Origin of the sequence: Martinezella lusitana (genome assembly GCF_014207095.1) — a bacterium.
GTDB classification, from domain to species: domain Bacteria; phylum Pseudomonadota; class Alphaproteobacteria; order Rhizobiales; family Rhizobiaceae; genus Rhizobium; species Rhizobium lusitanum_B.
Map to the genome: position 1 here is coordinate 56,258 of NZ_JACHBG010000012.1, position 57,183 is coordinate 113,440.

The 57,183-nt window shown below is 60.0% G+C and carries 51 protein-coding genes (2 of these 51 only partly in view); 15 read left to right on the plus strand and 36 right to left on the minus strand.

The features are described from left to right. The 5 genes in view from GGD46_RS21850 to GGD46_RS21870 are tightly spaced (at most 3 nt apart) and all read right to left on the minus strand, a layout consistent with a single transcriptional unit that may run on beyond the window. On the minus strand, positions 1-172 hold the start of the coding sequence (locus GGD46_RS21850) for an ABC transporter ATP-binding protein (RefSeq protein ID WP_184707822.1). The gene continues 593 nt to the left of window position 1, outside the view; the window shows 172 of its 765 coding nt (coding positions 1-172); it begins with the start codon at positions 170-172; its stop codon lies off the left edge, out of view. After that, complete coding sequence (locus GGD46_RS21855; RefSeq protein WP_184707824.1) at positions 169-996, minus strand: ABC transporter ATP-binding protein; 828 nt, start codon at positions 994-996, stop codon at positions 169-171. Before GGD46_RS21855 ends, GGD46_RS21850 begins: the two co-directional genes overlap by 4 nt. A gap of 3 nt (positions 997-999) precedes the next feature. After that, complete coding sequence (gene nikC / locus GGD46_RS21860) at positions 1,000-1,902, minus strand: nickel transporter permease (RefSeq protein WP_184707826.1); 903 nt, start codon at positions 1,900-1,902, stop codon at positions 1,000-1,002. Beyond that, positions 1,899-2,912 carry an ABC transporter permease gene (locus GGD46_RS21865; protein WP_184707828.1) on the minus strand — a complete coding sequence of 338 codons (1,014 nt, stop codon included), beginning with the start codon at positions 2,910-2,912 and terminating at the stop codon, positions 1,899-1,901. Before GGD46_RS21865 ends, nikC begins: the two co-directional genes overlap by 4 nt. Further along, on the minus strand, positions 2,909-4,507 hold the full coding sequence (locus GGD46_RS21870; RefSeq protein WP_184707830.1) for an ABC transporter substrate-binding protein: 1,599 nt from the start codon (positions 4,505-4,507) through the stop codon (positions 2,909-2,911). The genes GGD46_RS21865 and GGD46_RS21870 overlap by 4 nt, the downstream gene beginning before the upstream one ends. Before the next feature lie 213 nt (positions 4,508-4,720). Here GGD46_RS21870 and GGD46_RS21875 point away from each other — a divergent pair, with 213 nt between their 5' ends. After that, positions 4,721-5,758: a dipeptidase gene (locus GGD46_RS21875; protein ID WP_184707832.1), complete on the plus strand. Its 1,038-nt coding sequence runs from the start codon at positions 4,721-4,723 to the stop codon at positions 5,756-5,758. A gap of 18 nt (positions 5,759-5,776) precedes the next feature. Here GGD46_RS21875 and GGD46_RS21880 read toward each other — a convergent pair whose 3' ends face one another. After that, complete coding sequence (locus tag GGD46_RS21880; RefSeq protein ID WP_184707835.1) at positions 5,777-7,144, minus strand: cytochrome P450; 1,368 nt, start codon at positions 7,142-7,144, stop codon at positions 5,777-5,779. 106 nt (positions 7,145-7,250) lie between these two features. Here GGD46_RS21880 and GGD46_RS21885 point away from each other — a divergent pair, with 106 nt between their 5' ends. Beyond that, the gene (locus tag GGD46_RS21885; protein ID WP_246806439.1) at positions 7,251-7,928 is read left to right on the plus strand and encodes a TetR/AcrR family transcriptional regulator; all 678 of its coding nucleotides are present in this window, start codon (positions 7,251-7,253) and stop codon (positions 7,926-7,928) included. Positions 7,929-7,957: 29 nt separating this feature from the next. On the opposite strand, the gene GGD46_RS21890 is transcribed toward GGD46_RS21885, so the two are convergent. The 5 genes from GGD46_RS21890 to GGD46_RS21910 all read right to left on the minus strand — a co-directional run bounded on the left by GGD46_RS21890 (position 7,958) and on the right by GGD46_RS21910 (position 13,984). Continuing rightward, on the minus strand, positions 7,958-9,346 hold the full coding sequence (locus GGD46_RS21890; protein ID WP_184707838.1) for an LLM class flavin-dependent oxidoreductase: 1,389 nt from the start codon (positions 9,344-9,346) through the stop codon (positions 7,958-7,960). Positions 9,347-9,382: 36 nt separating this feature from the next. Beyond that, positions 9,383-10,357, minus strand: coding sequence for an ABC transporter permease (locus GGD46_RS21895; RefSeq protein WP_184707840.1), 975 nt, complete (start codon positions 10,355-10,357; stop codon positions 9,383-9,385). Position 10,358: 1 nt separating this feature from the next. Continuing rightward, the gene (locus GGD46_RS21900; RefSeq protein ID WP_184707842.1) at positions 10,359-11,378 is read right to left on the minus strand and encodes an ABC transporter permease; all 1,020 of its coding nucleotides are present in this window, start codon (positions 11,376-11,378) and stop codon (positions 10,359-10,361) included. Next, a complete protein-coding gene (locus GGD46_RS21905) occupies positions 11,368-12,918 on the minus strand; it encodes a sugar ABC transporter ATP-binding protein (protein ID WP_184707844.1) in 1,551 nt (516 codons plus the stop codon). Before GGD46_RS21905 ends, GGD46_RS21900 begins: the two co-directional genes overlap by 11 nt. 61 nt (positions 12,919-12,979) lie before the next feature. Then, positions 12,980-13,984 (minus strand): sugar ABC transporter substrate-binding protein, encoded by a 1,005-nt coding sequence (locus tag GGD46_RS21910; protein WP_184707846.1) that lies wholly within the window; start codon positions 13,982-13,984, stop codon positions 12,980-12,982. Between the two features lie 398 nt (positions 13,985-14,382). Between GGD46_RS21910 and GGD46_RS21915 the strand changes: the two genes are divergently transcribed. The 3 genes from GGD46_RS21915 to GGD46_RS21925 all read left to right on the plus strand — a co-directional run bounded on the left by GGD46_RS21915 (position 14,383) and on the right by GGD46_RS21925 (position 18,502). Beyond that, positions 14,383-15,429, plus strand: a complete 1,047-nt coding sequence (locus tag GGD46_RS21915; RefSeq protein ID WP_184707849.1) for a substrate-binding domain-containing protein — start codon at positions 14,383-14,385, stop codon at positions 15,427-15,429. A 69-nt stretch (positions 15,430-15,498) separates the two neighbouring features. After that, positions 15,499-16,704 (plus strand): acyl-CoA dehydrogenase family protein, encoded by a 1,206-nt coding sequence (locus GGD46_RS21920; RefSeq protein WP_184707852.1) that lies wholly within the window; start codon positions 15,499-15,501, stop codon positions 16,702-16,704. Between the two features lie 325 nt (positions 16,705-17,029). Next, the gene (locus GGD46_RS21925; RefSeq protein WP_409527703.1) at positions 17,030-18,502 is read left to right on the plus strand and encodes a nucleobase:cation symporter-2 family protein; all 1,473 of its coding nucleotides are present in this window, start codon (positions 17,030-17,032) and stop codon (positions 18,500-18,502) included. 116 nt (positions 18,503-18,618) lie between these two features. On the opposite strand, the gene GGD46_RS21930 is transcribed toward GGD46_RS21925, so the two are convergent. The 8 genes from GGD46_RS21930 to GGD46_RS21965 all read right to left on the minus strand — a co-directional run bounded on the left by GGD46_RS21930 (position 18,619) and on the right by GGD46_RS21965 (position 25,816). Beyond that, positions 18,619-19,836 carry an SfnB family sulfur acquisition oxidoreductase gene (locus tag GGD46_RS21930; protein WP_184707858.1) on the minus strand — a complete coding sequence of 406 codons (1,218 nt, stop codon included), beginning with the start codon at positions 19,834-19,836 and terminating at the stop codon, positions 18,619-18,621. A 174-nt stretch (positions 19,837-20,010) separates the two neighbouring features. Next, a complete protein-coding gene (locus GGD46_RS21935; RefSeq protein ID WP_184707861.1) occupies positions 20,011-21,309 on the minus strand; it encodes an NAD(P)/FAD-dependent oxidoreductase in 1,299 nt (432 codons plus the stop codon). Positions 21,310-21,445: 136 nt separating this feature from the next. Then, positions 21,446-22,702: an ABC transporter substrate-binding protein gene (locus GGD46_RS21940; RefSeq protein WP_184707864.1), complete on the minus strand. Its 1,257-nt coding sequence runs from the start codon at positions 22,700-22,702 to the stop codon at positions 21,446-21,448. A 53-nt stretch (positions 22,703-22,755) separates the two neighbouring features. Further along, positions 22,756-23,184, minus strand: coding sequence for a hypothetical protein (locus GGD46_RS21945; RefSeq protein ID WP_184707867.1), 429 nt, complete (start codon positions 23,182-23,184; stop codon positions 22,756-22,758). After that, positions 23,181-24,236 carry an aldo/keto reductase gene (locus GGD46_RS21950; protein WP_184707870.1) on the minus strand — a complete coding sequence of 352 codons (1,056 nt, stop codon included), beginning with the start codon at positions 24,234-24,236 and terminating at the stop codon, positions 23,181-23,183. Before GGD46_RS21950 ends, GGD46_RS21945 begins: the two co-directional genes overlap by 4 nt. Before the next feature lie 5 nt (positions 24,237-24,241). Next, complete coding sequence (locus GGD46_RS21955; protein WP_184707873.1) at positions 24,242-24,595, minus strand: TIGR04076 family protein; 354 nt, start codon at positions 24,593-24,595, stop codon at positions 24,242-24,244. A 1-nt stretch (position 24,596) separates the two neighbouring features. Then, positions 24,597-25,085 carry a DUF3830 family protein gene (locus tag GGD46_RS21960; protein ID WP_184707876.1) on the minus strand — a complete coding sequence of 163 codons (489 nt, stop codon included), beginning with the start codon at positions 25,083-25,085 and terminating at the stop codon, positions 24,597-24,599. After that, entirely contained in the window at positions 25,082-25,816 is a 735-nt protein-coding gene (locus GGD46_RS21965; protein ID WP_184707879.1) for a GntR family transcriptional regulator, read from the minus strand. Before GGD46_RS21965 ends, GGD46_RS21960 begins: the two co-directional genes overlap by 4 nt. 121 nt (positions 25,817-25,937) lie before the next feature. On the opposite strand from GGD46_RS21965, the gene GGD46_RS21970 reads away from it, so the two are divergent. The 5 genes from GGD46_RS21970 to GGD46_RS21990 all read left to right on the plus strand — a co-directional run bounded on the left by GGD46_RS21970 (position 25,938) and on the right by GGD46_RS21990 (position 30,101). After that, positions 25,938-26,735 carry an ABC transporter ATP-binding protein gene (locus tag GGD46_RS21970; RefSeq protein ID WP_184707882.1) on the plus strand — a complete coding sequence of 266 codons (798 nt, stop codon included), beginning with the start codon at positions 25,938-25,940 and terminating at the stop codon, positions 26,733-26,735. Continuing rightward, positions 26,732-27,481 (plus strand): ABC transporter ATP-binding protein, encoded by a 750-nt coding sequence (locus tag GGD46_RS21975; RefSeq protein WP_184707885.1) that lies wholly within the window; start codon positions 26,732-26,734, stop codon positions 27,479-27,481. Before GGD46_RS21970 ends, GGD46_RS21975 begins: the two co-directional genes overlap by 4 nt. Next, the gene (locus tag GGD46_RS21980) at positions 27,478-28,386 is read left to right on the plus strand and encodes a branched-chain amino acid ABC transporter permease (RefSeq protein ID WP_184707888.1); all 909 of its coding nucleotides are present in this window, start codon (positions 27,478-27,480) and stop codon (positions 28,384-28,386) included. The genes GGD46_RS21975 and GGD46_RS21980 overlap by 4 nt, the downstream gene beginning before the upstream one ends. Further along, positions 28,383-29,363 carry a branched-chain amino acid ABC transporter permease gene (locus GGD46_RS21985; protein ID WP_184707891.1) on the plus strand — a complete coding sequence of 327 codons (981 nt, stop codon included), beginning with the start codon at positions 28,383-28,385 and terminating at the stop codon, positions 29,361-29,363. The genes GGD46_RS21980 and GGD46_RS21985 overlap by 4 nt, the downstream gene beginning before the upstream one ends. 216 nt (positions 29,364-29,579) lie before the next feature. Beyond that, positions 29,580-30,101, plus strand: a complete 522-nt coding sequence (locus GGD46_RS21990; protein WP_184707894.1) for an ATP-binding protein — start codon at positions 29,580-29,582, stop codon at positions 30,099-30,101. A 165-nt stretch (positions 30,102-30,266) separates the two neighbouring features. Here the strand turns inward: GGD46_RS21990 and GGD46_RS21995 are convergent, their stop codons facing one another. The 8 genes from GGD46_RS21995 to bla form a co-directional block, all read right to left on the minus strand. Then, positions 30,267-31,088: a carbohydrate ABC transporter permease gene (locus GGD46_RS21995; RefSeq protein WP_184707896.1), complete on the minus strand. Its 822-nt coding sequence runs from the start codon at positions 31,086-31,088 to the stop codon at positions 30,267-30,269. Continuing rightward, positions 31,089-31,955 (minus strand): carbohydrate ABC transporter permease, encoded by an 867-nt coding sequence (locus GGD46_RS22000; RefSeq protein ID WP_184707899.1) that lies wholly within the window; start codon positions 31,953-31,955, stop codon positions 31,089-31,091. A 51-nt stretch (positions 31,956-32,006) separates the two neighbouring features. Continuing rightward, positions 32,007-33,332 (minus strand): ABC transporter substrate-binding protein, encoded by a 1,326-nt coding sequence (locus GGD46_RS22005; protein WP_184707902.1) that lies wholly within the window; start codon positions 33,330-33,332, stop codon positions 32,007-32,009. 47 nt (positions 33,333-33,379) lie between these two features. Then, positions 33,380-34,894: a putative N-acetylmannosamine-6-phosphate 2-epimerase gene (locus GGD46_RS22010; RefSeq protein ID WP_184707905.1), complete on the minus strand. Its 1,515-nt coding sequence runs from the start codon at positions 34,892-34,894 to the stop codon at positions 33,380-33,382. A gap of 68 nt (positions 34,895-34,962) precedes the next feature. After that, the gene (locus GGD46_RS22015) at positions 34,963-35,709 is read right to left on the minus strand and encodes a GntR family transcriptional regulator (protein WP_246806440.1); all 747 of its coding nucleotides are present in this window, start codon (positions 35,707-35,709) and stop codon (positions 34,963-34,965) included. A gap of 142 nt (positions 35,710-35,851) precedes the next feature. Further along, a complete protein-coding gene (locus GGD46_RS22020; RefSeq protein ID WP_184707910.1) occupies positions 35,852-36,241 on the minus strand; it encodes a hypothetical protein in 390 nt (129 codons plus the stop codon). Positions 36,242-36,784: 543 nt separating this feature from the next. After that, the gene (ampC, locus tag GGD46_RS22025; RefSeq protein WP_184708045.1) at positions 36,785-37,975 is read right to left on the minus strand and encodes a class C beta-lactamase; all 1,191 of its coding nucleotides are present in this window, start codon (positions 37,973-37,975) and stop codon (positions 36,785-36,787) included. A 109-nt stretch (positions 37,976-38,084) separates the two neighbouring features. Further along, positions 38,085-38,978 (minus strand): class A beta-lactamase, encoded by an 894-nt coding sequence (gene bla, locus GGD46_RS22030; RefSeq protein WP_184707912.1) that lies wholly within the window; start codon positions 38,976-38,978, stop codon positions 38,085-38,087. Between the two features lie 160 nt (positions 38,979-39,138). Between bla and GGD46_RS22035 the strand changes: the two genes are divergently transcribed. Further along, positions 39,139-40,017: a LysR family transcriptional regulator gene (locus GGD46_RS22035; protein ID WP_184707914.1), complete on the plus strand. Its 879-nt coding sequence runs from the start codon at positions 39,139-39,141 to the stop codon at positions 40,015-40,017. 103 nt (positions 40,018-40,120) lie between these two features. Here GGD46_RS22035 and GGD46_RS22040 read toward each other — a convergent pair whose 3' ends face one another. After that, positions 40,121-41,623: a globin-coupled sensor protein gene (locus GGD46_RS22040; protein ID WP_184707916.1), complete on the minus strand. Its 1,503-nt coding sequence runs from the start codon at positions 41,621-41,623 to the stop codon at positions 40,121-40,123. Between the two features lie 341 nt (positions 41,624-41,964). Between GGD46_RS22040 and cml the strand changes: the two genes are divergently transcribed. Continuing rightward, positions 41,965-43,164, plus strand: coding sequence for a CmlA/FloR family chloramphenicol efflux MFS transporter (gene cml / locus GGD46_RS22045; protein WP_184707919.1), 1,200 nt, complete (start codon positions 41,965-41,967; stop codon positions 43,162-43,164). A gap of 119 nt (positions 43,165-43,283) precedes the next feature. Here cml and GGD46_RS22050 read toward each other — a convergent pair whose 3' ends face one another. The 4 genes from GGD46_RS22050 to GGD46_RS22065 all read right to left on the minus strand — a co-directional run bounded on the left by GGD46_RS22050 (position 43,284) and on the right by GGD46_RS22065 (position 46,411). Further along, a complete protein-coding gene (locus tag GGD46_RS22050; RefSeq protein WP_184707921.1) occupies positions 43,284-44,306 on the minus strand; it encodes an LLM class flavin-dependent oxidoreductase in 1,023 nt (340 codons plus the stop codon). 181 nt (positions 44,307-44,487) lie between these two features. Beyond that, positions 44,488-44,982, minus strand: coding sequence for a histidine kinase (locus GGD46_RS22055; RefSeq protein WP_184707925.1), 495 nt, complete (start codon positions 44,980-44,982; stop codon positions 44,488-44,490). Positions 44,983-45,077: 95 nt separating this feature from the next. After that, complete coding sequence (locus GGD46_RS22060) at positions 45,078-45,599, minus strand: hypothetical protein (protein ID WP_184707928.1); 522 nt, start codon at positions 45,597-45,599, stop codon at positions 45,078-45,080. 380 nt (positions 45,600-45,979) lie between these two features. Continuing rightward, positions 45,980-46,411 (minus strand): Lrp/AsnC family transcriptional regulator, encoded by a 432-nt coding sequence (locus GGD46_RS22065; protein WP_184707931.1) that lies wholly within the window; start codon positions 46,409-46,411, stop codon positions 45,980-45,982. 138 nt (positions 46,412-46,549) lie between these two features. Between GGD46_RS22065 and GGD46_RS22070 the strand changes: the two genes are divergently transcribed. Continuing rightward, positions 46,550-47,653, plus strand: a complete 1,104-nt coding sequence (locus GGD46_RS22070; RefSeq protein ID WP_184707934.1) for a saccharopine dehydrogenase family protein — start codon at positions 46,550-46,552, stop codon at positions 47,651-47,653. Positions 47,654-47,836: 183 nt separating this feature from the next. On the opposite strand, the gene GGD46_RS22075 is transcribed toward GGD46_RS22070, so the two are convergent. The 4 genes from GGD46_RS22075 to GGD46_RS22090 form a co-directional block, all read right to left on the minus strand. Beyond that, positions 47,837-50,872, minus strand: a complete 3,036-nt coding sequence (locus tag GGD46_RS22075) for an FAD-binding and (Fe-S)-binding domain-containing protein (protein WP_184707936.1) — start codon at positions 50,870-50,872, stop codon at positions 47,837-47,839. Positions 50,873-51,120: 248 nt separating this feature from the next. After that, positions 51,121-52,356, minus strand: a complete 1,236-nt coding sequence (locus GGD46_RS22080) for a pyridoxal phosphate-dependent aminotransferase (protein WP_184707939.1) — start codon at positions 52,354-52,356, stop codon at positions 51,121-51,123. Between the two features lie 5 nt (positions 52,357-52,361). Then, positions 52,362-53,894, minus strand: a complete 1,533-nt coding sequence (locus GGD46_RS22085) for an aldehyde dehydrogenase family protein (RefSeq protein ID WP_184707942.1) — start codon at positions 53,892-53,894, stop codon at positions 52,362-52,364. Between the two features lie 58 nt (positions 53,895-53,952). Next, the gene (locus GGD46_RS22090; RefSeq protein WP_184707945.1) at positions 53,953-55,347 is read right to left on the minus strand and encodes a VOC family protein; all 1,395 of its coding nucleotides are present in this window, start codon (positions 55,345-55,347) and stop codon (positions 53,953-53,955) included. A 103-nt stretch (positions 55,348-55,450) separates the two neighbouring features. Here GGD46_RS22090 and GGD46_RS22095 point away from each other — a divergent pair, with 103 nt between their 5' ends. Together GGD46_RS22095 and GGD46_RS22100 are read left to right on the plus strand one after the other, a co-directional pair. Beyond that, a complete protein-coding gene (locus GGD46_RS22095) occupies positions 55,451-56,383 on the plus strand; it encodes a LysR family transcriptional regulator (protein ID WP_184707948.1) in 933 nt (310 codons plus the stop codon). A gap of 102 nt (positions 56,384-56,485) precedes the next feature. Further along, positions 56,486-57,183, plus strand: the 5' portion of a protein-coding gene (locus tag GGD46_RS22100) for an LLM class flavin-dependent oxidoreductase (RefSeq protein ID WP_210325673.1). Its footprint extends 394 nt past the window's final position; the window shows 698 of its 1,092 coding nt (coding positions 1-698); the start codon lies at positions 56,486-56,488; its stop codon lies off the right edge, out of view.

Here is a 57,183-nt window from a genome sequence, read left to right on the forward strand (position 1 = left end):
GCCCCGCCCAGCTTGTATTCAGGCCGGCCATGGCGCGCAGCACGGTCGATTTGCCCGAGCCGGATTCGCCGACGATGCCGAAGCTGCCGCCTTCCTCTACCTGGAAGGAGACGCCCTTGACGACTTCGCGCTCGCCGAAGCGGATCCGCAGATTATCGATCTCTATCGTCATTTCAGCCACTCCGGGTCACGCTCGAGAATGGGCAGCCGTTCCTTCGGATGCGTAAGCGAAGGAATGCAGTTCAGCAGACCGCGCGTATAGGGATGGGCGGCGGAAAGCAACTCGGAAGCCTTGATCTCCTCCATCACGCGCCCGGAATACATGACTGCAACGCGGTCGCAGAAATGCGAGACGAGCGGCAGGTCATGGCTGATGAGCAGCAGCCCCATGGAGCGCTCGGAGACCAGCTCCTCGATCAGCCGCAGGATTTCGGCCTGCACGGTCGCATCGAGCGCACTTGTCGGTTCGTCCGCGATGAGCAGTTCGGGGTCCGGCGCCAGCATCATGGCGATCATCACGCGCTGGCCCATACCGCCTGAGACCTCATGCGGATAGGAGGCAGCGACGGCCTTCGGATTGCGGATCTTGACCTGCTCGAGCAGATTGGCTGCGGCCTCCGCTGCCTCGCGGCGGCTTCCGCCCTTATGGGTCCGCCAAGCCTCGGCAACCTGATTGCCGATGGTCTTGACGGGATTCAGGGAGTATTTCGGATCCTGCAGAATGAAACCTGCCCGCTTGCCGCGAATGGTGCGCATCTGCTTTTCGCTGGCGGACAGGATATCGATGCCGTCGAAGGCAAGCTTGTCGGCTTCGATACGGGTCTGTCTTGGCAAAAGCTTCATCAATGCGCGTGCCGTCAGGCTCTTGCCGGAACCGCTCTCGCCGACGATGCCGAGCTTCTCGGCACCGAGGCGCAGAGAAACGCCCTTGACCGCAGGAGCAAAGCCGGTGCGCGTCTTGAAGCCGATGCGCAGATTGTCGATCTCGACCAGCATGGATCAGTTCCCCTTCGGATCGAGCACGTCGCGCAGCGCATCGCCCAGGAAATTGAAGGCGAGCGAGACGAGGAAGATGGCGATGCCGGGGATCGTTGCGACCCACCATTGTTCGAAGATGAAGCGTTTCGCCGTTGCGATCATCGCGCCCCATTCCGGCGAAGGCGGCTGTGCGCCCATGCCGAGGAAGCCGAGGCTTGCCGCAGTGATGATGATGGAGCTCATATCGAGCGTGACGCGAACGATGAGGCTCGGCAGGCAGAGCGGGGCGATATGGCGCATGATGATGCGCCAGGAAGAGGCGCCCGTCAGGCGATAGGCGGCGATAAAATCGGCGCCACGCACGGTCATCGTTTCGGCACGCGCCAGCCGCGCATAAGGAGGCCAGGCGGTGAGCGCGATCGCAAGAATGGCGCTCTCGACGCCTGGTTTCAGCGCCGCCACGAAGGCAAGCGCCAGCACGAGGCGAGGAAAGGCAAGAAAGATGTCGGTGAGGCGCATCAGCGCGGTATCGACCATGCCGCCGAAATAGCCGGCGATGCAGCCGATGGCGAGACCTATCGGCGCGACGAGCACGACGACGGCAATGACCATGCCGAGGGTCACGCGACCACCATAGAGAAGACGGGAATAGATGTCGCGGCCGAGTTCGTCGGTGCCGAGCCAATGGGCAGCGCTTGGACGCGCAAGACGGTTCGCCAGATCCTGCGTCGCCGGATCATGGGTTGCAAGCCAGGGCGCGAAAAGCGCAAGCAGGATGAACAGCGTGATGATCGAAAGACCGATCATCCCAAGGGCATTGCCCTTCAAACCGAGCCAGATGCGATAGCGATCGCCCCAGGCGGCCTGACGTCGGGAAGCGGGGGACTCGTCGAGAGCCCAATTGCGAAAAGTTGCAAGCATCATCGCACCCTCGGATCCAGCAGGCGATAGAAGAGATCGGCGACGAGGTTCAACCCTACATAAATGATGCCGATCAAAAGCGTGGTGCCGATAACCGGGTTCATATCGCCGTTCATGAGCGAGTTGGTCAGGTACTGGCCGATGCCGGGCCAGGAAAAGACCGTTTCGGTGACGACGGCGCCTTCGAGCAGTCCGGCATAGGTCAGCGCCAGCACCGTTACCAGCTGCACGGCAACCGTCGGGAAAGCATGCCCCCAGATGACGCGGCTGAGGGACAGACCCTTGGCGCGCGCGGTGATGACAAACTCGCCTTTTAGCGCGTCGATCATGAAGGCGCGCGTCATGCGGGCTATGTAGGCCATGCTGAAATAGGCAAGGATGCAGACCGGCTGCGCCATATGGGCGAGCGCATCCCAGAAAGCGTCCAGATCGCCGGCAAGCAAGGTGTCGACGGAAAGCAACCCGGTGATCGGTGTGATCATGCCGTCATAGATGATATCCTGCCGTCCCGGGCCAGGCGCGATGCCGAGCGCCGAATAGAAGACCAACAGCGAAATGAGGGACAGCATGAAAACCGGAATGGAATGGCCGGCCAGGCACACGACGCGGATCGCCTGATCGGTGATCGTTCCCTGCCTGACGGCAGCCCAGACGCCGAGCGGAATGCCAATGATGGCGGCAAGGATAAGGGCCGCGGTCGCGAGCTCGAATGTCGCTGGAAAGAAGCGGGCAATATCCTGCGCGACCGGATTCTTCGTCAGCACGGACATGCCGAGATCGCCATGCAGAAGCTGGCTCAGATAATGCAGGAACTGCACAGGGAGGGGCTGATCGAGGCCCATTTCCGCCCGCACGCGTGTGACCACCGCCTCGGGTGCATTGTCGCCGACAGCGGCAATGACCGGATCGACCGGCATGACGCGGCCGATCAGGAAGGTGACGATCGACAATCCGAGCAGCGTCAGGATGACGCTGCTCAGAATGGCGGAGAAAGATCTGATCCGACGGGTCAAGCCTTGCTGGTCTCCTGATAGGAATTGGCTTCCGAAAGGGCGCCAAGCCGGAAGCCGGACACGGCCTTGCGGCAAGCTGCAGTCTTCACCGTCTGGAACATGAAGGCGAAGGGGCTGTTCTGCATGTGCTCGCGCTGCAACTCTTCATAAAGAGCGATACGCTTGGCCGGATCCTTCTCATCGCGGGCGGCTTCTGCCTTGGCGGCGAAGTCGTCGTTCTTGAAGCGTGAGCGCCACAGGAACGGCTTACTCTTGGCGTCGTCGGAATTGTCCTTGTTGATGGTGAAGACTTCGCCGTTGGAGTTCGGATCGAAGTAGTCCGTACCCCAAGCGGAAAGCGCCATCTCGTGCTGGCGCGCACGCATCTTGGTCAAAACCTGGCGGTTTTCGGCAGATTGCAGCTTCACGCGAATGCCGATTTCGGCGAGGTTGGCCTGGATGGCCTGTGCCAGATCCGGATAGGGCTGGGCGGCATAATGGTCCATAGTCACTTCGAAACCGTCGGCAAGCCCGGCTTCGGCCATCAGAGCCTTCGCCTTCGCAATATCCTTCTGGAAGGGCGTGTCGCTGATTGCCGAAGGGAAACCTTCCGGCTCGAAGCTCTGGTGGATCGTGTGGGTCAGCGGCACGATGTTCTCATGCATGCCCTTGTAGTCGAGCGCCCACTTTACCGCCTGCCAGACCTGCGGCTTGGCCAGATTGGCAACACCCTGATTGAGCGAGATCACCACCAGTCCGGCGATGCTCTTCCTGACCAGCGTGAAATCCGGATCGTTCTGGATGGTGCGCAGCTGCTCCGAAGTCAGATCACGGGCGATATCGACATCGCCCTTCTTCAGCATCAGGAGCTGCGAAGCCGGATCGGTGACATGGCGCAGGATGACGCGCTTCAGATTGCCCTTGTAGGGGCCGTGCGGATTGACCGTGAGCGATATGGCTTCGCTCGCCTTCCAGGACTGAAGCTGGAAGCTGCCGGAGCCGGCGCTGTTCTTCTGCAGCCAGGCATTGCCCATGTCGCCGTTCACTTCGTTGGCGAGCGCGACCTTCTTTTCGACCACGGCGGCGATATTGGCCGAGAGGCAGTAGAGCAGGAAGGCGATCGCGGTCGGCTTTTCGGTCGTGAGCGTCAGCGTGTCGGCATCGGTTGCGACGATGCGGCTTTCCACATTCTCGGCGGTGAAGCCGAACTGATTGATGATGAACGCAGCGCCCTTGTTCATCTTGATCGCGCGGTGCAGCGAGAAGGCGACGTCTTCGGTCGTGACGGGAGAGCCGCTTGCGAAGCTTGCCTTGGCAAGCTTGAAGGTGAAGACCTTGCTGTCGGCATCGGCAGCCCAAGATGCGGCGAGCACCGGATCGACCTTGGAGGGATCATCGGTGTTGGGGCGGACCAGCTTCTGATACATGTTGCTGATGACTTCGCCGCCCACAGCTTCGAAGCTCTCGTGCGGATCGAGGCTCGTCATGTTGTCGAGCTGCTGAGCAACGACAAGTACGTCTTTTGGCGTTGCGGCAAATGCCGATTCTGCAAGATCGAGATAGGACAGGAAGGGCAGCGTACCGCTGCCGATGAGAAACTGGCGTCTGGAAACCATGCGAAATCCCCTTTCACTCTCGCGGCAAAGGCTCGGTGGCAAGCAGACGGGGCTTGGCACGGCTTGGCCGCTATCGTATTTTCGCCCGGTTCTTTAACAGCGCCTATTGCGAGCGCCTAATTCCGTTTTTCGCAGAGCCTATGCGCGGTTTGCATTTGCTCGACCGAGTAAGCTTGCCTAGGCAGGTATCAATGACAATTTTTGGATTGAGACATGACCCAATCTTCGTTCGTTCCCGTATTCGATGGCCATAATGATGTGCTGCTGCGGTTGCGCCGTGGCGGCTCGAATCCCGTCAACGCCTTTCTGCAGGGCGAGGATGCAGGGCACATCGATCTGCCGCGCGCACGCCGCGGCGGCCTGGCCGGTGGGCTTTGCGCGATCTTCATCCCGTCTTCGGACCAGCCGCGCCCCGAAAATGTCGACTTTGTCACCCCCGCGCAGCCCGATGCATTGAACGAGACCCTGGCGATGGCCCGGCTCCTTTTCGACATCGAAGCCCAGTCGGATGGTGCCGTTAAGGTTTGCCGCTCGGCCGCCGACATTCGCAGCTCGATTGCCGAGGGACGGTTTGCCGCGGTTTTCCACATCGAAGGCGTGGAAGCGATCGGTGCCGATCTCGATGCGCTCTACGTTCTTCATCAGGCGGGGCTGCGCTCGCTCGGTCCTGTCTGGAGCCGGTCGAATGTCTTCGCCCATGGTGTGCCCTTCCGCTTCAACTCGACGCCCGATATCGGTGCCGGCCTGACCGATGCCGGCAAGGACCTGATCCGCGCCTGCAACGAGCTGAAGGTCATGATCGATCTCTCGCATATGAACGAGAAGGGCTTCTGGGATATTGCGAAGCTGTCGAATGCGCCGCTCGTCGCCTCGCATTCCAACGCTCATACGCTCTGCCCGCACAGCCGCAATCTGACGGACAAGCAGCTCGATGCGATCGGCGAGTCGAACGGCCTGGTCGGCATCAATTTCGGTGTGCTGTTCCTGCGCGATGACGGCGTGAAGAACGCCGACACCCCGCTCGAGATCCTCGTCCGACACGTTGCTTACATCGCAGAACGGATCGGGATCGATCACGTCGCCCTCGGCTCCGACTTCGACGGCACGACCATTCCGCAGGCGCTCGGCGATGCCGCTGGCCTGCCGAAGCTGATCGACGCGCTGCGTACGCATGGTTTCGACGATCAGGCGATCGCAAAAATCGCCCATGAAAACTGGGTCCGCGTCCTGGAGCAGACCTGGGGCGGCTGAGACAAGGCGCGGTTTCGCCTATCGCTCGATAAGATTGATTGGCAAAGGATGCATCGGTCGCAATGTCACCTTCATGACCGGCTTGGGCGAGGTTTCGCTCGCGCCGGTCACCCGAAACTTCTGAAGCAGGGTGGCAAGAATCGCAACGGCTTCCATCATGGCAAAGCCGTTGCCAATGCATACGCGCGGCCCAGCACCAAACGGCATGAAGGCAAAGCGGTGGCGGCTCCTGCTCGCCTCGGGATCGAAGCGTTCGGGGTCGAAGACCAGCGGATCTTCCCAAAGAGCAGCATGGCGATGGACCGCGTATATCGGAACATAGAGGATCGTGTCGGCGGGAATCCGGTACGCGCCAAGCGTGAACTCACGAATGGCAGTCCGCGATATGACCGGCGCCGGAGGATACAGTCTCATGGATTCGGAAAAGACCTGTCTGGCATAGGTCAGTTTACCAACATGCTCGGCAAGTAACGGACCGCCCTCGGTCACCGTGGCGATTTCGTGGAACAGCCTCGCCTGACAATCCTGATGGCGGGCAAGAAGGTGCAGCGTCCAGGCAAGGCCGAGCGCAGTCGTTTCGTGCCCGGCGGTGATAAAGGTCATCAGATTGTCGATGATTTCCTCATCGCTCATCATCCGGCCCGTCTCGGGGTCGGCTGCCTCAAGCAGCATTGATACGAGGTCATGGCGTTCGAGGCCGCTGCGTCTCCGTTCGGCAATCACCGTGGCAAGGGTTGCGCGCAGGAAGATGACGGCGGCTCTTGCCTTTTCCTTGCCGGGATGTGGCATCCAGTTGGGCGCGCCGACCAATCCAAGCGCGAATTTCCAGCCGGTTGGCTTGAGATAGTTGGTGATATTGCGCTCGACCCTATCGACATCGATACCGTCGCCGCCGGACATCATCGTCTCGACGATAATGTCAAAGGTGGTGCGCATCATTTCCTGGCAGAGGTCGAGGGGTTTGCCTCTGTGAGTGAGCCAAAGATCGCGCCGATGCTCTGCGGCCGCAATCATAGCAGGTTGAAGCTCAAGCAGCTTTTCGTGGCGAAAGGCAGCGGCTACCGATTGCCGCTGCCATTTCCAATGCGCGCCGTCCGAGGTGAGAATGCCGTCGCCGAGGGCGGGGCCGAGCAGACGCTGGACATCCTCACCCTTGCCGAGCGCATCGGAATTGCGGACGAGCGCCTGATAGATCAGTTCGGGATCGGCGAGGTAGAGCCGTGACTTTCCAGCCATTTGCGTGAAGACGAAGGGCTCTTCGAAGATCTGTGGCGGGAGTGCATCGAGCGGATTGCGGATCAGGGAAAGGAGCACGCGCGGCATCGAGCGCGGTGTGAGCGGAAATGCGCCGGGCGACTCGGTAGCGGCGTTAACGCTCGCGTTCATGCCTCAGCCTCCTTGTTCAAGACTATGGGTGCTTGTAGATCAGGATTAAGGTGTTTACCTTAAAAAACATAGGGTGGATGCATTGAGGCTGCAAGAGGGAATGAGCTTGGCGGAAAGCAAAGGCGGAAAAACAGGCTCGAGCGAGCGGCTCGGCACGCGCGAGAGGATCCTTGTGTCGACACTGTCCCTGTTCAATCAGAAGGGGCCAGAGGCGGTGACGACAGCTGAAATCGCCAAGGCCGTCCACATCAATCAGGGCAATCTCTACTATCATTTCCGCACCAAGGAATCGCTGGTGCTGGCCTTGTTTTCAAGGTTCGAGGCCGATGCATTGGCGCTGCTCGAGGAGGCCGATGCCATCCAGGGAGCGGATTCGAAAGCCTATGCCGGCTTTCTGCGCAAATGGTTCTCGCTGGTCTGGACCCATCGCTTCCTGTTTCGCGACATTCCGGGCCTGCTGGCGATCGCACCGGGCTTGAGAGCGCCGATCCTGATGGTCAGTGGCGGCATGCGGCTATCCGTCGATGTCATTTTTCAGCGAATGGAACATGCCGGTTTGATCCACGTCGCCGCGGAGGATCGCAAGCCGCTATTGACGAATATGTGGATCGTCTCGACCTATTGGGCGGTTTATCTTGGCCTGCAGGAGGGCGTTCGCGACCTGCTGCCAAACCATGTCCACTGGGGGCTGAGCCAAGTCTCGGGCCTGCTGCGTCCGTATCTTTCGGACGAGGCAAGGGCCGATCTTGAAGCCATGCTTTCAGAACCTTTTCCCGAGTTCTGAAAGCAATCGGATGGAGCATGGCCTGGTGGCTAGGATGCCCGTGCAACGAGATCGCGAAGATTGCGATAGCCGGCCGCCGGATGCGGCGCGGCGAGCCGCGGGCCGCCCCCGCCAAGCTTTTCGCGTAGCGTCCCCGCGCTATAGTCGGTCTTGTAGACGCCGCGCTTTTGCAATTCCGGCACCAGAAGGTCGACGGCATCCTCGAAGCTTTCGGGCGTGACAGCATAGGCGAGATTGAAGCCGTCCACATCGGTATCCTCGATCCATTCCTGCATCAGATCGGCAACCGTCTGCGGCGAGCCGACAAAGACCGGGCCGAAGCCGCCAATGCCGACCCAATCGGCCATCTCGCGCACGGTCCATTGTTTGTCCGGGTCGATCGTCGTGAAGGTCTCGACGGCGGACTGGACCGCGTTGGTATAACGGTGCCGAAGCACTTCATCCGGCGAGAACTGCCCGAAGTCGATGCCGGTCCAGCCCGAGATCAACGCCTGTGCGCCTTCGAGGGAGGCGTATTGACGATACTCGTTGAACTTGCGCTGCGCTTCCGCATCGGTCTCGCCAAGGATCACGGTCTGCAGGTTGAAGGATAGGATTTCGCGCGGATTGCGGCCAGCGCGCTCGGCGGCCTCGCGAACATTGGCGACATAACGCTTCAGCACCGCCTTGGAGGGCGCCGCCACGAAGATACATTCGGCATGTGCGCCGGCGAAATCCTTGCCGCGGCTCGAAGAGCCGGCCTGATAAAGTACTGGCGTGCGCTGTGGCGACGGCTCGCTCAAATGAATGCCCGGGACGGTGAAATGCTTACCGGAATGGCGGATTGGGTGAACCTTCTCCGGCCGCGTGAATATGCCCTTCTCGCGATCGCGGATAACGGCATCATCTTCCCAGCTGCCTTCCCAAAGCTTGTAGCAGACTTCGAGATATTCCTCCGCCAAGCCGTAGCGGTCGTCATGCTTTGTTTGTGCCGCCTGGCCGATGTTGAGGGCGCCGCTGTTCAAATAGGAGGTGACGATGTTCCAGCCGACGCGGCCCTTGGTTAGATGGTCGAGTGTCGAGATGCGCCGGGCAAAGGTGTAGGGATGCTCGAAGGAGAGTGAGGCGGTCAGACCGAAGCCGAGATGCTCTGTTTCGTAAGCCATGGTCGGAATGAGCTGCAGCGGATCGTTGACCGGGACTTGTGCGGAATGGCGAAGGGCCGCATCGACATTGCCGTTCAGCACGTCATAGACGCCAAGCACATCGGCGATGAACAGCCCATCGAACTTGCCGCGCTCCAGCGTCTTTGCCAGATGGACCCAATAGTCGAGATCCTTGTAGGTCCAGGACTTGTCGCGCGGATGGCGCCACAGGCCCGGTGACTGGTGTCCGACGCAGTTCATATCGAAGGCGTTGAGCCTGATCTCGCGAGTCATCTCTATTGTTCCTGCATGATTTCGATGAGCCGGCGCTTAGGCGCCGACGGCTTTCTTGTTGACGAAGCTGAAGGCGAGCACGGCGAAGATCAGTAAGCCTGTACCGACCTGCTGCCAGTAGAAGTTCAGGCCTGTCAGCAGCAGGCCGTTGGCGACGATGCTTAGGAGCAGAACTCCGAGCACTGTGCCGGCGACGTTCGGCCGCCCTAGCGGCGAGAGAGTCGTGCCGATGAAGGTGGCTCCGATGGCATTCAACATGAAGCCGTTGCCGGAGGAGGGGATATAGACCGTCACCGTCGCGGTCAGGATCAGCCCGGCGAAGGCGGCTATGATGCCGGCAAGAATGAATGTCGCGGCAACGTGACCCCGAAGCGCAATCCCCGAATATCGTACTGTCCGCGGCTGGATGCCGATTGCCAGGACCACGCGTCCGAAGCGCATCCGTGCAAAGAGCAGGGCTGCCCCAGCGATGATAACGGCTGCGATCAGCAGCGGTACGGGAATGCTTCCGATCGTACCATGTCCGATGAAACGAAATGCCTCGGGAACGCCGGATGGTGGCAGATAGACCGGATTGCCGCCACCTGTCAGCAGTTGTTGGATGCTGCGACCGATGAACAGCGTCCCAAGCGTTGCCAGGAATGGCGATACGCCGATACCGGAGATCAAAGCGGCATTGAATGCCCCGACCAGCGCCCCGGCGCCAAGGCCCGCCAGAGCCGCCAACGGCACCGGCAGGCCGGCCAGAATGCTTGAGACGAAGGCAAAGCTTGCAAAATCGACGGCGGTGCCGACGGAAAGATCAATGCCACCGGTCGCGACGGCAAAGGTCATCGCGATCGAGACGATGGCAAGCAGCGTGAAGTTGTTGACAAGAATGCTCTGCAGATTGCCGGCGCTGAGGAATGTTGGGGCAGCCAGGGAGAAGAGCGAGAAGACGGCAACAAGCGCGATAATGAGGCCATAGCGGCTGATGCCGGCCAGAGGCCTTCCTGAAACAGCCACGGACATGTCAGATCTCCCGTTTGCGCAGCAAGGTGGTGGCCGAAACGACGACCAGGATGAGCAGACCCTGAACGCCACTCACGAGCGTGCTCGGAAGGTTCAGAAGCTGGAAACCGTTGATCAGGAAACCGACGAACAGCGTCGATATCAATGTTCCGCCGATCGTCGGCACCAGGCGGCGTGAGAAGACCGAACCGAGCAGCGCCGTCACCACCACAGGAAGCAGCATTTCGCCTGAGCCGGTCGTGCTGCCGCTAAGATAGGACACCGACAGGACGCCGGCGATACCGCCGCAAAGCCCGCTTGCGACGAATGCGCCAGCGACCAGCTTCTTCAATGGAAGCCCGGCGGCCCGCGCTGCTTCGGGAAATTCGCCGACGGCGTAAAGCCGCAGGCCGAGCGGGGTATATTGCACGACAGCCGCAGCGATGATCGCAAAGCCGATCAGCACATAGGCAAGGATAGGGATGCCGAAGCCATCCGAAGCGGAAAGCGCAGTCAGGAAATCCGTCGTGGCGGGAAGAACGGTGTTCTGGGTCAGAACCAGCTCCAGACCGGCGACAACATTCATCACGGCAAGCGTCGCAAGCAGGGGCACAATACCTGCGAGCACGATGGCCAGTGCGTTGACGATGCCGATCGCCACGCCTGTGGTGAGCGCGGCTGTACCTGCCGTCAGGTCATTGAAACCCAGCTGGATCAGCGTTGCGTAGACGGCTGCGCTGAGACCCATGTTGGCGGCAAGCGAAAGGTCAATACCGCCGGTGACCACGTTGGCCCCCCCGGCGATCAGCACGATCGTCAGGCCGATGGCAAGCACGCCGGAAATGGCCGATTGGCCGAGCACGTTGCCGATATTGCCGACGCTCAGGAAGTAGGGCGCCGTCAGCGAAAAGATCACCAGGATCGATAGGAAGGCGAGCAGCGAGCCGAAACGCAGGGTCGCGGCGGCGAGCTTGCCGCCCGACGGCAGTGCGCGCGTGTTGCCAACCTCAGGGAGGGACGCGAACTGGACGTCAGCCGACATGACGCAATCCTTCTATGGCTCCAGTCGCTGCTGACAGCACTTCGTCCGTTGTAGTTTGGGAAGAAACGAGTTCGCGCGTCAGGCGGCCGCGGAAGAGTACGAGGATCCGGTCGGTTATACCGACGAGTTCAGGCAGGTCCGACGACAGCACGATCACACCCGCACCGCGGGCGGCAAGCTCACCGATAAGGGAATAGATCTCGACCTTGGAGCCGATATCGACGCCGACCGTCGGCTCGTCCAGCAGGTAGATTTCCGATTTGCGGCTCAGCCATTTGGCGATCGCCACCTTCTGCTGGTTCCCGCCCGACAGCGTGCGGACCAGAGCTTCTCGTCCCGCCGTCTTGATCTGCAGACGCTTGATGAGCTCGTCGGTATCGCTTGCCTCGCGTCTGCGATTGAGAAAGCCGAGGCGCGTATAATGGGCAAGGCTCGAGAGCGTGATGTTTTCTCCCACGCTCAGATCGAGGCCTACGCCATGACCGCGTCGGTCTTCCGGCACCAGCGCCAACTGATGATCGACAGCTTCGCCTGGACTGCGCGGCTTCAAGGTTTTCTCTTCGATATCGATCTCGCCGCCCATCGCTGCCTGCAGTCCGAAGAGGGTTCGGACAAGATCCTTTGCTCCGGAGCCGAGCAACCCTGTGATGCCGAGGATTTCGCCGCGGCGTAGAGTGAAGCTGACATCATGGAAGCGGTTGGCTGCCGAGAGATTACGAACCTTCAGAATTTCGGCGCCGAGTTCGACTTGCCGCTTCGGGAACATCTCGCCTAAATCCCGCTCGACCATCAGCGTTGCGATGCCGTTTGCCGAGGTCTCGCTCATGGGTAGCGATGCGACATCGACACCATTGCGCAATACTGTAACATCGTCGCATAAGGCCTCGATCTCATTGAGGTAATGAGAGATGTAGATGATGGTGACGCCCTCGCTGCGCAGGCGATGGATGAGACGAAACAGAATTTCCGCCTCCTGACGCACCAGAGCCGCGGTCGGCTCGTCGAAGACGAGCAACTTCGGCTGATGCAGCAGTGCGCGCGTGATCTGAACGATCTGCTGTTCGGCCGTTGAAAGCTCGCTGATCAGAGCATTTTTCGGCAAATCAACGCCAAAATAATTGGCGAGGATCTCTTCGGCTCGGCGTCGCATTGCATTGCGATCGAGGAATGGCGTGCCCGCCAGGCGTAGCTCCCTTCCGAGAAACAGCGTCTCACCGACAGTGAAGGTCGGCACCAGGAGCCGGTCCTGATGGATGAAGTGGATGCCGAGGTCTTCGCAAAGATGTGGCGTCAGCCGATCGATTTCTTTGCCTTCGATCTTGATGCGGCCTTCATCCGGCCTGTGCAGGCCGGCGAGGAGTTTGATCAAGGTCGATTTGCCGGCCCCGTTCTGCCCGACAAGCCCATGCACGGTGCCGCGGCGTACACTGAGCGATGCGCCGGCCAATGCTTGTGCACCGCCAAAGCGCTTCACGATGCCTTCGAAGCGAACGATGTGCTCCGGGCTTTCGGTCGTTGGTGGAAGTTCGGTCGCCGTCATTGGAAAAGGCCCTCGCATTCAATGTGGCGATGCGACGGAAGCCGCATCGCCGGTCCACGCATCAGCCGATGCCAAGCTTCTTGACGATGTCGGCGACGTTGCTCTTGTTGGCGAGGAGTGCAGGCACGTAGGTTTCGCGCGGCAGCGTCTGACCTGCTAGCAGCCTTGCGACGTTGCGAATGGCCGTGCGGCCGATTTCCGCCGGTTGCTGGGCGGCATCTGCGCCGGCGGGCGAGTTCGGATCGGCCACCAGCTGCAGCACTTCCGGACTTCCGTCGACGCCATAGGTCCGGATTTCAGTGCGGCCGGCGGCGGTGAGCGCCTGCGTCGCGCCAAGCTGGGGAATATCCCAGGCCGACCAGATGGCCTTGATCGAACCCTTTTCCGGATACTTGTTGAGGATCGCGGTGATCTGCGTGAAGGCGTCCTGAACCGTATTCGGAATGACGTCCCGGAGCTCCGGTTGGACGATCTTCACCTTGGGGAAGTACTTGACGACATTGACGAGCTGATCGTAGCGGATGGCGCATGGCGTCACGCCGTAGAAGCCGTTGAAGACGATGATATTGCCTTCGCCGCCGATATCGGAAACGAGCTGCAGTGCCAGATCCTTGCCGATGCCCCAATTGTCCGATGTGGTGTTGTTGATCGAATTCGTCGAGCCGACGTCAACGGTAAGAACGGGAATGCCGGCGTCGCGCGCCTTCTTCAGCCAAGGGTCGATAACACTCAGCGTGCCAAGAATCTGGACGATTGCATCCGGTTTCTGTGCGATCAGCGTCTGCAGTTGCGATACGAGCTTGCCATCGTTTCGGCCGGCGTCGACAGCGATCGGTGTGCCACCCAGCTTTTTCACCTCATCGATCTGGGCGTTGTAGGCCTGCAGATCGAAATAGTGGTCGGTACCGGTCGCGCTGATCGCGATGCGCTTGCCCTTCAGGGACAAGCTATCATCCGCGGCCGAAGCCTTGCTCGAAATAATCCCTGCCGTTGCCAGGGCAGCGCCGGCAGCGGTCAGCTTCAAAATATCTCGGCGCCCGAAGCCTGTCGTGTTTTTCTCGGTCATGAAAGCATCCTCTCCAGCAATGCATATGAAACAATAGAATATAAAATAGATAGATTTTACGGCTTTAAGGGAGGAACGATTTTCCAAAACCGCCGGGCGGGAGGGAATATCCGTGAGCGGCAAACCGTGTGTGCAGATCGGCGTTTCCTGCAACCTGCCTAAAACGGGTGGAGCGGCCGCTTGCTTTCGAGCGCATCGGTTGGTGCGGCTGATCCGCCGCGTGCCTCTCAGGCAACGCCTTGCCGTCTGGTCTTCCCTCGGAGAACAAAGAATCTCCGAAGCTCACCAAAATCGGATGATTTAATCTACTAAAAACATAGAGATTATATCTAATAATTGCATGCGTCGCGGGATTGTCCGTCAGACGACGCTCCAGATCGATCGCGAGGTTCGCTAAGATGAAGTCCCTTTCAAGGCTTGCCCTGTCAGCCGCTGCCATTTCCCTTTTCATTTCGCAGGCTGCATTGGCAGGCGGCGTCAGCGGTGCGCCTGCTCCCTTTGACAAGGGCGGCGTAAAGGTTGCGCTGATCAGCTATATTTCTGCCGGCGATTTCTTTCAGGCCTATCAGGCCGGAGCCGAGGCGCAGGCGAAGGCGCTCGATATCGATCTGCGCGTCTTTCCCGGGCGCCAGAATGCGGCTGAGCAGCGCGAGCAGATCCTGCAGGCGATCAACCTTGGCGTCTCCGGCATTGTCATCGACCACGGTCTGCCGGAATCGCTAGGTGACGTCGTTCAGAAGGCGCTGGACAAGGGCATCAAAGTTGTCGCCTTCGACGTCAATCTCAACAATCCGAAAATCCCGCAGGTCGAACAGAGCGATCACGAGCTGGCCGAACTCGCGCTGAAGCAGGTCGTGAAGGACAATGGGGATAGCTTCAAGGCAGGCTATGTCTATGTCGCCGGCTTTGCGCCGCTCGATCGCCGCAACGAGGTCTGGGATAAGTTCAAGAAGCAGAATAGCGGTGTCGTCGAAAAGGCGCGCTTCGGCAATGTCAGCGATACGACAGCAACTTCGACTGCCGATCAGGCGAAGGCGGCGCTGACGGCGAATCCGGATATCGGCGTCATTTTCGCTCCCTACGACGAGTTTGCGCGCGGCGTGAAGCTCGCCGCCAACGATCTTGGCATCGCAAACAAGCTGAAGATCTATTCGGCCGACGTTTCGACGGCCGATATCCAGGAAATCACCGAGCCCGGCAGCCCCTGGGTCGCGACTGTTGCGACCAATCCCGCCGTCGTGGGAGCCGTTTCCATTCGCGCGACGGCTCTGCAGATCGCGGGGCAGGACGTGCCGCACCAGATTACCGTCAAGCCGACGCTCCTGACCCAGGAGGGGCTGCGTACGGCCGGCGTCAAGACGATCGAGGAGCTCGCGCAGAAGGTGCCAGCCTTCAATGCGAGCGATGCAGTGACGGCGAGCTGGATACCACAGAAGCTCTTCTAATCAGTTGATACCGATTTGCCGGCGGACTACGCGTCCGCCGCTTTATGCCAAAGAACCGGAGTTTACGTCATGAGCCAGTCCAACGTCGTCTTTGCCGGCAACCGGAATGTCACGCGCGAGATCCTTTTTGCCAGGGCTGAGGAAATTGCCGCCGATCTTTCCACGCGTGCCGCGGAGCTTGACCGTGAGGGCCGCCCACCCCTTGCGGAGATCGTCAAACTGAAGAATGCAGGCCTGTTGAATGCGCTGCATGCGCAGCAAATCGGCGGGGGTGGTATCGACTGGGTGGACGCCTTGCGGCTCGTGCGTATCCTCGCGCGGGGAGAAAGCTCCATTGGCCAGCTTCTCGGCTATCACTACGTCAATAGCCAATATATTCATTGGGCCTTCGATGAGGCGCGCGCGCAGGAGCTTGCCGGCAAGACAGTTGCCAGCAGTCTCTATTGGGGCGCAGCCGTCAATCCGCGCGATCCGGGGCTCGTGCTGACGCGCCGCGCCAACGGCTATGTTCTGAATGGCCGCAAATCCTTCTCGACCGCAGCGCGCGTCTCCGACTACATCAATGCCAATGCCACGCTCGATGACAGGATCGTCGGCTTCGCCGTCCCGACCGATCGAGCGGGCTACAAGGCCAACGACGACTGGGATAATTTTGGCCAGCGCCTGTCCGACAGCGGCAGTGTCGAATTCCATGACTTCCCCGTCTACGAAGAGGATCTGGACAAGGCGGCATCGACCGGCGTCGAGGCACCTGTGCTGGCGACCTTCAACACGCCGCTCATCCAGTTGGTCTTCGTGAATTTTTATCTGGGTACGGCAGAGGGCGCGTTGCGCGAGGCTGTCGATTATGTGCGGACGACGACAAGGCCGTGGATCACGTCCGGTGCCGAGCGTGCCGCCGACGATCCGTATATTCTCGAACGTGTCGGCGAGTTCACCGCTGCCTTGAAGGCTTCCGCTGCCTTGGCCGACAGTGCTGCCACGACCGTACAAGCCGCTCTTGCCAAGGGGCAAAGGGTGACGGCGCGGGAGCGCGGCGAAGTCGCCGCCGAAGCCTATGCCGCCAAGGTCAGCGCCACCCACGTTTCCCTTGACATCACATCACGCATATTCGAGCTGACCGGCGCACGGTCGACAGCGGAGAAGTATCGTTTCGATCGCTTCTGGCGCAATGTCCGGACGCATACCTTGCACGATCCCGTATTCTACAAGGCCAAGGAAGTCGGAGAGTTCGTTCTCAATGACAAGATTCCCGAGGTGAGCCTCTACAGCTAGGCCTATTTTCGCCGTAGGAGCACGCAGGCGAGAGACAGACCACTGGCTGTCGAAAACCTCCATTCAATCCGAAAGGATCGAATGGAGGTTTTTGGCTGGAAGTTGATTTCTCAAGACGGAGCTTGCGTCCATTTGAAGCGAGTGCTTCAGCAAGCCGTTTGCACTGTTGACGCGTAGCTCAATCCCGATCCTATATTCATAGGCGAAACGGTGTCTTCCATAAGGTGTTTCGCATTTTTCTATAAAGTCATCCGAGGTCGGACACCGTAACCTGTATTTCTCATTTGGAGGAAATGAGAAACGCAAAGGTATGGAGGAGTTTACCTTGGCAGTACCCGCAGAGGAAAATGCCGCGTCTTTATCCCCTGAGGATGAAAAGCTCGGTCTTGGCGCAAATCTGGCCTACGGCCTTCAGCATGTTCTCACAATGTATGGCGGTATTGTCGCCGTTCCCCTGATCATCGGCCAGGCATCCGGTCTCGCACCCGCCGATATCGGTCTGCTTGTGACGGCATCGCTGTTTGCCGGCGGCCTCGCAACCATCCTGCAGACGATCGGTCTGCCCTTCTTCGGCAGCCGACTTCCCCTCGTGCAGGGCGTGTCCTTTTCCGGCGTCGCGACCATGATCGCCATTACCGGACACGGCGGCATCCAAGTCGTGCTCGGCGCCGTTATCGCGGCTTCGATCATCGGGCTTGCCATCACGCCGGTGTTTTCGCGCATCACGCGCTTCTTTCCACCCCTCGTTACAGGCATCGTCATCACGACCATCGGGTTGACGCTGATGCCGGTTGCTGCGGGTTGGGCCATGGGCGGCAATAGAAGCGCACCGGAGTTCGGCAGTCAGGCCAATATTCTGCTTGCGGCCGTGACGCTTGTCATCGTCTTGCTGCTCAGCAAACTGGGAAGTGCCGCGATATCAAGACTGTCAATCTTGCTTGCCATCGTCATCGGAACAGGCATCGCCTATGCGCTTGGCATGACGGATTTCTCGCGCGTGGCGAATGGTCCTTTCGTGGCTCTGCCTCAGATCTTTCACTTCGGCTATCCGATCTTTGACGCGGCTTCGATCATCTCGATGTTCATCGTCATCATGGTGATCCTCGTTGAGACGTCGGCCGATATTCTGGCTGTTGGCGAGATCGTCGGGACGAAAGTCGATGCGCGTCGGCTTGGAGACGGTCTGCGTGCCGACATGCTGTCCAGCATCATTGCCCCCGTTTTCGGATCCTTCACCCAGAGCGCCTTCGCGCAGAATGTGGGCCTTGTCGCCGTGACCGGCATCAAGAGTCGCTATGTCGTCGCAATGGGCGGGCTCTTTCTCGTCGCCTTGGGATTGTTGCCGGTCGTCGGCCGTATCGTGGCTGCGGTTCCGAGCTCGGTGCTTGGCGGTGCCGGCCTTGTCCTGTTCGGCACGGTTGCCGCAAGCGGGATCAGGACGCTCGCCAAGGTCGACTACGAGAACAACATGAACCTCATCATCGTGGCGACCTCCATAGGCTTCGGCATGATCCCGATCGCGTCGCCGACCTTCTATGAGCATTTCCCGTCATGGGTCATTACCATCTTCCATTCCGGCATCAGTTCGGCGGCATTGATGGCAATCATGCTCAATCTTCTGTTCAATCACCTGAAGATCGGGAATTCCGATCAGCAGTCGGTATTCGTCGCAGGCACGGAGCGTTCGATCCGATATCAGGACATCGCCGTTCTCCACGATGGCGACTATTTCCTCAACGGCAGGCTCTATGACGCCAATGGCGCGGAGGTCCCGCTCGTCATTGCAGAGGCTCATTAGTCTCGGCTATTCATAAAAGCGGCTTGAGAGCGCCTCCACGCTTTCAAGCCGCTTCTTCATGGGTGCCTGGTGGCCATTTGCGCCATCGACGGACAGGGCCGTGGTTCAGCTCATCGTCAAAGGGCGCCGTTCTTCGGCGGAATGACGTCGTTGAGATGGTAGTTGCCGACGACATGGTATTTCCAGCGAACGGGATCGTGGAGCGTATGCGTGCGCGCATTGCGCCAGTACCGATCGAGATTGAGATCGAGCTTGACGGATGCCGTGCCGGCGAGCTCGAACAGCGTGTTGGTCGCCTCAATGGCGATTTCCGTAGTCAGCACCTTGGCTGCGGCAACCGCCAAGGTCGCCTCGATCACTCTCTTCTCGGTGGTCTCTACCTGGGCCGCATCGACCTTGCGCCCGGCACGCTCGATCGTCGCGGTGGCCGCCTCCAGCCGGATAGCAATTTGTCCGACCTTGGCGATGGTCAGCGGGTCGTCGCTAGCGTGCTCGACACCGCTGTCCATCCAAGGGCGCGCCTTGGTTTTCACAAAATTGAGCGTTTCGACAAAGGCGCCACGGGCGATGCCGAGATCGACGCCTGCATGGATGATCTGACCGACCGAACCGATCGTCGTTGGACGCTCGAAACCCTTGTGATGCAGAACGACGTGATCGGCATTCACATAGACATTGTTGAGCACCGTGGTGCCGCTTCCGGTCGTACGCTGTCCGAAACCATCCCAGTCGTCGATGATTTCGACACCCTCCGTCCCCTTCGGAACGAAGGCCATGACGAGCTTTTCGCTCTCATCAAGCGCGAAGATCGTGATCCAATCCGCAAAGAGCACACCGGTTGAATAGAATTTTCGTCCATTGATGCGGTAGCCCGGGCCGTCCCGGGCGATACGGGTATTGTAATGGCCGACGGTTTTCGTTCCGCGTTCCGACAGGGCGTTGCCGAAGCGGTCGCCGGCAAGAGCCCGGCCAAAAAAGTAGCGTTTCTGGTCTTCGGAGCCGTCTACGCGCAGTGCTTCCAGAATGTAGAAGTGGTTTTGTGGGATCTGCCCGATCGAACCGTCGGCCTGTGCCAGGATCGCGGTGATTTCGGCGAGTGTGGAATTCGAGACGTCAAGCCCCCCGTATTCTTCCGGAACCGTGATCGCCAAGAGCCCCGATTGCGCCAGTATATCCATTTCCGCAAAGGGCAGCTGTCTTTCGCTGTCGCGCTCGGATGCGGTCGAGGCGAAATGCTCCGCAAGCTCGCGGGCGACGGTGAGCGCCTGCTGCTCGGTCTCAAGCACGGTGGCCTGGGGGTGCTTGGAGTTGAGTTGGTGCAATTGCGCGTTCATGGGGGACTCCGATTTCATTCGGCGTCACGATGCCGCATTCAAAGCGGTGCTTCGAGGAAAGGCTTTTCGTTTTTTCCTGTCGGTCCGCGCCTTCATTTCTTTATCGGTAGAAATTCTAGACAATAACTATCCGGAGAAGGTGCGATGCGATTGCTCCCAAGTCTTGCACGCATTTCAACGCTGTCCGGCACGCCAGTCTGCAAAACGGGCGTGCGCGAGTGCAATGGACGCAACGAGGGGCGTTAAACTATGAAAGGGCAGCGGGCGACTGGATTGTAGTGGGATCGGCAACGAGGCGGCCTGTTCTCCAAGGGCCAGCCTGGCAAGAACATGACCCAGCTGAGCCGTCATGGCGATGCCGCGGCCGTTGCAGCCTATGCCGCCGAAGAAATTGTCGCCGAACCGATAGAGCCGAGGCAGGAAATCCGGTGTCATGATGGCAACGCCGGTCCAGACGACTTCGACGCCGGGATGGCGGGGCAGGCGGAGTTCGGATGCAAGACGGTCGACGACGGCGCGGCCGACACGCTCGAAAGCGCCGATAGGATTGATGGCCATGCCGCCGCTGATCAGCCTGTTGTCGCGATCTAGCCGGTAGGTGAAAAGATTGGAGCGCGTGTCGCCAAGGGGACGTCGGTGCGGCGCAATACGGGCAACCGTCTCCGCCTCGATTGGCTTGGTCGCTACCTGATAGACCCTGAGCGGCACACCGGTGCGTCCCATGCGGGTCGCAACACCGATCGTAAAGGCGTTCGTCGCCAGAAGCACGCTGTCTGCCTCAATCTCCCGGCCCGCAAGGGCGATCCGCCAGATACTGCCATGTCGCTCGACCCGATCTACCGAGCTGTTTTCGCTGATGTTGCCACCATGTCGCAGGACGGCATGCGCAAGACCAAAGAGATAGTTCAGCGGGTGGATGGTCCCGCCGGAATGATCGATCAACCCGCCGGAATAGATATCCATTCCCGTTTCGTCCTGGATCTCCGGCGCTTCAAGGAACTCGACCGGACGGCCAAGTTCCGCCCAATCGCGGGCGCGTTGGCGCAGAACGTCGGCCATAGCCTCGCCATAGGCAGGCTGCAACCAGCCGGTCTGGGCCGCATCGCAGGCAATCCCTTCTTCGGCGATGGTCGCATAGACCCGATCGGCTCCCGCGCCGACGAGAGAGAGAAGGGCGTCGGCTTTGTCGCGAGGCAGCTTTTGGCGAACCGTCGCCGGATCCGCCTTGGCGAAATTCGGAACGACGAAGCCGGCATTCATGCCGCTCGCGCCGGCACCCAATCGTCCTGCGTCCAGAATGCAGACGGAGCGGCCGGCGCGCGCAAGATGAAGCGCCGCCGTCAGGCCCGTAAAACCGCCGCCGATCACGACCACGTCGCAACGTGAAGGCAACTCGCGGGCAAGTTCCGGCGGCGGATTGGCCGTCAGCGTCCAGAGCGTGGGATTGGTGGGGCGGGCAATGCTGCTGGGCATTAGCGGATGATCTTCCAAAACCTATGCCAGATCGCTGTCTCGATATGCCGGCCGCTGAAAGGAATCGTTGGTCTATGTTTCCTGGACGAGGCGCCGTTTCGCGCGCCTCGTCATATTTTCAATGGCTTGCGCCAGACTATTTGATCTTTTCCTTGAGAGCCGAGACGTCTTCCATCTTCAGCTCACCATCGGTCGTGACCTTACCGTCGGCGATCTTCCAGAGACGGAACGGGCCGGTGATGTCCCCATACTGATCGAAGGAAACAGGTCCGATGACGCCTTCGTAGCGGATCGGCTTGCCTTCCTTGATTAGGCCGAGGGCCTTGGCGAACTCTTCCTTGCCGGCATAGATCGGCGCGCCCTTCGGGTCGACAACCTTGTAGATGTCATCCTTCAGCTTCGAGGTGTCGTCGCCGGCAATAGCAAGCGCGAGACCGACGATCGCGCCCGCGTCGTAGGCGCGGTCGGCCGCCGGGTTGGTCGGTTCGATGCCGGAGAAGGTCTTGTAGTTCTTGTTGAAGTAGTCGGTTGAAGGCGTCGGCGTTGTACCCGACGACGTTCCATAGGCATCCTTGAGGTAATCGGCTCCGACCGAGTCGATGAAGTCAGGGCTGTTCATGCCGTCATTGAGCAGGAATTTCTGCGGACCGCCCTGTGAGATCCATGTTCGGGCGATGGTGGCGCCGTCGACCGGCGTGCTGACGAGATAGAGACCATCCGGACTGCCTGCCATGCCTGCCGTGACTTCCGACGCATAGCTCGACTGTTTCTCATTATAGGGCGTGGTCGAAATGATCGTGCCGCCGAGCGCCTTGTAGGCCTTCGAGAACTCGGCAACCATGTTGACGCCGAAGTCGCTGTTGACGTGAATGATCGCCAGCTTCTTGAAGCCCTTGTCGATCGCGTATTTGGCGGCAGCGATGCCCTGCAGCGAGTCCGAGGTGATCGTGCGGAAGAAGATGCCGTTGGTCTTGCCGTCGCGGCCAAGCGCCGTCAGCGTCGGCGAAGAGGCGGCCGGGGAGACCTGGACGACCTTAGCGGGCGCGGTGACCGACGTCAGGATCGGGATTGTTACAGAGGAAATGATGCCGCCGATAACAGCGGGAACCTTCTTCACCTGTACAAGTTGCGTGGCGGCGTCGACTGCGACATTGCCCTGGCTCTGGCTATCGCGGGTGTCCGTCACCAGATCGCAGCCATGCACGCCACCGGCGGCATTGATGTCACGAAAGGCCATCTCGACGGACTTCGCGCCGGCCTGGCCATATTCGCCGGCCGGACCGGTCAGTTCCATCACGAGACCCACCGTCACCTTGCAGTCCGCGGCATTGGCGACACCGGCTGCGGCTAGAAGGGCCAGAGCCGTCGTGATTTGAAATATCGTCTTCTTCATCTTTGTTCCCCTTGTTCGGTCAACGATTTTCATTTCTGATTTTTAGGAACCTGTCAGTTGTCCGGCATCTGCAGCCAGGTTTCCTGCAGATGCTGCCATTCGACGCCGTTGGGCGCCGATGAACTTGCGGTGAAAAGCGCGCTTGCCTGCCGCCGGCTGAATTTGCCGGCGCGCGACTGAGCCTCGATATAGGTCAGGACGATCGTATCTGCGGTTTCATAGCTCGCGCGGATATCCGAAATTTCGATGGTGAAATTGCCCTGAAAAGTCGCCCGGTTTGCGCGGATCAATTCGATGGTCCCCGCGCGGTCGAAGACGCGCCCGGTCGGCGGGATCATGTGAAAAGCCTGACCGAATGTGCGCTCGCAGCGGCCGAAATCGATGCTGTCGGCCGTTGCGGCATCGTACCATCCCTCGAAGAAGCGATGGAAATCGAGGACCTCGGCGCTGGCCTTTTGAAAGAGAGAGGGTTGCTGGCTCATACTTTCCCCGCGTTGAGATTGTAGTGCATGATGGAGCCGTGTTTACCGGTGCGGTCGCGCTCCAGGGTATAGACGTCGCCCTCAAGGCCCGAGCCTTGGGCGATGATGCCGGAGATTTGCCGGCGGTCTTCGTCCAAGAGTGCGATATCCATGATCTTCGCGTTGGCGAGCGCATGCGCCTGATTGCGGGCGCCGACGATAACGGCGGCAACCTGCGGCTGCTCCAACACCCAGGCGCTGGCGATCGTGGCGATGTCGACGCCATGGCGATCACCGATAGCCTTTAATGTGCCGAGCAGTGATTGGAACAGCTCCCAGCCGCCGAAATCATCGATGATCAGCTTATACTTGACGAGCGAACGGTTCTCGAGCGGCATTTCCGGCTCCGGCTGTCCCAGCCATTTGTCGCTCAGGAAGCCACCTGCTACCGACCCGTAGCAGAGAAATTTGACGTCGTTTTCGGCCGCCAGCTTGGCGAGGCTATGTGATGGGCGCTGATCGAGAACGGAATATTGCAGCTGCTGGCTGACCAGCGGAATGCCGGCAGCAAGGATCCCGGCAATATGCGGCGTGTCGAAGTTTGTCGTCCCGACATTGCGCACCTTGCCTTCCCGCCGCATCTCGTTGAGCCAGGCAAGCGCGTCGAGATGGCCTGGCAGCGAATAGTCCCACCAGTGAAACTGCACGAGGTCGAGCTGCTCGGTCTTCAGCTTGCGCAGCGACTTGTCGACGATCCCTCGAATATAATCGCGGCTGATCGTTGCGAGTTTTTCAAGATCGGGCACAAGCTTGGTGTGCACCTTCATGGCACCAGCAGCTTCCGCGCCGCGTTCGTTGCGCAAGCGCTCGCGCGCTTCGCCGATCAGTTCCTCGACGCCCGTATAGATGTCGGCGCAATCATAGGTGCGGATGCCGACGTCGTAAGCCGCGATCAGATCGGTGACGGCCTGGGCGCGGTCGATGGCGCCGTGCCCTCCGGCAAGCTGCCAGCCGCCGCGGATGACGCGGGAGATCTTGTATCCGGGGCTGAGCTCAAAAGTCTTGGCGGTCATGCTGTCTATTCTCCTTCAGGCAACGGCACTGCCGTCGTTTCGGCATGGCTGAACCGTCGCGTGCCCGTTCTGACGATCCGCAGCCGGCTCGCACAGTTAGGGTCGGGGCAGGCGATTTCCGCATCCGAGGTCATCCAGTCGTTCTTATGGGTTGGCCGCTGTTTGGCCGCGAGCAGTGGCAGCACGGCCGATATGGAATAGATCGAAAAGCCCTGGCCCGGCGGCAGGGACAGCATTTCGCCCTTGAGCTCGAAATAGTCGCCCGCCTTGGCGCCGCAATAGATCGGCTTGCCCTCGGGAATAACGGCTTCGACCCTGAGGTCGAACAGCTCGAAACTGTCATCGGCGACTGTGGCCATGTCAGATCTCCGCGCGCTCAAAGGTGACGTCGCAGGCACCGCTGCGACGGATGATGCCGCAGCCGGCAGCAAAATGTTCGCGTTCCTCGACGCGGACTTGCGCGATGACGCTGCCGGCAAGCCAGCCGATCGGGAAGAGCAAGCGCGCGCCCTGTCCATAGAAAAGGCCGATATCGAAAATGGCGTCGGGATTGCCGCCCCACATGCGCGGTGGCACATAGCTTAAGACGATATCGCCCGGCTGCGGCGTCAATGTCGCGTTTTCGGCTGGCAGGGCGACGGCATAGGCTGTGTCTTTCAAATGCGCGGGCGGGATCGGGCAGGAGATTTCCGGCCCGGTCCACATGGCATGAATGCCGCCGACCACGCGCGGTTCGCTGAGGTAGCTCCAGAGGAACGCGGCATTGTCAGGCGCCTTGGCTTCCAGCAGCGGCGCAAAGACGCTGAGACCGGAGCGTGGTTCGGAGATCTTGATGGCGCGGTGGCTCATGCGGATAGGCCCTTCTTGGAATCGGCTTCAAGTTTGTTGCGCAGGAACACGAAGGGGCGGCTGATATCGGCGATCAGCGCTTCGCGGGCCCCCGCTGCATCCTGTGCGGCCATCGCCTTGACGATGGTACGGTGATAATGGGCGGTGTCGACTTCGCCGGCGTCGGAGAAGGCGTATATGGCGACGCGGATACAAGGACCGGACTGCAGCCACAGGCTCTCGATCATCGGGATCAACACCGCCGAACCGCAAGCGCGATAGATCTCGAAATGGAAGGCCTGGTTGAGCGTTACTTCGCGGTCGACGTCCTTTTTGTGCTTGAGGGCGCGCATCTCGTCCCATTCGCCGAGCATGCCCTCGATGGTGGCGATCTGGCGCGAATTCATGCGGGTTGCCGCAAGCGCAATGGCCTCGCCTTCAATGAGGATGCGAGCACGCAGAAGGTCATCCATGCGCTCAAGCGTGATCGGCGGCACGCGAACGGATCGGTTGGGAAGTGCCTCCAGCGCCTTTTCGGTAATCAACCGACCGAGCGCTTCGCGCACAGGCATGGTGCTGGTCATCAGCGCGTCGGCAAGGCCACGGATCGTCAGCACCTGGCTGGGCTCGAAAAGGCCGCCGATCAGCGCGCGGCGCAGCTCGGAGTAGACACGGTCCTGGACGGTCTCGCGGCCTACGGGCGCAAGCTGTGCGGCAATCGGATCGCTCTTGTCGGCGGTGGCCTTTTGCATTCGAAATCCCTTTTTTCGGCTTGCAGAGTGGATTAAAGCTGATTAGCATGATCAATGCAAGTGTGATCACAAATCAAATAATCAGGGACGGCGGCGACCGTCTTCCGGCCAGAGGGATCTCATGAGTACGACAACTGAACGGCATGGGGAGGAAGCCCGGCCCGTTCTGAGCGCAAAGAACGTGGTGCGCCGTTTCGGCGGCATCACCGCCGTCGGCGATGTTTCGTTCGACGTGCGGCAAGGCGAGATCCTGGGCTTGATCGGCCCGAATGGAGCCGGCAAGACGACGATGTTCGATCTGCTGGCCGGCAGCGTTGCTCCCACCAGCGGCGAGATCACGTTGAATGGCGCGCCCGTTGCGGGCGAGGCGGCGCACCGCCGGATCGGACGCGGCCTCGGGAGGACATTTCAGATCCCGCGGCCTTTCCCCAATCTGACACTTCTCGACAATGTCATGCTGGCTGCCCAAGATCAGGCGGGCGAGCGCTTGCTGTCGAATTTCCTTCGCCCGTGGAAGGTCGCGGAGCAGGAGAGGGGAGCTCTTGCAAAGGCGATGGAACTGCTGGCGCTCGTTCACCTGACACGTCTGGCGCATGAACCTGCACGCGTTCTGTCCGGCGGACAGCGCAAGCTTTTGGAGCTTGCCCGCGTCATGATGGCCGATCCCGCCCTTATTCTGCTCGATGAACCCGCCGCCGGTGTCAATGCCACGCTTCTGGAGACCATTATCGACCGCATCCGCGATATCAACGAGCGCGGCGTTACCTTTCTGCTGATCGAGCACAATATCGATATGGTGACACGGCTCTGTCATCGCGTGCTCGTTATGGCAAGCGGCCAGCTTCTCTGCGAGGGTACGCCAGAGGAGGTCGCCCGCGATCCACGCGTTATTGAGGCTTATCTTGGAGGCGCGGCATGAGCGAGCCCGTCCTTGTCGTTCGCGATCTCGTGGCAGGCTATGAACCCGGCGTGCCGATTGTGCGCGGAGCCTCGATCACCGTTGCGGAAAAGGAAATCGTCGTCGTTCTCGGCCCTAATGGTGCCGGCAAATCGAGCTTCATCAAGGCGATTGCCGGTCTCGTTCCGGTCGAAAGCGGCAGGGTGGAACTGGCAGGCAGAGATATCACCCGCGCGCCGGCGCACACTATGGCGCGGCTTGGCCTTGCGTTCGTGCCGCAGACGGAGAATGTCTTTCCGCTAATGTCGGTCGAAGACAATCTGAAGGTCGCCGGCGGCATTCTGAAGCCGAAGGAAGTGCCCGGTCGCATTGAGGAAATGTATGCGACCTTTCCGGATCTCGCGCGCCATCGCCGCATTGCTGCCGGCAATCTTTCCGGCGGACAGCGCCAGATGCTGGCCGTCGCACGTGCCCTCATCGTTCACCCCAAGCTTCTTGTTCTCGATGAACCATCGGCCGGCCTGTCACCGAAATTCGTCTCGATGGTCTTCGACATGTTGACCGAGATCCGCAAATCGGGCGTCACCATTCTGCTGGTCGAGCAAAATGCCAAGGCGGCGCTTGCCATCGGCGACCGTGCCTATGTGCTTGTCGAGGGCAAGGACAGGCATGAAGGGGTCGCCTCGGAGCTCTGGAACGACCCGGTCGTCGCTGAGCTCTATCTCGGCCAGCGCCCGGCTGCTTCCAAAACCGGAGGTGCGGCATGAACCTGCAGTTTATCGTCGACGGATTGCTGACAGGGTCCATGATCGGCCTTGGCGCTATCGGCGTGACGCTGACCTATTCGATCCTGCGCTTTTCGAACTTCGCCCATGGCGACTTCATGGCTTGGGGCACCTACGCGACCCTTGCCGTCGTCAGCGCCATCGGTGCAATCTTTGGCAAGGTCGCCCCGATCGGTCCGCTCTCTTTTGGCTGGCCGCTGATTGTCGCGGTCATCGCCGCCATGGGCTTCACCGGCGTTCTTGCCCTTGCGCTCGACAAAGTGCTCTTTGCCCGGCTGCGAGCCAAGGGCCAATCGATCATCGTCGTCATGGCGAGCTTCGGCGCCTCTATGGCGCTACGCAGCCTGCTCGAGTTCCTCTTCACCTCGCGCCCGACCTATTTCAGCCGCGCTATCCAGATTGCTATGCCCGTCGGCTTTGGCATTCGCATCACGCCCGATCAGATCGCGCTTTTGATCGTCACCGCGCTGCTGGTCTTCGGTGTGCATATGCTGATGACGAGGACGCAGACGGGCCGTTCCATGCAGGCGCTCAGCCAGAATCCCGCGCTTGCCCGCATCGTCGGCATCGATGTCGCCAAGGTCGTGCGTGTCACCTGGCTGATCGGCGGCGGGCTCGCCTGCGTTGCCGGCGTCATGATCGGCATTCTCGTACAGATCCGTCCGCTGATGGGTTTCGACATGCTGCTGCCGATGTTTGCCGCCGCCATTCTTGGCGGCATCGGCAGCGTGCCGGGCGCGGTCCTCGGTGGCCTGATCATCGGCCTTGCCGAAGCGGCCGCGGTTCAGCTTGTCGGCGCGGAATGGCGCGCAGCCATCTCCTTCATCATCCTGATGGCGGTGTTGTTCGTCCGGCCGATCGGTCTTTTCGGAGTGAGGGAGCGATGATGGATATTATTGGCTATGCCGCTTTCTTCCTGACCACGGCGCTGATCTTTTCGTTCATCACGCTTGGCCTGAACCTGCAATGGGGACTGACGGGCCTTTTCAATGTCGGCCTTGCCGGCTTTGTCGCCATTGGCGCCTATACCTCGGCGCTGCTGACAACGCCGGATACCGCCGGGCGTGTCGGCGGCTTCGATCTGCCGATCCTTGTGGGCTGGCTAGGCGCAATGGTCGTGGTGGGGCTTGCTGCGGCTATCATTGGCGTGGCGACACTTCGGTTGAAATCGGATTATCTGGCGATAACGACCTTCGGTGTGGCTGTCGTCGTTCAGCTTGTGGCGCTGAATGCGCAGAGGCTGACGGGCGGTCCGTTCGGTATCGGCTTCATCCCGCGACCGTTCTCCAGCCTTGCCGAGACACCGTTGCTCTTCAACTTCGCCAACCTCGGCGTCGTGGTCGCCGTGCTGTTGATTGCATATTTTGCGCTCGAGCATTTGGCGCGCAGCCCCTGGGGACGCGTTCTGAAAGCTTTGCGTGAAGATGAGCGCGCCGCCGTTTCGCTCGGCAAGAGCGCGCGCTTCTATCGCGTTCAGGCTTTCGCCGTCGGCGGTGCGATCATGGGGCTCGCCGGCGCCATACAGGCACATTTCATCGGTTTTATCGCGCCTGACAACTATCTTCCGATCCTGACATTTCAGGTCTGGGTGATGCTGATCGTTGGTGGCTCCGGGAGCAACAAGGGAGCCATCATCGGCAGTATTGTTGTCTGGGCAATCTGGGCAGGCTCCGGCGCGCTGACGAGCGCACTCTTCTCCCCTGAACAACAGGCTCGCGCCGCCTCGCTGCAGATCGTGGCAATCGGCGTCATGCTCTGCATAATTCTGCTGGTGCGCCCGGGTGGGATTCTTGGTGACGTGCCTCGCCGGCGTCCAGCTGCGCGTCGATCCTCCTCCGTAGCGGATGAAGCCAGCTCTTCCTGACGTCCAAGGAGGACAATCCCGAAGGGATAATGGATCAGTCTTTGACAGCGACGAAAGGCATGATATTGAAAAGCATGTGCAACGTTCGCCGTACCAGCTTGCAGATTATTCTCGCCATTCACTGAATGGTGGGTCGGATATCTGTTGTCCAAGCAAAGAAACCCGCCTTGAGGCGGGTTTTCTTTTTCCGTCTCGTGGGCTCTCCCGGAGTTGGAAATGTCAGATCAGGAATTCAACAGCACTCTTCAGGCTTCTCATCGCGCGACGCTGCATATGCTTTGCGGAAAGATCGCTGCCGGAAAATCCACGCTTACCGCCGAACTGAGCCGAATGCCCTCCACCGTTGTTATCAGCGAGGATTTTTGGCTAAGCCGTCTGTTCGGTCCCGAAATGAAGGATGTTGCGGACTACATCCGTTGCTCACGGCGACTGCGCGAGGCCGTCGGTCCCCACGTTCAGGATCTGCTCCGTGCCGGGGTGTCTGTCGTACTGGATTTTCCAGCGAACACGCTCGCAATGCGGGCGTGGATGAAGACGCTCTTCGAGGCAGCCGGTGCCGATCATCGCCTGCATTTCCTCGATGTACCCGACGAAGTGTGCAAGGCGCGCCTTCGTGCCCGCAATGCAGCCGGAACGCACGACTTCGCAGCCTCGGATGCCGAATTCGAGCAGATCTCCAGCTATTTCGTCCCGCCATCGGAGGCGGAGGGATTCAACGTCGTCCTGAGGGCGGCCTGATGCTCGGCATCCTATCGAACCGGACGGTGCCGGGGCATGCTGCGTCCTCGGCGCTCAACCGGCGTCGATATGGCTATCTCTCGGCACGGCTGCAGAGTTGGGCCATGTCGAAAGCAGTCACACAGTTTTCGCGGACTGTTTCAGCCTGGCTTTCAAAAACCTAACCTAGCCCTTGACCGCGCCAGCCGTCATCGAGCCCGAAAGCTGCCGGTACATCACCAGGCCGAGGAGCGCCGGGGGCAGGGCGCCTATGATCATGACCGCCGATGCCATACCCCATTGCACACCGCCGCCGCTTGCAGCGAAGAAGAACGAGGCTCCGACCGTCATGGGAACGGCTTGATTGGTCGTCAGCATCAACCCGAACAGGAACTCGTTCCAGGCGGTGATGAAGCCGAAGATGAAGGTGGTGACGAGCGCTGGCCGCACGACCGGCCGGATGACCTGGATCATGATCTGGAAGCCGCTGGCGCCATCGACCGTGGCCGCTTCGTCGAGTTCCGTCGGTATGTCGTTGATGGCATTGACCAGCATGACGAGAGCAAGCGGGATATTGACGATCGTCAAGATGAGCCCTAGCCCGATCCGCGTATCCAGCAGGCCGAGCCACTGGTACATCATGTAGAGCGGGATCGCGAAAACGATGAGAGGCACGGCGCGAAGGTTGATGACGAGCGGGAGCAGAAGCTTTTGTCCCGTTTCGCTGCGCGCGATCACATAGGCGGCCGGAAAAGACAGCAGGATCGCAAGCGCGGTGCCGATGAGGGCGGCTGCGGCGCTGTTTGCAAGATAGAGGAAAATGTTGAAGCGCTCGGTATCCGTAAAGACTTTGACGTAGTTATCGAGTGTCGGCTGTTCGATCCATAGGCCGGCATTGCTGGAGATTTCTCGCGCTGTTTTGAACGAGGTGATGAGCGTCACGATGATCGGGAAGTTCATGGCAAGGACGACGATGCCATAGACGATCCAGCGGAGTGATTTCAGCATCTATCTTCTCCTCCGGGCGCCAAGCCAGTTCAGGCCGTAGAGGACCCAAAGCGAGGTGATGAACAAAATCACCGAGGCGGCCACGGCCTTGCCAATGGCGCCTTCCTTGAAGAAGGCCTGGTAGATGTAAATCGAAAGCGATGTGGTGGATCCGCCCGCGCCGCTTCCGGTCAAGGCATAGACATTATCGAAAACGCGGAATCCATCGATGAAGCGGATGAAGAAGGCAACGACGAGTGTCGGGATCATCAGCGGCAGGTCGATGCGCCATAGCCGCTGCAGGCCGGTTGCGCCGTCGAGCGCCGCCGCCTCATGCACGTCTGTGGGGAGGGCGATATAGGCGACGTAAAAGAGCAGGAAGGCGAAAGGCGTCCATTGCAGCACCTCGATGACGAGCAGCGTGCGAAAGGCATTCGTATAATCGAGGAAGGCGGGGCTGTCGCCGAACCATTCGAACAGATAATAGGGCACAGGTCCGGCAAATTCGTGCAGCACGAGCCGATACATCAGACCGACCATGGCGGGAGCGACCATCAACGGCAGCATCAATGGCGCCATCAGCACGGGCCGCGCCGATAGCAGCGGTTTCAGGAAAATCGCCAGAAAAAGGCCGAGCAGGCACTCGCTGACGGCGGTAATGATGCCGAAGCGCAACGAGAACCATACCGACTGCCAGAATGCCGGCTCCGTCAGGGCGATGACGTAGTTGCCAAAGCCGCTGATCTGCGGATTGCGCAAAGTTTCGAATGAAACCGTCGAAACGGAATAGACGAGATTGAGAAGAGCCGGAAAGCCGAGAAACAGCAGCAGAAACCCGACAAGCGGTGTCAGGTAGAGCCTGCCTTCGGTGCGTTTTACAAGAGCCATGGTGTCAGCTGCAGCGACCGGATGCCCGATTAGGGCATCCGGTCTTTGTCCTTATTTCTTCAGGAGATCCTGCATGCCCGTCTTGGTATGGGCAAGGGCATCCTCGAGGCTCTGCTGGCCCGACCAGTAGCCGGTGAACTCTTTCGCCTGCAGTTCATAGACCGATAGCGCCTTGGCCGAGGTGGCGCCGGTCATGACATAGCCATACTTGCTGGCGAACTCGCCGAGCTTGACCAGATCCGGGCGCTCCTTGGCCACCTTGGCGACGACGTCGGGCGTCAGAGCGGGCGATCCGCCGGCACGGGCATAGGCCAGAGCCGCATCCTCGGAAGAAAGCCACGTCAGGAACTTGACCGCACCTTCCTTGTTCTTGGCGTTCTTGTTCAGGCCGAGGCCAAGACCGTGAATATGGTCGGTGCGACCGTTCGGACCGGCCGGCGGCGCGACGACGCCGGTAACGTCGGCGACGGCAGGAGACTTCTTCGGGTCGGTGAGCTCGGCCGCAGCCGCATTCCACTGCAATGCGGTCGCCGCCTGTCCGGAGCTGTAGGCGGCGTTGGTTTCGGCATATTCGTAGCTCAGCGAATCCTTTGGCGAAGCACCGGCGTCGTAAAGCGTCTTATAGAGCTTCAGTGCCGTCTTATATGCATCCGAATCGATCGTGACCTTGCCGCTGGCATCCGTCCAGTCGCCGCCATAGGAGCGCGGCAGGGATTGGAAGACCATCATGTTGAACAGAAGGTTCTTCATTTGCAGCACGGTGCCGTAGCGGACCGGGCTCTGGCGGTTCACCTGTTTGCTGAAATAGAGCGAGGTGGCCGCCCAGTCGTCCCAGGTCCAACCGTCAGGCTGCTTGGGCGCAAGCTCCTTGCCGAGGAATTTCTTGGAAATCTCGGCATATTTGGCTTTGGCTTCCGGATCGGCCATGAGCGCGTCGACGAGGTCCTTGCGGTAGTACATGAAGTGCAGCGAAAGGTCCGTCGGCACGCCATATTGCTTGCCGTCGAATTGCATCGTCTTCAGGACGGTGTCTCCGAATACTTTCGATGCCTCGGCATTGAGCTCGACGGGCTCCATATAGGGCGCATAGCGGCCGATCGAATAGGTCGCGACCAGATTGACGTCGAAGGCATTCGAGCCGGCTGCCATGTCGGCCTGCAGCTTGTCGAAGAAGCCGTCGCGGTTGAAGAACAGCAGCTCGACCTTGTCGGCATCCGATGCGGTCTTGTTATAGAGATCCGTCGTGGCGCGCAGCGCCGTTTCTTCTGAGCCGCCCGGCCATCCGAGGACGACGACCTTAGCGTTTGCCAGGCCGGGAAGTGCTGTTGCCGACAGCATCAGGGCGAGCAGCGCAGAGGATATATGCCTGAATTTCATTGTAGTTCCCTCTCTTTATCGTTGTTGATTGACGTATGCAGGCTTGTTTAGCGATGGCGACCGGCGAGATCAGAGGCGCCAATGATGCCGGCTCGCGGGCCAAGGCTTGCGGCCACCAGATGCGGTGCGAGATGGTGAGGAAGCTCCGTCAACTGCGCGCGAACGGCTTCGAGATAGCCAGGCGCCAGACCTATGCCGCCGCCCATGACGATGCGTTTGGGAGCAAACATCATCTGGATGTCTCGGCAGAGGAGGGCGACGCGGGCGGCCGATCGCGCGATGATCGCCTGCGCCCACGTCTCGCCACGGCGCGCCTGCTCGAATATTTCGGGTGCCTCTATCGGATGTCCGGAGGCCGTAGCTTTTGCCGCCATCCAGCGGCCGGAAACGACATCCTCCAGCGGAGATTGACCGTCGGTCGGCGCACGAAGCAGGCCGAAGTGGCCGGCAAGGCCAAGCAATGGTCGCCCATTGACCACAACGCCGCCACCGATCCCGGTGGAAATGGTCAGGAACACCGTGTCCTCGTTGTTGCCGGCACCGAACCTGTATTCGCCCCAGGCGGCCGCCTGGGCGTCGTTGACGGCAAAGGCTGGCTTGCCAAACAGCTTGCTGGCCTGTGCGACCAGAGGATAGTCGTCCGGGATTGCTAGAGTGGCCGGGTTGAGCGCAGACCAGCATCCTTCACGAATGAGGCCGGTCGCAGCGATGCCCACCTGTTCGTACTGCCCCTTCCATGATGATGTCTGCTCGGCCATCGCGGCCAACCAGGCATCAGGGCCAGCCTCTCGGCTGGTCAGGATTGTTGCTTCGGCGAGGATCTGTGTGCCGCGCACGAGCGCCGCGAGCGTCTTGGTGCCACCGATATCGATCGCCAAGGTTGCTGCCTCTCGCTGTGAGAAGGCGGCCGAGACTGCGTCGTGGAACCACGACGTCACATGTTCGGTTCTGGTGATCGCCGATCCGACGACAACGGCGCAAGCGCCGGCACAGACCGCTTCTGCCGCCTGTTCAGGCGTGCGGATCCGGCCCTCGGCGATCACATAGGGCGTCAGTTGCCGCATGGCGGCGATCAACGCGATATCCGGATCCACGGGCTCCGGGCCGCTGACATAACCGGACATGGTCGTGCCGACAAAATCGACGCCAGCGGCCAGTGCGCGTCTTGCATCATCGAGACACGAGCAATCCGCCATGGAAAGCAGGCCGCGCGCCTTGATGGCCGCCAGAAGTGCCTCGATCGTTGCCGGACGAGGGCGATCGGTGGCGTCGAAGGCGATGATATCGGCTCCGGCATCGGCCAGTGCCTCGACATCCACGACGAAGGGGGTGATGCGCACCGGACTGTCGTCAAGGTCGCGCTTGACGATGCCGATGATCGGTGCGTCAACGGCTGCCCTTACGGCTGCGACATAGGTTGAAGACTCGATCCGCAAGGCCCGCGCTCCAGCAGCGAGGGCTGATCGAGCGAAGCCGCTGACGAAAATGGCTCCATCCATGGCTCCGTCAGGCACCGGCTGACATGAGACGATGAGGCTTAGATTGAGATCTTCCTTACGCATTCGGCACCCCTTTTCGGAGTGTCACGATAGACGAAGGTTACTGGAAAGCAACCGGTTTTAAACTGGTATTATCTCTGAAGCTCAAAGACGAAATCGTAGACCTCGCCTTTGTAGCGCGTTTCGCAATATTCGACGATCTCGCCGTCGGCCAGAAAGCAGCGTCGTTCCGTCGTCAGGATCGGTGCGCCCGGCTCGCAACGTAGATGCTGCGCGTCTTCGGGCGATGCGGCGCGTGCTCGCATTCTCTGTACTGCTCGCCGAGGCAGAAAGCCGCGCTGGGCGAGCGCCTCATATAAGGAATCGCCGACGGAGGAGGGCGAGGGGAGAAAGCGTACGGGCACGGCCGCGTGTTCGACGGCGATCGGGGCGCCATCCGCCGTTCGCACTCTGCGCATGCGTAGGACCTGTGCGTTTGCAGAGATTCCCAGCGCCATCATCTCGGTTGGCGATGGGCGGCTCAATTGCTTGGAAAGCCATATACAGCCGGGCTCCATTCCACGCGCCCGCAGGTCTTCGGAAAAGCTCGTCAGTGTCGACAGCGATTTCTCGACGCGGTTACCGATTTCGCTGCGTGCACCCTGTCGCCGGCTCAACATGCCTTCCTCTTCCAGCATCGCCAGCGCCTTGCGAACGGTTACTCGCGAGAGCGAAAGCGCTTCGGCGAGCGATCGTTCACCGGGCAGAGCCGAACCCGGTTTGAAGGCATGACTGCGGACGGCGCTTTCGATCGCTGTCTTGAGCCGCTTGTAAAGGGGGATCTCAAGCTCGGCGGCGGCGAATTCACTCCTGATCAGCTCAATAATATCGGTTGCCAAGCTGCACCTTCTTTCCATGATGCGAGCAGGGAGAAAATTTCACCCCGTTCGCTACTGGTATTATTCTGGCGAGCTTTTCTGGATCTGTCGAGAGGAGGAGTGAACGCCGCAGCGGGAAAGATCCGGTGCTGCTGCCAGGGGCTTATGATGCGATAGAGCGGCGTTCCGGCTGCCTGCCCATGGTCGTCTTGCCGACGACGCGCAGCGGGCTTTTGGACGCGATGGGAGTGATACTGGTCGTCTTGGTCTTGGTCGCTCCGAGCCAGCGAAGAATCGCATCGAAGCCGGGTTGGGCTGCCCGCTTGAGCTCAGGGCTCATTTCGGCATCCATGCCGCAAAGCGTTGCGATTTCCTGAAAGTCCACGCGTCCGGCTCTCAGTGGAGGACGCGACTGGAAGACGATGAGCCCGATCATGAAGCCCTTGAGATTTTCAAAGCTGCGCGGCTGCAGCAGCGGCGCGAGCCTCAGATCACAGAAATCCGAGATCTTGCGTTGGAAAACATCGGAGGCAGAATTCTTCTTTACGGGCATTATTCATTCCTTGCATGCGACCTCATCCAAAGGTCGGGGTGTGGCCCGCTAAAGCACTGAGGTTAACGAAGCGCAAACAACCGACCGTTTGGCCGCTTTCAAATCTACGATGTGTCGACATTTGGCAAGGGGATAACGATCACGCTTGAGTTAGAATCCGGCGACGGTCAGCGGCTTGGGCGTGATGGGTGGGGATTTTGACATTTGCGGCGCAAGACTATGAAAAAACTGTAACTTGCCTCGCGTGTCGATGAGAGCGACATTTGCCTTGCGCCGGCTTGATGAGGTGAAAGACATGTCAGTCTTGGAAATGTTGGTAAGACGTCGCATGCAGGAAGAATATGCCAAGGGCACTTCGCCAGAGCGGATTACCCGGCTCCTGCAGGAATTTTTCAACGGGACAGAAGCCTCCCAGGCAGATGCTGCCCCGCGCAAGGCGTCCAATAGCCGATAGAAATCAACAGGTGGAATAAAGCCGGCCCTTGAGGTTTTCTCGAGAGCCGGCTGTTTGGCGAATGGAGCGAGAACGAGCGCTTCTGCCCATTACGGAGCGGTGCCAGTGCCCTCCAGCTTTTCGATCGCAGTCAGGATCTTATATGCCGCCTTGACGCGTTCCGGATTCGGGTAATTCTTGTTTGCCAGCAGCACGATAGCGGTCTGCCGTGCCGGAATGAAAACCGCGTAAGCGCCGAAGCCGCCTGTCGAACCTGTCTTGTTGAGCAGGATGTCTTTTTTCTGCTGTTGCGGCGAGTTGAGAGGTTCTGTCTTGTGCGGTTCGAGCGCCATGTCGGATGAATTGCCGCCAAGCAGGCGGGCAAGCGTCGTTGGATAGGCGTAGGTCTCCCAGCCCAGAGCCTGGGTCATATTCCCCACACTATAGTAGCCGACATGGGTTTCAGCGATCGCGCGCTGCAAGGTTCCGTCTCTGAGCCGCGAACTGTCCATATTGGTCTCGAGGACGCTGAGCAAATCGGAGGCCGTGGTCTTGATGCCGTAGGCCTGGGCATCAAGAGCGCCGGGGCCAACGCGCATCGGTTTTCCCTGCTTTGAATAGCCATAGGCATAATTGCGCATCTCGGTGGTCGGGACGTGAACATAGGTGTGCTTGAGCCCGAGGGCGGCAAGGATCTTGTCCTGCATCAGCGTGTCGAACGGCTCGCCCATGGCTCGCGCCGCCAGATAGCCAAATAGGCCGATGCTGGGGTTGGAATACTGCCGATAGCTGCCGGGCGCGTAGGAGGGATGCCAGTTGCGATAATAGGCGACCATCTTGTCCTGATCGGTCACCTCTTTCGGAAACTGCAGGGGCAGGCCGCCGGCGGTGTAAGTGCCGAGCTCCAGCAGGCTGATCTTGTCGAAGCTGCTTCCGGCAAGTTCAGGCATATATTTCGTCGCCTTGTCTGAGAAGGACAGCTTTCCGCTGACTTGCGCGTAAGAGGCGAGCACTGCGGTAAAAGTCTTGCTGACAGAGCCAATCTCGAAGATCGTGTCATTCGTAACTTTTTGACTGGCTTCCTTCGAGGCGACGCCGTAGTTGAACACGTAGCGTTCGCCCTTGATGCTGATCGCAAGAGCCAGACCGGGAATGTCATTTTCCTTCATGAGCGGTCGGATGGTGGCATCGACCATCTGCCGGAGGCGGTCCTGGTCGCCGGGACCTGCGGCATGAGCCGCCCCGCTATAGGCAAGGCAGCAGGCGGCAACGCCGAGCGTCCGCAATGGATTGAAACGCATGTTCAAGATGATGTCCTCATTATAGTGGTAGACGGCGCCGAGCGACGCGGCAGAGAGATGATTTGGACGGCAACCTCCCATGGCGATTGTCGCCTCCGATTTGCAGGCTTCAGATCGCCGCGGCGATACGGCCGATCTCCGCTATGACTGCGTTGCGCTCGTCCGACGCAATTCCCGGTATCTCGCAATAGGCTGTGACGATGATGGGGGCTCGGTTCGCCGGCCACAGCACCGCGATGTCGTTGGCATTGCCGAACTTGTCTTCATTCGTTCCCGTCTTGTCGCCCGCCAGCCAATCCTTGGGGAGACCGGCACGCAGACGGGCGTCGCCCGTCTTTGTCATGATCAGCCATGCGGCAAGTTGTGATCGCGATGCAGGCGTCAGCACGTCGGTAAACAGCAGTCGACGCAGGTTCTCCAGCATGGCCGCAGCCGTTGTCGTGTCGCGCTCGTCGCCCGGTGAATCGTGGTAGTTCAATTCCGGCTCGACGCGGTCGAGATGTGTGATTTCGTCGCCGAGATTGCGGCAGAAAGCGGTCAACACCTTCGGTCCGCCAAAGCTTGCAAGCAGGAGGTTTGCCGCCGCATTGTCGCTGAGGGTGATGGTTGCTGCGCAGAGTTCGGCAACGGTCATGCCGGCATTGCCGACATTCACTTTAGTTGCCGGCGAGTTACTCACGAGATCGCTTTTCGTATAGCGAATACGCCGATCTAGCCTTTCTTCGCCCTTGTCTACCCGCGCCAACACCAGGGCTGCCAAGAGGGCCTTGAAGGTGCTGCACATCAGGATGCGCTCGTCCGCGCGGTGTTCGATGCGCCTGCCGCTTGCCAGGTCGAGAATGCTGACGCAGATGCGTCCCGGGTGCTTGCTTTCAAGCGCTGCAAGCTGCGCTTCCCCTGAAACACTGTCCGCTGCGCGTCCAATCCCGCTTATCCCGGCCAGAACAGGGAGTGCAAGCAAGCTGCCGGCAAGGCTCTGCCGGCGTGACAATAAGATCGTCATCGTGGTTCCAATTCAATTTTTGTTGAGCAGAGGGCTTGCAGTCAGGAGTCGTGGAGACCCTGAAAATCACCTTGCGACGCGGACTATGCCGCTGCTTCGTGCCCTAGACAAACGATCAATTTTGGGCTTAGGCATGAGAAAAACTTGGGCTTAGGACACAATGGACATCTCACAGCTGCCGCTGAATGCGCTTCGTGTTTTCGAGGCGTCAGCGCGACATTGCAGCTTCACGCGGGCAGGTCTGGAGCTTCGGGTCACGCAGACGGCCGTCAGCCATCAGGTCAAGGCGCTGGAGGACGTGCTGGGGGTGACGCTCTTCAAGCGTCTGCCGCGCGGCCTGGCGCTCACGGACGAGGGGCACGCGTTGCTGCCGGTTCTGACCGACGCTTTTCGCCGCATGAGCGCGACGCTCAGCCAGTTGGAGGAGGGAAATTTCGCCGAGATCCTGACGGTCGGCGTCGTCGGCACTTTTGCCATCGGCTGGCTTCTCCCGAGACTTGGCGGCTTCAAGGCGCAACATCCGCACATCGACCTGCGCCTGAAGACCAACAATAACCGGGCGGACATGGTGCTGGACGGCCTGGATTTCTTCATGCGCTTCGGCGATGGCGCATGGCACGGCACAGAAGCGATCCATTTGATGGATGCGCCGCTATCGCCGGTTTGCACGCCTGCCATGGGCGAGCGGTTGCGCTCTCCCGCGGATCTTGCCGAGCTTGAACTGCTGCGATCGTACCGGATCGACGAATGGTCGCTGTGGTTCCGGGCAGCGGGGCTGCCGCCTCCTCATCTCCGAGGCTGGATGTTCGATTCGTCGCTGACGCTGGTAGAAGCCGCTGCGCGCGGCGTTGGCGTCGCGCTGGTCCCTGTCGCGATGTTTTCGCATGACATCGAGGCCGGCAGAATCATGCAACCGTTTGGGGTCACAGCCATGACCGGAAGCTATTGGCTGACGCGATTGAAGTCGCGGACAGAAACCGCATCGATGAAGGCGTTTCGCCAGTGGGTTATCGCGGAAATCGAGGAGATGCCGGGATAGGCCGAACAGCCGAAAACGGTCCCGGACTTACGTCCGGAACCCTGAGGTGAGAGGCTCTTCAAAATGGCCCGCCGTCAAGCGCTGACGACGGCCGCAGGCTGTCTTAGCTGGCGAGCTTCAGTCTGACGGCGCCCGTCCGCGAGCCGGAGCGCACCGTCTTGAAGCGGCCGACGAGGCCGGCAAGCTCGTTGCTGATGTCGGCAAGGTGGCGGGTCGAGGCATTGGTCTCTTCCATGAGCGCCACGTTCTGTTGCGTCATCTGATCCATGTTGCGGACAGCGGAGTTGATTTCGCTGATGCCGACGGCCTGCTCCTGCGCAGAGCGGGCGATGGCGCCGACATTGCGATCGATTGAGGCCACCTGATTGCCGATCAGCTCCAGCGCTTCGCCGGTACGGTTGACCAGCTCGACGCCGCGACGGACGTCGTTCGACGAGCGGTCGATCAGGTCCTTGATCTGCTTTGCGGCGGTGGCGGAGCGCTGCGCCAGTTCGCGGACCTCCTGGGCGACGACGGCAAAGCCTTTGCCCTGTTCGCCTGCTCTTGCTGCTTCCACGCCGGCATTCAGCGCCAGAAGATTGGTCTGGAAGGCAATATCGTCGATGACCGAAATGATGTCGGTCATCTTGCGCGAGGAGGTTTCGATATCGTCCATGGCCGACACCGCTTCTTGAACGACCTGTCGCGACCGCTCGGCTTCGGAAGCCGATTCCTTCACGATCGCCTGTACTTCGCGCGTCCGCTCTGCCGTCTGCTCGGAGATGGTGGTAATCTGCTCGATCGCGGCCGCACTTTCCTCGAGCGCCGATGCCTGCTGTTCCGTGCGCCGCGCCATGTTGTCGGCGGCCGACGAGATCGAGCCGGCCTCGTCGCGAACGCGCGTCACCGAGTCTTCGATGTGCCGCATCGCGGTCCCGAGGGATGTCAGGGATTCGTTGTAATTGCTCTTCAGCACTTCGAATTCGGCCGACAGAGCTTCAGTGATATCCGCCGTCAAGTCGCCGTTTGCCAGGCCGTTCAGAGCAACGCCGAGTGCGTTGAGCGCGCGTTGTTGCTCCTGCTGAGCCGCCGCCCGCTCGGTTTCGGCGCGGTCGCGTTCGTCGGCCAGCACCTGGAGATAGACTGAAATGCCGAAATCCATATCGACGAGGGCTGCCTTGATGACGGCCGAGAGCCGCCGTGACAGAGCCTGCTCGTGCTTGCGCTGCAGAATGCCCTTCAGCTGCTGGGCGACGACTGCCCGCACTATGCCTTCGAGGATGACGGCATAGCCGCCAATGTACCACCGTGGCTCGAGCCCGAGGCGGGCATGGGTCCGTCCGACGGCAGACACGGCCTCCACATAGTCGGGGCTATATTTGCCAGATGCGATTGTCTTCCAATGTTCTTGCTGTTTGGATTTGGCATGCGCCACATGCTGCGGAGATGAAAAGAACTTCGACATCTCGGGGTGCTTGGTAATCTTCTCGTAGAAGACATCAAGAGAACCTTTGACGGCAAGCTCGATAATCGGCTGCAGCTCCGACAGGGCCTGGCGGGCATCCTGCCCCAGTCCTACGAAGTCGAGACGATTGTCCAACTCGTTCATTTTCGATGCACGCGACATGATCTGCTCCAGTAAAGAAATTACAAGCAGTTAGGCCACAGTCATGGTTAAGAATTCATTAGATTGACCGGTTATTTGGGCTCCTGGACCTGCGCATTTCAGCGCACCCACTGGCCTATAGCCAAGGTTGTGCATGATTGTCAGGCTTGGTTCGATCTGCTAAGGCTATCCACAGCAATATCAACTATTTCGCCGCGGAGCGTTTGGCATGGGAAGCCTAAAGTCAGCAGATAGATAAGCCGCAACAGCTCATTTTGTTGTTGCGGCGTCCTGTCGATCCCATCCAAACCGAAACCGTAGGCAGTCGCCGCCCGATTATTCTTTCGAGCGGATATATTCTCATGACATATACGCGCCCTTCATGGGCCTACTCGCTGCCGGCGGCACTGCTGCTGATGGCGCCTTTCGATATCATCGCTTCCCTGGCCATGGATATCTACCTTCCCGTTGTGCCGTCGATGCCCGGCATCTTGAACACCTCGGCATCGGTCATCCAACTGACACTCAGCGGCTACATGATTGTCCTCGGCGCGGGGCAGATCATCTTCGGCCCGATTTCTGATCGTGTTGGCCGCCGTCCTGTCCTGATTCTCGGAGCGATTCTTTTCGCCGCGGCGTCTGTTGGAGCTGCATGCGCGTCGACCGCCGGCATCTTCGTCCTATGCCGCCTGTTGCAAGCAAGTGGTGCTTCGGCTGTGCTCGTCGCGACCTTCGCAACGGTTCGCGACGTTTATGCCGATCGTGAGGAAGGAGCTGTCATCTACAGCGCGTTCGGTGCGATTCTTTCATTCGTACCGGCACTTGGTCCGATTGCCGGGGCAGTCATTGCGGACAGGTTCGGGTGGCGCGCAATCTTCGTGCTGCTCGCGTTGCTGGCTCTGGCGGCGACGATCAATGCGACGGCCCGGTGGCACGAAACGCGGCCGTTCGCTTCCGCGAATGCGCGGCGGTCCATCTCGCCGATCTTCGCCAGTTTCGCCTTCTGGGTTTACACCTTGGCCTTCAGCGCTGTTATGGGGACCTTCTTCGTCTTCTTCTCGACCGCGCCGCGTGTTCTGATCGGCCATGCCGGCTACTCGGAGCTTGGTTTTAGCCTCGCATTCGCGACCGTTGCCGGTGTGATGATTGCGACGACGCGATTCGCCAGGATCTTCGTTGGGACGTGGAGCATCGCGGGTTGCGTGACGCGAGGCATGCTGTTGCTCCTATGCGGTGCCGCATTTCTCGCATTCGGCCAGATCTTCGGTTCGCCGTCATTCGCAAGCTTCCTGCTGCCGGTCTGGATCATGGCGGTTGGCATCGTGTTTGCGGCTTCGGTTACGGCCAATGGTGCACTTGCTAAGTTCGGCGATATGGCCGGGTCTGCCGTCGCATTTTACTTCTGCATCCAGAGCGTGATCGTGAGCATCGTGGGAACCCTATCAGTCACCATACTCGACGGTGACAGCGCTTGGCCGTTGGTGACTTATTCCACGACGATGGCCGTGCTGGTGTTGATCGCTCAGATCCTGTTGAAACGTCACGAACCGACAGCGCGATAGGTCAACAAGACGTCCCAGCGCGACGCATCTGAGAAGAAGACTGTCCGCAAAGAAATGAAGTATTGCGGGCAGTTACGACGATTTCCTGAGAGATAAATTCGCTTCGCAACGGCGTTGCTTCAACGCCATCCAAGAGCTGGCGCAACGTGCTTGAGGATCGACTCGATCACATGCGCATTGTATTCCACGCCCAACTGGTTGGGGACGGTCAGCAGCAAGGTGTCGGCAGCGGCAATCGCCTCATCCTTTGCCAATTCCTCGATCAGTACGTCCGGCTCGGCGGCATAGCTACGGCCGAAGACGGCCCGCGTCTTCTCGTCGATGAAGCCGACCTTGTCTGAATCCTTACCGCTGCTGCCGAAGTAGGCGCGGTCGAGATCATTGACCAGCGCGAAGATGCTGCGGCTGACCGAGACCCGCGGCTCGCGCTTATGGCCGGCCTCTTTCCATGCCTCGCGAAAGACCCTGATCTGATCTGCCTGCTGAACATGGAACGGCAGACCGGTTTCATCGTCCTTTAGGGTGGAGCTTTGCAGATTCATCCCGAGCCTTGCTGCCCAGGTAGCGGTCGCATTGGAGCTGGCCCCCCACCAGATCCGGTCCCGCAGGCCCTCCGAATGCGGTTCGAGGCGCAGCAGGCCGGGTGGGTTCGGGAACATCGGCCTCGGATTGGGTTGGGCAAAGCCTTCGCCGCGCAAGATATCGAGCAGCACTTCCGCATGGCGCCGACCCATGTCGGCGTCGCTCTCACCCTCAGTCGGCTCGTAACCGAAATGCCGCCAGCCGTCGATGACCTGCTCGGGGGAGCCGCGGCTGATGCCGAGCTGCAGCCGGCCGCCGGCGATCAGGTCGGCCGAACCGGCATCTTCCGCCATGTAGAATGGGTTTTCGTAACGCATATCGATCACGGCGGTGCCGATCTCGATGCGGCTGGTCTTGGCGCCGACTGCCGCTAGCAGCGGAAACGGCGAGGCCAGCTGTCGCGCAAAGTGGTGTACGCGAAAATAGGCGCCGTCCGCGCCAAGTTCTTCTGCAGCCACGGCAAGATCGATCGATTGCAGAAGCGTGTCCGCGGCCGAGCGCGTTTGTGATTGCGGCGAGGGCGTCCAGTGGCCGAATGAAAGGAATCCGATCTTCTTCATAGGCTCACTCCATAAGGTTTGGTTCGCTCGTCTCTATGTCATGCCACGATTTCGGCGCGAGATACAAGCGGAGTGGAGGTATCCCGCCCCAGCGGCTTCAAAGAAAAAGGCCCGCTATCGGGCGGGCCTGCACGATTGTGAAAGCGGAGGCTGCTATGCCGCAGCCTCCGGCCGAAAGTCATTATTTCGCCGGCGCGATGGAGCCGACGATGTCGAGCACTTCTTGTTTATGCTTGTCCTGGTTCTCCTTGGAGCCCCAGTAGGTCAGGATGAGAAGCTTGTTCGGAGCCGGAGAAAGAAGGCCGAGAGTGATGTTGACCTCGCCATCGCTATCGGTGCCCTGCCAGTTCAGGAGCGAGAGCTTCATGCCGTTGACTTCGTTGCTGTCGTCGTCCTTGCGGGTGCTGGCGTCGACCTTGACACCGTTCTTGGCGAGGAAATTGACGGCATCGTCAATAACCTTATCAACGTTATCGCCGGTGGCGACATCGAGAGAAAAGTAGATGGCGGAGTCCGGCGAGCTCGAGTCGATGCCGGTTTCCGTCTCCTGCGGCTTCCAGCTGTCTGGGATGGTCACGCTGGCGACCGGTGCATCACTCGGGAAGGCGATTGACTTGGCATTTGCAAGCATCGGGAATGCCGCCAGCGCAGCGGCGAGAAATACTATCTTCTTCATGGGGGGTCCAGTTCGTCGGTGGGTTGATCCCGTTGGGTGACGGGTATGTGTTATTGTCGGCCGCCATCTTGGCGACGAAAGAGTGGTCGCCGACTTCAGCCGCCGGAGGCGAGCTCGAACTCCTCATCGAAGGACGAAGTCTTGCCCGAGGTCATGTCGTGAAGCGTGTAATGAAGCTTGTATTTTCCGGCGGATAGACCATCCACGGTCAAGGTCATGTCGAACTTGAATTCCATGTTTTGCTTGTGGCTGACAAGGCGCGTATCCATGTAGCCCTGCTTGCTCCAAAGGACCTCGCCGCTTGTATCGACAATGTCGAGATCGGCCATCAAATGCATTTCATAGAGGTCGTCTGGAAGCTGTTTCCAACCATAGCCGATCGGCTCGCCATAGGTGATGATCGGCTCGCCGGGCTTGAAGACATTCGAGCCGCGCGCCTTGTAGACGCCGTAGCCATTCGAGGACTCGGAGACAAAGGTCACGTTTTGCTGTGAAAACGGAACCTTGCCCCAGGCTTCGATGGTCGCCTTTTGTGCTGCAGCCAGATCGGCAAGAGGCTCCGCATGGGCCGCGGTCGCAAGAGAGGTCGCTAGTATCAGTCCAAGGGCGCGTCGCATGGTGCTCTTCGATCCATTTAGCCGGTCGTTGATGAAGGAGATGCTGCAAGGATGAGTAGATAACACGACTCGTCGAGCGCGACGGTCGCATCATCAGGCAGCCTGCTTAGTTCGCCAGGGCAGAGCGAGATTTCGGCATTGGAATTAAGCCCTTACGAAAAGACAGGATGTATTTCTTCTAAGTCTTTCGATGGGCGAGAGCCATAAATATTGCGTGGCGTGACAGGTCCATTTTTGGGTCGAAACATCGGCTTCGGGGTGAGGGATTTTATCCGGGACCCACGAAGCGCCGTTGATGCAGAAGTGCGACCATCCTCAGGCCGCGCTCTGCCCGATTTCGGCACCGTGGATGGCCCTCCTAGGCAGAACAGGGTCGCCGTTCAGCGTGCGATTCGCGTCGAGAGAATGATCGACGACAAAGTTCGCTCGACGCCGTCGATCTTGCCGATTTCATCGATCAGCTGATCCAGCTCGGAAATCGACGGCGCGGCGACGATCGCGATGAGGTCGAAGGAGCCGCTGACGGAATGAAGCGTCGTCACGGCATGAATCGCATCAAGCGAAGCCGTCACGGCGGACAGCGCTTTCGGCGCAATGGTAATCAGCACATGCGCTCGAATAAGGCCGGAAAGATAGGCCTCCGAAAGCCGCACGCCGTATCCGGCGATCACGCCTTCGCGCTCCAGCCGCTCAAGCCGTGCCTGGACCGTTGTCCGCGAAAGCGAGAGTTTCTTGGCCAATGTCGCCACCGGCATACGGGCATTTTCGCCCAACAATGCCAACAACTCGCGGTCTTTACCCGTTACCTGCATGGTTGTCCCTGCACTTTGCAAAACATGATCGTCATATTGCGTAAAATTATACAACGAAATGCGTTTTTTGTCGCTATGAATCGTTCAGCTGCTGCCTACACTTATAAAAATCTTATTCATGAAACGCAGGGGAATAATATGAAAGACATAGTGGTCATCGGCGCAGGCAAAATCGGCGGCGCGATTGCTTTGATGCTCGCTGAGACCGGCGATTACAAGGTCGTCGTCACCGATCGCAGCCCCGAGCAGCTTGCCAAGATCGACCGCCACGCCGCGATTTCCACCGCGGCTGTCGACATTGCGGACCGCGCGGCGCTCGTGAACGTTTTGACCGGCAAGTTTGCCGTCCTGTCTGCCGCTCCCTTCCATCTTACCGGCCTGGTCGCTGAAGCCGCTGTCGAAGCAGGCGTTCACTACCTCGATCTCACCGAAGACGTCGCGACGACGAAGAAGGTGGAAGAACTGGCTCAAAACGCGAAGACTGCATTCATTCCGCAGTGCGGCCTGGCACCGGGCTTCATTTCCATCGTTGCCAATGATCTCGCCAAGCGTTTCGACAGCCTTGATAGTGTGCGCATGCGCGTCGGCGCCCTGCCGCAGTATCCCTCCAACGCTCTGAACTATAACCTGACCTGGAGCACGGACGGCCTGATCAACGAATATATCGAGCCGTGCGAAGCGATCGTCGAAGGCAAGTTCGTCACCGTTCCGGCCATGGAAGAGCGTGAAGAATTCTCCCTCGACGGCGTCACCTACGAGGCTTTCAACACCTCCGGCGGTCTCGGCACGCTTGCCAAGACGCTTGAGGGCCGCGTTCGCACCATGAACTATCGCACGATCCGCTATCCCGGCCATCAGGCGATCATCAAGGCGCTGCTCAACGACCTCAACCTCAAGAACCGCCGCGATGTTCTGAAGGATCTGTTCGAAAACGCGCTGCCTGCCACCATGCAGGACGTCGTCGTTATTTTCGTAACGGTCTGCGGCTGGCGCGATGGTCGCTACATGCAGGAAACCTATGCCAACAAAGTCTATTCGGGCATTGTTGCCGGCAAGAAGATGAGCGCCATCCAGATCACCACGGCCGCCGGAATCACGACTGTGCTCGACCTGCTTGCCAACGGCAAGCTTTCCGCAAAGGGCTTCGTTTGCCAGGAAGAAATCGATCTGGGCGACTTCCTCAACAACCGCTTCGGTCAGGTCTACAGCCTGGAAAAGATCAAGATGAGAGAAGCAGTCTGAGCTAAGTCTTGCTTTCAGAATTTGCAGTGTGGCGCCTTGGGGCGCCACATTTGTTTTGAGGCAGGCTTGCTACTCTCGCTGCGAGATAAGCGCAAGAGAAAGGCGGCGCCCTTACGCGTCGCGATGTGGAGAAGGCCGTAAGGCCGAAGTGGTGGAGCAGCTTGCGAGGCGCTGCGGCTGGCTTCAGCCGACCAGACTGTTCAGGATCTCGACGGGGTGCGGGGTGGCGCGGCGCTCCATTTTTGCCGCCTGAGAGCGGCAGGAAAAACCCGTCGCCATGACCACGTTCTGATCGCTCATCTCGGCGACCTTGCCCTGCCAGCTCATGGCGTAGAGCTTTTCGGATATGGCGCGATTGCGCACCTCATGGCCGAAAGTGCCTGCCATGCCGCAGCAGCCGACGTCGGCAATATCCAGCTTGATGCCCAGTCTTTCGAACAGTACCGACCATTGCTTGAGGGCGGCTGGTGCGTTTGTCCGTTCGGTACAATGAGGCAGCAGCGTGAAGTGCTTATCGGGTGAGGTCTGCTGTTGTGGCAATTGGTCGAGATTTGCGGCAAGCCATTCCTGAAGCAGCAGTACCGGCCGCTGCAATTTCGCGACGGGCAAGGCGGCATATTCGCTGCGATAGGTCAGCGTCATCGATGGGTCAATGCCAACGAGCGGGATGTCCATTTGCGAAATGCGGTTGAGGTATTCACGCGATTTCGCAGCCTCCTTCTCGAACCGGCCGAGATAGCCGTGTACATGCAGCGCCTTGCCATTTCGTTGCGAGGCGGCAAGCCACGGTTTGGCACCCATCTTCAGCATGAGCTTGAGAGCGGCGATGACAACGGCCGGATCAAAATGGGTGGAGAAGATGTCGGCGACGATGACAATCGTGCGGTCACGCTCTTGCGGCGAGAGCCTCGCCAGCCGTTCCGGCGTAGCAACCTGAACACCCAGCCGTGCGGCCTCCCGCTCAAGCGAAATCGCGGGCATGGTCGGAAGCGCGGTAAGGCCGGCAATCCGCATCAAGGCCTGACCGGCACTGGATCCGGTCAGCAGGTTATAGGCGGGCTTGATGCGCGCCATCAGCGGCAGGGTCGTTTCGATCGCAGCGACGATCGGATCCTTCAACGGCCGCAGATAGCGGCCGTAATAGAGTTCCAGAAACTTCGATCGAAAGGCGGGTACGCTGACTTTGACGGGACATTGACCTGCGCAGGCCTTGCAGGCGAGGCAGGTATCCATCGCCGCCCGAACCTCATGCGAGAAATCGTCCTTGTTGGCCGGATTGACCGAATTGATCATCCGCCGGAAAAGACTGGAAAGGCCGCTTGAGCGGCGCTGGGCCTCCGCTTCTCGTCGCGGGTCGACATGTCGCTCTGAAAGCAGGCGCAGCCACTCGCGCATCAGCGCTGCGCGTCCCTTCGGCGAGTAGCGCTTGTCGCCCGTCGCCTTGAAGGATGGGCACATGGGGCTTGCGGCGTCGAAATCGAAGCAGGCGCCGTTGCCGTTGCAATAGGCGGCATTGTCGAACGCGGCGCGGATATCGTTGCCGATGATACGATCGAGATCGCCCCGCAACGGCACCTCATCGATCTTGAGGAGCGGCTTCGACGAACCTGAGGCGATCTTGCCCGGATTAAGGCGGTCGCCGGGGTCGAAGGAGCGCTTGATCTCCTGCAGGCTGGGATAGAGCTCGCCGAAATAGTCGGGAACATATTCCGAGCGCACGCCCTTACCATGCTCTCCCCAGAGTACCCCGCCATATTTGCGGGTGAGGGCAACGACGCCGTCGCTGATCTTGCGAACGAGCGGCTGATGGTCGTCACGCGTAAGGTCAAGGGCCGGACGCACATGCAGTACACCGGCATCCACATGACCGAACATGCCGTAATCCAGGCCTTCTGCATCGAGAAGGGCGCGAAACTCGCGGATATAGGCCGCAAGGTGTTCCGGCGGGACGGCCGTATCCTCAACGAAGGGCACGGGTCTGACCGGCCCTTCGACATTGCCGAGCAGACCGACTGCGCGCTTGCGCATCGACCAGATCGCCTCGATTTCGGTCCGCCCCCGAGCGATGGTGTAGCCCTTGTGGCGCGCAGGCGGGCCTGCATCCAGAACAGCAGTTACCTCCGCGAGTTTGCGCTCAAGCTCGTCGCGATCATCGGCCAGAATTTCGACGATGTTAATGCCGTTGGCGGCGCTGGAAGGATCCTCCGGAAAGAAGCGGGCGATGCCGGTCCAGACGATGTCGCCCTTGGCAAGACCAAGCACTTTCTCGTCGACTGTCTCGACCGAGGCGACCTTCATGGCCACCAGCAACCGCGCATCCTCGAGCGCCGTGTTGAAGGCATCGTAGCGAATATTGATGAGCGCGGCCTGCGCCGGCAGCGGCAGAATATTGAGCTCTGCCTCGGCAATCATGGCAAGCGTGCCTTCAGAGCCGCAAAGGACCGCGTTGAGGTCGAACCGGCCATCCTCCCGTCTTAGATGGGCGAGATCATAGCCGGTCATATAGCGGTTGAGCTTGGGGAAGGTCGCCTCGATCAAATCGCGTTTGTCGCGCGCGATTTGATCGGCGACCCTGTAGATCTCTCCAACGCGATCCGGTCGTGCCTTGACCTCTTCGAGAGCGCCGCTGTCGAGCGCACGCGACCACCAGTCGCTGCCATCCGAGAGTACGACGCGAAGGCCGAGAACGTGGTTGCTCGTCTTGCCGTAAAGGCAGGAACCCTGGCCGCAGGCGTCCGTAGAGATCATGCCGCCGATGGTGGCGCGGTTGGAGGTAGAAAGCTCTGGCGCAAAGAACACGCCATGGGGCTTGAGCGCCTTGTTCAGCTGGTCCTTGACGACGCCTGCTTCGACGCGGGCGATCCGCCGCACTGGATCGATCTCCAGAATGCGGTTCATGTGCCTGGAGCAATCGACCACGACGCCCGAGGTTAGCGATTGGCCGTTGGTTCCGGTGCCACCACCGCGGGGTGCAATTGTGATGTCGGAAAAGGCCGGTTCCGACATGGCCGTTGCAATGATCTTCAGATCATCGGCGCCCTTAGGATAGAGAATGGCCGCCGGTTTGAGCTGATAGATAGAGTTGTCGGTCGAAGCGACCGTCCTTGCGCCTTCATCCATCTCCACGTCGCCGCGAAAGCCGAGTGCCGTCAGCCGACGCGCGAAGGCACCGATCTGCTGTTGCAAACTATCTTTCGCCGAAACAAGGCGTGGTATCATGACGTGAAGGCTTCCGGCTTCTTATTCGACGAGTAGAGCATTTCCGCTTTTAAACAGAATTACGGAAATGCTCTATCTCTTTGTTTTCACGCAATTCCAAGCGTATGGCGGATTTGCGTTCCTGCTGGAGTTGCCATAGGGCATGATGCCGAAAAGTTTAGGCAGTTTTCGGACAACATCATGCTCTACTTCTTTGATTCTGGAGCGGATTGAGATTTCAGGTCGAGGAGACCTGAAATCATCCGGCTCTAGCGCCGGAGAGCCGCACAGGCCTTTTCGATCCGATCAAGGGCTTCGATGAGATCCGCTTCCGATGTCGCATAGGAAATGCGGAAGTAAGGTGACAAGCCGAAGGCCGAGCCTGGCACGACGGCGACATGCGCTTCGTCAAGCAGATAGGCGCAGAAGTCCGCATCCGTTGCTATGGTCTTGCCCGATGGAGTCGTCGTGCCGAGAACGCCTGCACAGCCCGAGAACGTATAGAAAGCGCCTTCCGGCACGAGGCAATCCAGGCCTTCGATGGCATTCAGGCGGCCAACGACAAGGTCACGACGCTTCTGGAAGCTTGCCGTGCGTTCCTGAAGGAAGTCCTGCGGGCCATTCAGCGCCGCGATGGCAGCTGCCTGGCTAACCGAGCAGGGGCAGGACGTTGCCTGGCTCTGGATGACGGCCATCGCCTTGATCAACGCCTTAGGTCCGCCGGCATAGCCGATGCGCCAGCCGGTCATCGCATAGGCCTTGGAGACGCCGTTGACGGTCAACGCGCGGCTCTTGAGGCGCGGCTCGATCGCGACTGGTGTCGTGAAACGGAAGCCGTCATAGACGATGTGCTCATACATGTCGTCGACCATCAGCCAGACATGCGGATGCCGCAGCATGACCTCGATCAACGGCCGGTAATCAGCTTCCGAATAGGCCGCACCCGATGGATTTGACGGCGAGTTCAGCAGCAGCCAGCGCGTCTTCGGGGTAATGGCTTTTTCGAGCTGATCCGCCTTGAGGCGGAAGCCGGCCGCAGCATCGCAAGGGATCAGCACAGGCACGCCGCCGCAGATCTCGACGATGTCGGAATAAGACGTCCAGTACGGCGTCGGAATGATGACCTCGTCGCCCGGGTTGAGCGATGCCATGAAGGCATTGAACAGGATCTGCTTTGCACCGGCTGCGACCGTAATCTCGTCGACGGCGTAGTTGATACCGTTCTCTCGCAGGAACTTGCCGGCGATCGCCTTCTTGAGTTCGGGCGAGCCGTCAAGAGCCGTGTACTTCGTCTCTCCGCGGTCGATGGCGGCCTTTGCGGCCTCCTTGACGCTGTCAGGCGTATCGAAGTCCGGCTCGCCCGCACCCAGGATGATGACGGGCAGCCCCTCGCGCTTCATCGCATTGGCGCGCGCACCGATCTGCAGGATGGTCGACACACCGATGGAGGCGATCCGCGAAGCGGGCTGAAAGCCCGCTTCTTCTATGGTGGTGGCGATCGTCATGGAGATTACTCGATGTCGAAGGAAACGCCCTGTGCCAGCGGCAGGGCCTTGGAGTAGTTGACGGTGTTGGTCGCCCGGCGCATGTAGGCTCTCCAGGCGTCCGAGCCGGATTCACGGCCGCCGCCGGTTTCCTTTTCGCCGCCGAATGCACCGCCGATTTCAGCACCAGACGTGCCGATGTTGACGTTGGCGATACCGCAATCGGAACCATCGGCTGCGAGGAAGCGTTCGGATTCCTGCATGTCGCGGGTAAAGATCGACGAGGACAGGCCAGCGGCTACCGCATTGTGGTCTTCGAGGACGGCATCGAAATCGTCATAGGGCATGACGTAGAGGATGGGCGCGAAGGTCTCTTCGAAGACCGGGCCAGCCTGCTTCGACATTTCCACCAGCGCCGGCTTGACGTAGAAGCCATCGGCATGGCCGACATCGACACGTTCGCCACCGGTCACAGAGCCGCCATGCGACTTTGCTTCCGCAATTGCCTTCTGCATGCCGTCGAATGCCGCCTTGTCGATCAGCGGGCCGACGAGCGCGGAGGACTGCAGGGGATCGCCGACGGAGACGCTCTGGTAAGCCTTCTTCAGGCGCGGCACGAGCTGATCGTAGACACTCTTGTGAACGAAGAGGCGACGCAGCGTCGTGCAACGCTGGCCGGCTGTGCCCATGGCGCCGAAAGCGATGGCGCGCAGTGCCATGTCCAGATCGGCAGACGGGCAGACGATGCCGGCATTGTTGCCGCCCAGTTCGAGGATGGCGCGTGCGAAGCGCTTGGCAAGACGCGGTCCGACATCGCGGCCCATGCGGGTCGAGCCGGTTGCCGAAACGAGCGGCACCTTGGGGTGATCGACCAGAACTTCGCCGATGGCGCGGTCGCCGATCAGCAGCTGCGACAGGCCTTCCGGAGCATCGCCGAAGCGCGCGAGGGCGCGGTCGAGAATTGCCTGCGAGGCGAGAGCCGTCAGCGGAGTCTTTTCAGAGGGCTTCCAGACGATCGAGTCGCCGCAGATCAGGGCCAATGCCGCATTCCAAGACCAGACGGCGACCGGGAAGTTGAAGGCCGAGATGATGCCCACAACGCCGAGCGGATGCCAGGTTTCCATCATGCGATGGCCCGGACGTTCGGTGGCGATCGTCAAACCGTAGAGCTGGCGGGAGAGGCCGACCGCGAAATCGCAGATGTCGATCATTTCCTGCACTTCGCCGAGGCCTTCGGAACGGATCTTGCCGGCTTCGATCGAGACGAGGCGGCCGAGATCGTCCTTGGCGGCGCGAAGCTCTTCGCCGAGCAGGCGAACCAGTTCGCCGCGCTTCGGTGCCGGCACCAGGCGCCAGGCGCGGTATGCCGCATCGGCCTTCTCGATACGCTCAGCCGCTTCAGCCGCCGAAACGGTCTTGAGGTTGCCGATCTTCTCGCCAGTGACCGGAGAATAGGACGGCATGTCGCCTTGCGTGTAGAGCGCCTTATCGACGCCGAGCTTTTCGAGGATGGCGGCCGCTTCGGCTGCGACGGAAATGTTCTTTGCTGCGATGTTCATCTTATCAAACTCCACTTGTCTTGATCCAGGCTGCGAGCGGCACTTCCGCCGCATCGCATCACTCGGCTGCGTCTTGTTTGGACAACGCCTGCAGGCAGGCGTCGATCGATGCCTGCTCGATGCCGGCATAATGGTCGAATTCGTTCAGCACCTTCATACCGAGATCGGTTTCGAAGCGCTTCTGGTTCGGGCTTGCGACAAACTCCTGCTGCGCGCCGTCACCGAGGTTGGACTGGAAGATACCAGCGGCGCTGACGGGAAGGAAGTCTTCGTACACGATCGGATCGAACTGAACGAGGCCCTGATTGATCAGTGTTTCGATATCGCCGCGAGTGGTTGCGGCCGCCTTGCCCTTGGCCGTCAGCGAATAGGCAAAATAACCCAGGCCCTGGGCGCGGATAGCCGACCAGTCGTCGGGGAAATCGGCGAAGCTCTGAGCGAGCGCGGCTTCATAATCGCGCGCGTTCGATCCATCGGCCGCCGGACGCACGATCTTGCGTGAGGCATCGAGCAGCTGATCATAGAGCGCACGACCCTTGGGCGTCAGCGCGACGCCTCGCTGTTCGATTTCGCCGAAGCGCGCAGTATGCGAGCCGGTTTCCCACGCGCCGTCGGCATTGCGGAAAGATACCGGTTCTTCCAGCGCCTTGAATGACGTCTGACGCAGCAGAATAGGGCAGGCGCGGGTCGGCGGTCCCTCGACGACGGCCTTGGGTGCGATGCCGTATTCGGGCATTAGCGACTGGACCTGATCGATGTCGAGGGTGCGCGGCGTCAGATGGTTGATGTGCGGCCCCTTGAACGACACGACATCGGCGATCAGACGATGCGCGTCATGGAGACGATGATACATGGCAGCGTCGACATTTGCTTCATCGTGCCAGCGGAAAGTCTCAAGCACTTCGCTGACGAAGCGCTGAGCATCCTCTTTGCCGAGACCGCCATCGCGCTCGGCCTTTTCGGTGAGTTCGACAGCGCCCTTGGTGAAGATCTGACGCTTCGAGAGGATCTGCGCAGATGCTTCGCGCAGGTCCTCGTCAGCGATCAGGTCAAGGCGCAGCAGCGAGGTGAAGACGCGGAAGGGATTACGCTTCAATTCGGCATCGCCGATCGGGCGGAACGCCGTCGAATGCACGGGTACGCCCGCCGTCGAAAGGTCGTAGTAGCCGACGGGATACATGCCCATGACGGCGAAGACGCGCGCCATCATCGCAAGCTCTGTCGCCGTTCCGAGCCGGATCGCGCCATGGCGTTCTTCGGAGATGCGGTCGAGGTAGTCGGTCGCCTGCAGGCGCTCTTTCAAGACTGGCTGAGCGGCCAGCGTCTCGTCGTTGACGCGACCGACCAGCTCCATGAGCGTGCCATAGGCGGGTACTTCTTCGCGGTACATGGCGGACATAGCGGCCGAAAAGGCGCTGCGTATATCGCTGGTCGAGATGTGATCGGACTTCATGGTAATCTCTTCCTGAAAGGCTACATCATTCCTATAACGCAGAATATATCTTGCTGACGTGCAGGTCTTGTGAGAGAAAATCCTAACTTGATGCTGAAATGGAATGACTATGCGTCGACGCCTCATCCCCGATATCGTCAATCTTCAGGCGTTTGAGTGCGCAGCGCGCCATCAGAATTTTTCGCGCGCCGCCGAGGAACTCAATCTGACGCAAAGTGCCGTCAGCCGTCAGATCAGCGAACTGGAGCAGCAGACCGGCTTGAAGCTCTTCGAGCGCGTGAGACAGCGCGTCGTGCTTTCGGAAGCCGGACTTCGGCTGTTGCCGGAGGTCAAGGATCTGCTGCTACGTTCGGAGCGGCTGATGATTGGCGCCGTTGCCGCGGGTCAGATGAAGCTTTCGCTGAAAGTGGCTACCCTGCCGACCTTTGGCACGCGCTGGCTGGTGCCGCGCCTCGGTCGGTTTCTCGAGGAACACCGCGACGTCGCCGTTACCGTTGAATCCCGCTCCAAGCCTTTTAATTTCGACGAGGATAATTTCGATCTGGCCATTCATTACGGCCTGCCGGCCTGGGCCGGTGCAGTTGCGACTTTTCTTTGCAGCGAGACGGTTCTGCCTGTTGCCAGTCGGGCGCTTGCCGCGCGGCTGGATCTGCGTTCGCCGGTGGAACTGGCCGATGCTCCGCTGCTTCATCTGACGACCCGCCCGAAGCTCTGGGCTCAGTGGTTCGATTTGCAGGATTTGCCGAGCGAGAATGCTTACCCCGGCGCGCGCTTCGACCAGTTTTCCATGATCATCTCCGCCTCGATAGCCGGGTTGGGCGTGGCGCTTCTTCCCACCTACCTGATCGAGGAGGAGCTGAGATCAGGCATCCTCCTGCCGTTGTTCGATCTGCCGATGCCGACGGAGAACAGCTATTACATCGTCATGCCGGAGAAGAAGCAGACGAACGAAACGGCGACATTGTTTCAGAACTGGCTTTTAAACGAGGTCCCGCCTCGATTGCAGTCAACGACCGAGTTGATTGATAAACTTTAAGCTTGAAATTCTTTCTCGCGAGCGTCACACATTGCTCTATTGTGCTGCTGCATCTCCAGTGCGGGACAGGTGCAAGGTGAACTCGGGGAGGAGCAAGCCATCATGAAGACGCATCCGTTGAAGGGTCCGAACCGGTTGAAGCTCGGCGTTTTTTCCGCCAATGCGGATGGTGGGCTGGCGATCACCGATGTGCCCGAGCGCTGGACGGCAGGATGGCAGGACAACCTGACGGCGGCACAGATCGCCGACCGCGCCGGTCTCGAATTTTTCCTGCCGATCGCCCGCTGGCGCGGCTTTGGCGGCAAGAACCGAGTGCGGGAATGGTCGTTCGAGACCTTCACCTGGGCCGCAGCCCTTTCTGCGGCGACCGATCGCATCGGTCTGTTCATGACGGTACATGTGCCGCTTGTTCATCCGCTCTATGCAGCCAAGTCTCTCGCCACGGTCGATCACATCAGCCAGGGACGCGCCGGGCTTAATATCGTCTGCGGTTGGAATCCGAAGGAATTCGGCATGTTCGGCGTGCCGCTGGTGGAGAAGGGTTATGACCAGGCGGCGGAATGGCTCGAGATCGTCGAGAAACTATACGCCTCCGATGAACCGCTCGACTATGCCGGAACCTATTACAATCTGAAGGAAGCCGTCAGCCGGCCGGCGAGCCTGCAGGCGCCGCGCCCGGTGACGATGAACGCGGCCTTCGGTGGTCCCGGCCGCGACTTCGCCGCGGGCCATTGCGACTACCTCTTCACGACATTTACGGAGATCGCCGAGGCCGGAAAGCATGTCGTTGACATAGGCGA

Bases quoted from the DNA above. Each gene is read 5' to 3' on its own strand.
- GGD46_RS21855 (WP_184707824.1), bottom strand. From the start codon at position 996: ATGCTGGTCGAGATCGACAATCTGCGCATCGGCTTCAAGACGCGCACC.
- nikC (WP_184707826.1), bottom strand. From the start codon at position 1,902: ATGATGCTTGCAACTTTTCGCAATTGGGCTCTCGACGAGTCCCCCGCT.
- GGD46_RS21870 (WP_184707830.1), bottom strand. From the start codon at position 4,507: ATGGTTTCCAGACGCCAGTTTCTCATCGGCAGCGGTACGCTGCCCTTC.
- GGD46_RS21875 (WP_184707832.1), top strand. From the start codon at position 4,721: ATGACCCAATCTTCGTTCGTTCCCGTATTCGATGGCCATAATGATGTG.
- GGD46_RS21880 (WP_184707835.1), bottom strand. From the start codon at position 7,144: ATGAACGCGAGCGTTAACGCCGCTACCGAGTCGCCCGGCGCATTTCCG.
- GGD46_RS21890 (WP_184707838.1), bottom strand. From the start codon at position 9,346: ATGACTCGCGAGATCAGGCTCAACGCCTTCGATATGAACTGCGTCGGA.
- GGD46_RS21895 (WP_184707840.1), bottom strand. From the start codon at position 10,357: ATGTCCGTGGCTGTTTCAGGAAGGCCTCTGGCCGGCATCAGCCGCTAT.
- GGD46_RS21900 (WP_184707842.1), bottom strand. From the start codon at position 11,378: ATGTCGGCTGACGTCCAGTTCGCGTCCCTCCCTGAGGTTGGCAACACG.
- GGD46_RS21905 (WP_184707844.1), bottom strand. From the start codon at position 12,918: ATGACGGCGACCGAACTTCCACCAACGACCGAAAGCCCGGAGCACATC.
- GGD46_RS21910 (WP_184707846.1), bottom strand. From the start codon at position 13,984: ATGACCGAGAAAAACACGACAGGCTTCGGGCGCCGAGATATTTTGAAG.
- GGD46_RS21915 (WP_184707849.1), top strand. From the start codon at position 14,383: ATGAAGTCCCTTTCAAGGCTTGCCCTGTCAGCCGCTGCCATTTCCCTT.
- GGD46_RS21920 (WP_184707852.1), top strand. From the start codon at position 15,499: ATGAGCCAGTCCAACGTCGTCTTTGCCGGCAACCGGAATGTCACGCGC.
- GGD46_RS21930 (WP_184707858.1), bottom strand. From the start codon at position 19,836: ATGAACGCGCAATTGCACCAACTCAACTCCAAGCACCCCCAGGCCACC.
- GGD46_RS21935 (WP_184707861.1), bottom strand. From the start codon at position 21,309: ATGCCCAGCAGCATTGCCCGCCCCACCAATCCCACGCTCTGGACGCTG.
- GGD46_RS21940 (WP_184707864.1), bottom strand. From the start codon at position 22,702: ATGAAGAAGACGATATTTCAAATCACGACGGCTCTGGCCCTTCTAGCC.
- GGD46_RS21945 (WP_184707867.1), bottom strand. From the start codon at position 23,184: ATGAGCCAGCAACCCTCTCTCTTTCAAAAGGCCAGCGCCGAGGTCCTC.
- GGD46_RS21950 (WP_184707870.1), bottom strand. From the start codon at position 24,236: ATGACCGCCAAGACTTTTGAGCTCAGCCCCGGATACAAGATCTCCCGC.
- GGD46_RS21955 (WP_184707873.1), bottom strand. From the start codon at position 24,595: ATGGCCACAGTCGCCGATGACAGTTTCGAGCTGTTCGACCTCAGGGTC.
- GGD46_RS21960 (WP_184707876.1), bottom strand. From the start codon at position 25,085: ATGAGCCACCGCGCCATCAAGATCTCCGAACCACGCTCCGGTCTCAGC.
- GGD46_RS21965 (WP_184707879.1), bottom strand. From the start codon at position 25,816: ATGCAAAAGGCCACCGCCGACAAGAGCGATCCGATTGCCGCACAGCTT.
- GGD46_RS21970 (WP_184707882.1), top strand. From the start codon at position 25,938: ATGAGTACGACAACTGAACGGCATGGGGAGGAAGCCCGGCCCGTTCTG.
- GGD46_RS21975 (WP_184707885.1), top strand. From the start codon at position 26,732: ATGAGCGAGCCCGTCCTTGTCGTTCGCGATCTCGTGGCAGGCTATGAA.
- GGD46_RS21980 (WP_184707888.1), top strand. From the start codon at position 27,478: ATGAACCTGCAGTTTATCGTCGACGGATTGCTGACAGGGTCCATGATC.
- GGD46_RS21985 (WP_184707891.1), top strand. From the start codon at position 28,383: ATGATGGATATTATTGGCTATGCCGCTTTCTTCCTGACCACGGCGCTG.
- GGD46_RS21990 (WP_184707894.1), top strand. From the start codon at position 29,580: ATGTCAGATCAGGAATTCAACAGCACTCTTCAGGCTTCTCATCGCGCG.
- GGD46_RS21995 (WP_184707896.1), bottom strand. From the start codon at position 31,088: ATGCTGAAATCACTCCGCTGGATCGTCTATGGCATCGTCGTCCTTGCC.
- GGD46_RS22000 (WP_184707899.1), bottom strand. From the start codon at position 31,955: ATGGCTCTTGTAAAACGCACCGAAGGCAGGCTCTACCTGACACCGCTT.
- GGD46_RS22005 (WP_184707902.1), bottom strand. From the start codon at position 33,332: ATGAAATTCAGGCATATATCCTCTGCGCTGCTCGCCCTGATGCTGTCG.
- GGD46_RS22010 (WP_184707905.1), bottom strand. From the start codon at position 34,894: ATGCGTAAGGAAGATCTCAATCTAAGCCTCATCGTCTCATGTCAGCCG.
- GGD46_RS22020 (WP_184707910.1), bottom strand. From the start codon at position 36,241: ATGCCCGTAAAGAAGAATTCTGCCTCCGATGTTTTCCAACGCAAGATC.
- ampC (WP_184708045.1), bottom strand. From the start codon at position 37,975: ATGCGTTTCAATCCATTGCGGACGCTCGGCGTTGCCGCCTGCTGCCTT.
- bla (WP_184707912.1), bottom strand. From the start codon at position 38,978: ATGACGATCTTATTGTCACGCCGGCAGAGCCTTGCCGGCAGCTTGCTT.
- GGD46_RS22035 (WP_184707914.1), top strand. From the start codon at position 39,139: ATGGACATCTCACAGCTGCCGCTGAATGCGCTTCGTGTTTTCGAGGCG.
- GGD46_RS22040 (WP_184707916.1), bottom strand. From the start codon at position 41,623: ATGTCGCGTGCATCGAAAATGAACGAGTTGGACAATCGTCTCGACTTC.
- cml (WP_184707919.1), top strand. From the start codon at position 41,965: ATGACATATACGCGCCCTTCATGGGCCTACTCGCTGCCGGCGGCACTG.
- GGD46_RS22050 (WP_184707921.1), bottom strand. From the start codon at position 44,306: ATGAAGAAGATCGGATTCCTTTCATTCGGCCACTGGACGCCCTCGCCG.
- GGD46_RS22055 (WP_184707925.1), bottom strand. From the start codon at position 44,982: ATGAAGAAGATAGTATTTCTCGCCGCTGCGCTGGCGGCATTCCCGATG.
- GGD46_RS22060 (WP_184707928.1), bottom strand. From the start codon at position 45,599: ATGCGACGCGCCCTTGGACTGATACTAGCGACCTCTCTTGCGACCGCG.
- GGD46_RS22065 (WP_184707931.1), bottom strand. From the start codon at position 46,411: ATGCAGGTAACGGGTAAAGACCGCGAGTTGTTGGCATTGTTGGGCGAA.
- GGD46_RS22070 (WP_184707934.1), top strand. From the start codon at position 46,550: ATGAAAGACATAGTGGTCATCGGCGCAGGCAAAATCGGCGGCGCGATT.
- GGD46_RS22075 (WP_184707936.1), bottom strand. From the start codon at position 50,872: ATGATACCACGCCTTGTTTCGGCGAAAGATAGTTTGCAACAGCAGATC.
- GGD46_RS22080 (WP_184707939.1), bottom strand. From the start codon at position 52,356: ATGACGATCGCCACCACCATAGAAGAAGCGGGCTTTCAGCCCGCTTCG.
- GGD46_RS22085 (WP_184707942.1), bottom strand. From the start codon at position 53,894: ATGAACATCGCAGCAAAGAACATTTCCGTCGCAGCCGAAGCGGCCGCC.
- GGD46_RS22090 (WP_184707945.1), bottom strand. From the start codon at position 55,347: ATGAAGTCCGATCACATCTCGACCAGCGATATACGCAGCGCCTTTTCG.
- GGD46_RS22095 (WP_184707948.1), top strand. From the start codon at position 55,451: ATGACTATGCGTCGACGCCTCATCCCCGATATCGTCAATCTTCAGGCG.